Source organism: Novosphingobium pokkalii (assembly GCF_014652855.1).
GTDB classification, from domain to species: domain Bacteria; phylum Pseudomonadota; class Alphaproteobacteria; order Sphingomonadales; family Sphingomonadaceae; genus Novosphingobium; species Novosphingobium pokkalii.
Genome location: NZ_BMZP01000016.1, coordinates 55,253 through 110,423, shown reverse-complemented (window position 1 = coordinate 110,423; position 55,171 = coordinate 55,253). Strand labels below are relative to the sequence as shown.

Sequence of the window (55,171 nt, the reverse complement as noted above, 5' to 3'; positions counted from 1 at the left end):
AATCCTATTCAATCAGCAGCGCAAGCCCATATGCGATTCCCCTGCTCTTCAGAGGAGGGGGTTGGGGGTGGTGCGAAGCCTCGCGCCAAACCAGCCCACTCAACCTTGGACAGACGCCGCGCAAGTCTCTATTCCACCGACCGATTCCTCCCCCCACGGAAAAACTGCGTCCCCATGACCGACAAGCCCAACGGCCCCGCCCTAGACCGCCGCAGCCTGCTGGCGGGACTTGCCATCACCAGCGCTGCCGCCGGTGTCGAAGCCCAGGCCGCCGCCCCGCGCGCCAAGGTGGACGCCGCGCTGCGTGCCAAGATCGACACGGTCGTGGTGATCTATGCGGAAAACCGTAGCTTCAACAATCTGTTCGCCGATTTTCCGGGGCTTGAGCAGCCGCTGTCCGCCGTGCCGCCCGAGCGGGCCCGGCAGAAGGACCGCGATGGCCGCGTGCTGGAAACCCTGCCGAAAATCTGGGACGGCATGGTGCCCGACAAGCAGGTGGTCGAACATGCCGAGTTCCAGATCGGCGAGGACGCCATCACCGGCCTGCCCAACGGGCCGTTTGCGCTCAAGACGCCCGAAGGCGATCCGCTGCCCCATGGCGTGATCACCCGCGACCTGATCCACAGCTTCTACAACAACCAGTGGCAGATCAACGGCGGGCGCAACGATGGCTTCGTGGCCTGGGGCGACAGCGGCGCGCTGGTCATGGGCCACTATGGCGATGTGCGGGCCAATCTGCGGCTGTGGCAGGTGGCGCGCGAATTCACGCTGTGCGACAACTTCTTCATGGGCGCATTCGGCGGCTCGTTCCTCAACCACCAGTATCTGGTCGCCGCCATGCCGCCGTTCTATCCCGATGCGGACAAGAGCCCGGCCAAGGATCGTGTGGTCAAGCTCGATCCGGCCTACAGCAATCCGCCGCGCCCGCTGCTGAAAGCCGGCACCCCGGCCAGCGCGATGGATGGCCCGGTGCGCTTTGTCGCGGATTCGATCACGCCCGATCACCGCGCGGTCAACACCATGCTGCCGCCCTATCTGCCCACCTACCAGGCCGATCCCGACAAGCCCGGCATGGCGCTGGTGACCGCGCAGACCCTGCCGCCGCAGACCCACGCCAACATCGGCGATCGCCTGACCGAGGCGGGCGTGGACTGGGCCTGGTATGCCGGCGGCTGGGCCGAGGCGCTGGCCGGGCGGGCCAACAGCGCGGCGTTCCCCTCGCGCCCCAATTTCCAGCCGCACCACCAGCCGTTCAACTATTTCGCCAATCTCGCGCCGGGCACGGCGGCGCGCGAACGCCACTTGCGCGATGCCGGGACGGGCGAAACCGCGCGCACCAATACCTTTCTGGCCGATGCCGCGGCGGGCAAGCTGCCGCCGGTCACGTTCTACAAGCCGCAGGGCAATCTCAACATGCACGCCGGCTATTCCGACGTGGACGCCGGCGATCGCCATATCGCCGGGGTGATCGACGCGCTGCGCCGCTCGCCGCAGTGGGACAAGATGCTGATCGTCGTCACGTTCGACGAAAACGGCGGCTGGTGGGACCATGTCGCCCCGCCCAAGGGCGATCGCTGGGGACCGGGCACGCGCATTCCCGCGCTGATCGTTTCGCCCCACGCCAAGCGCGGCCATGTCGATCACACGATCTACGACACCGGCTCGATCGCGCGCTTCCTGGTGCGCCGCTTTGGCCTCAAGACGCTGCCGGGCCTGGTCGAGCGTGAAAAGGCGATGCTGGCGGCCGGCGGACCGCCGCCGGGAGACCTGACCAACGCCCTGATCGTCTGACGCTGATCGTCTGATAGCGGCGCGGCCGGTTCAGTTCAGCAGGGCAACCGGGCTCGCCTGCACGTCCGGCGAGGCTGGCGCAGTCGGCGCCGTCCCGCTCGGCGCCGGGGCGGGGGTTGCCTGGCTTTGCGGCATCGGAGCCACCGGCTGCGGTGCGGGCAGTACCATGGCGGCGGTTTCGAGCTGGTCCAGCGCGCGCTGCGCGGCAACCCAGTCGCGCGCATGGGCCAGCCATTCGGTGGCCGCGTCCTTGCCCGGCATGCGTTCCACGTCGCTGATCGCCGCGTCCACCCGGCCACCGGCCACGGCCAGCCGCGCATGGTCGGCCCGCGCTTCGGGCGTGGCATTGGGGCCTTCATCGTGGCGGATCACGAAAAGCCCGGAAATCTGCGCCGAAAGCCAGTCCCAGGTGTTGCCGCGCGGCGCCTTGCCGATCAATTGCGGCGCAATGCCGGCCAGTTCTTCCGACAGGCTGCCCAGCGTGTTGGGATGGGCTGCGGCGGCGATCACGCGGTCCACCGCGCCCGGCTGCGTCGCGCCAAAGCGCACGCGAAGCTGGTTTTCCAGAATGCCCAGCGGCTGGCCCCGCTCGATCGCGCGGCGCGCGGCAAAGGCCACCAGCAGCGCTTCGGCGCGGGTGGCCTGGCCAGCGGCGGCATTGGCCTGCTGGTTGATTTCGGCCAAGCGCTGTTCCAGCGCGGAAACCTTGGCCGATGTGCTGGCCAGCAGGGCATCGCTGGCCGCGCTGCTGGCGGCGGCGACCACTGCTTCCGAAGCGACGGCGGCAGGCACATCGCCACTGGCGCTGGCCAGCGGCCCCACGTCCAGCCGCAGCCAGCCTTCGCGCGCGGCAAACCAGGTGGCGCCCCCGCCCAGGGCCAGAACCACGATCAGCGCCAAGCCCACCACCAGGCGGCCGCCGCCACGGCGGCGCGGCGGAATTGCTTGTCCGTATGGCGTGTCCTGCATCAATCTTTTTCGCTTGTTCGTGGCCCCGAAGTCACAGGTTCTGGCACATTTGGTGGGCCAAGGCCAGCAATGGTTGATCGCGGCGCATTGCGGATATTTCAACCGCTTGCCAGCCGGAACCCGCCATCGCGGCGATTCGCGGCGCCAGGCAGGCCAGCGCGATCTGCCCGCGCACCAGGCCCAGCCGCGTGCATTCGGTGGCGAAATGACGCGCCGCTTCGCCCGAATGCAGGGCCACCACGCAAGGCTGCGCCAGCAGGGCCTGCGCCGCCGCCGAGAGGGGCAGGGGCCGCGCGGCATAGACCGTGATCGTGTCCACCTCCACGCCCGGCGGCACCTCCAGCGGCACCGGATCGGCGCCCGACAGGCGCAGATAGCGGCCCGGCGCCAGATGCCGCGCCACTTCGGCCAGGCCGCCTTCGCCCACGGCCGCCACGGCAAAGCCGGCATCGCGCGCCGCGCGCGCGGTTTCCCCGCCCACGGCCAGCACCGGCAGCGCGGTCAGCGCCGCCAGGCCTGGCCCGCCTAAGCGAAACAGGTTGGCGCTGCCCGCCAGGATACCGGCGCAGCCCTGCGGATCGGGCACGGTCCAGGCGACCGCCTCCACCGCGAACAGCGGCGCGCCCAGCACGGTCAGTCCCAGCGCGCGCGCCGCCGCCACGCTCGCGGCATTGCCGGGTTCCGGCCGCAGGACCAGCAGCGGGCGCATCGCCGCCGTTCAGCCGCCGTGGAAGAACGCGGCAATGCCTTCCGGTGCCTGGGCGAGCAGACGCCGCGCCAGGTCCAGCGGGGTGTCGCCATCGTCGGCGGCAAAGCGCGCGGTGTCTTCCACGCGCAGCGCGCCATCGGGGCTGAACAGCGCCGCGCGCAGCACCAGGTCTTCGCCCTCGGCCGTGGTCAGCACCGCGATCGGGCTGTGGCAGGTGCCGCCAAGGCCGGTCAGCAGCGCGCGCTCGGCGCGGATCGCGGCATGGGTCGGGCCATGGTCGATCGCGGCGAGCAGTGCGCGCACGTCGTCCCGCGCGGCAAGGCATTCGATCCCGATCGCGCCTTGCGCCGGGGCGGGCAGCCATTCCTCGGCCGGCAGTACGTGGCCCACGCCGGTTTCGCCCAGGCGTTGCAGCCCGGCCGCGGCCAGCAGCGTCACGTCCGCCTCGCCCGCCTGCAACTTGGCCAGCCGGGTTGCCACGTTGCCGCGAAATGAAACGATCTCCAGGTCGCGCCGGGCGTGCAGCATCTGCGCGGCGCGGCGCGGGGCGCTGGTGCCGACCTTGGCCCCTTGCGGAATGGCGGCAATGCTCGCCGCGCCCACCAGCACGTCGCGCACGTCGGCGCGGGGCAGCACGGCGGCGATCATGATTGCGGCCGGGCGGATCGTCTCCACGTCCTTCATCGAATGGACCGCAAAGTCGATCTCGCCATGCAGCAGGGCCGCGTCCAGCTCCTTGGTCCAAAGGGCCTTGCCGCCGATCTCGGCCAGCGGCCGGTCCTGGATGCGGTCGCCACTGGCCACTTGCGGGCACAGTTCCACCGCGCTTTCCGGCCAGCCATGCGCGGCGCAGAGCCGGGCGCGGGTTTCCTCGGCCTGGGCCATGGCCAGCGGCGAGCGGCGGGTGCCCAGGCGCAGCGGCCGGGCAAGGGGGTGGGCCAATGCGTCAGCCGGCGCCTGCGGCGAGTTGTGAGACGGGTTGATCATGCTTGGCTTGCCGTAAACGGGATTATCTCTAAGGGGAAGCTCCGCATGGCCCTGATCCTTGGCATCGAATCCTCGTGTGATGAAACCGCCGTTGCCGTTATCGACGGCAGCGCCAAGACGCTTGCCGATCGTATCGTGGCCCAGCGCATCGCCTCTCAGGATGAAGCGCATCGGCCCTATGGCGGTGTTGTGCCCGAAATTGCCGCCCGTGCCCATGCCGATGTGATCGCCCCGATGGTGGCCGCCACGCTGGCCGATGCCGGGCTGACCCTCGATGACATGGACGCGATTGCCGCCACGGCCGGTCCCGGTCTGATCGGCGGCGTGATGGTCGGCCTCGTCACCGGCAAGGCGCTGGCGATGGCCAGCGGCAAGCCCTTGATCGGTATCAATCATCTCGAAGGCCACGCGCTGTCGCCGCGCCTGGCAGACCCGACGCTGGCCTATCCCTATTGCCTGCTGCTGGTTTCGGGCGGGCATTGCCAGATCCTGGAAGTGATCGGGCTGGGCCAATATCGGCGCCTGGCCACCACGATCGACGACGCGCTGGGCGAGGCGTTCGACAAGACCGCCAAAGTCCTCGGCCTGGGCTATCCCGGCGGCCCGGCGGTGGAGCGCCTGGCGCGCGAGGGCAATCCGCGCGCGGTGCCCCTGCCGCGCCCGCTGGTGGGCAGCGGGGAGCCGCACTTCTCGTTCGCCGGCCTGAAAAGCGCAGTGCTGCGCGCCCGCGATTCGGGCCAATATGCCCCGGCCGATCTCGCCGCTTCGTTCCAGCAGGCGGCGATCGACTGCGTGATCGACCGCACGCGCGGCGCTCTGGCGGCCTGCGCCCCGAACATGACTGCGCTGGTCGTGGCTGGCGGCGTGGCGGCCAATGCCGCGCTGCGCGGCGCGCTCGAAGCCTTGGCCGGCGAGGCCGGGCTGCCGCTCGTTGCCCCGCCGGTCAAGCTGTGCACCGACAACGCCGCGATGATCGGCTGGGCCGGGGCAGAGCGTTTTGCCACGGGCCAGTCCGATCCGCTGGACTTGCCGGCGCGCCCGCGCTGGCCGCTCGACGATAGCGCCGCCCCGGTGCGCGGCGCCGGGGTGAAGGCATGAGCGCGGCCCTGAACGGGTTGGCGATCGGCGTGATCGGCGCTGGGGCCTGGGGCACCGCGCTGGCGCAGATGCTGGCGAGCGACGGCCGCGCGGTGGCGCTGTGGGCGCGCGAGCCGGACCTCGCCGCCACGATCAATGCCACGCGCCGCAATCCCACTTATCTGCCCGGCGCGACGCTGGCCGAGACGATCACCGCCACCAGCGATCTGGCCGCGATGGCCGCGCTGCCGGTGCTGCTGTGGGTCACCCCTGCGCAGTTTTTGGGCAGCGTGCTCTCGGGCCTGCCGCACTATGCCGGCGATCTGGTGCTCTGCGCCAAGGGCATCGAGGCGGGCACCGGGCGGCTGATGGCCGAAGTGGCCCGCGCCGCCGCGCCCGCCGCGCAAGTGGCCGTGCTCTCTGGCCCCACGTTCGCGCACGAGGTGGCCGCCGGCTTGCCCACCGCCGTGACGCTGGCCTGCTCGGGCGGGGACGCGCAGTGGCAGCGCCTTGCGCCAACCATCGCGCGGCCGACGTTCCGGCCCTATTACTCGGCCGACGTGATTGGCGCGGAAATCGGCGGCGCGGTGAAGAACGTATTGGCCATCGCCTGCGGTGTGGTCGAAGGGCTGGGCCTGGGCCAGAACGCGCGCGCCGCGCTGATCAGCCGGGGCTTTGCTGAAATGCAGCGCTTTGGCCTGGCCATGGGCGCGCAGGCCGAAACCCTGGCCGGCCTGTCCGGCCTGGGCGATCTCGTGCTCACCTGTTCCTCGTCCTCCAGCCGGAATTTTTCGCTGGGCAAGGCGCTGGGCGAAGGCCAGACCGCGTCGGCGGCGCTGGCCGGCCGTGCCACCGTGGCCGAAGGGGCGTATACCGCGCCCGTGCTGGCCGATCTTGCCCGCCAGAAGGGAATTGCCATGCCGCTCGTCGATGCGGTCGTCACGCTGGTTCAAGGCCAGGCTCCGGCGCGCGATGTCGTCGCCAGCCTGCTGGCCCGCCCCTTGCGCGCGGAACGTCCGCTTGGCTGACTCCACTCCTTCCGCGCAGGCTTCCGAGGCGAAGGCCGAACAGGCCGATATCGCCGCGCTGGCCAAGGGCGGGCGCACCAATTTCTTCGGTTTCGTGCTGCGCCTGGCCGCCAGCGTGCCGTTCCTGTTCATCGCCGGGCGCCTCTATGGCGCGGCCACATTGGGCCGCTATGCCTCGGCCACGCTGGTGGTCGAACTCGCCGCGCAACTGGCCACGCTGGGGCAGAAGCGCGGCCTGGCCCAGCAACTGGCCAAGGAAGACCGCCCCGGCGCCAGCGTGGTGGCCGATGCCCTGCTGCTGTCCGCGCTCGTCTCGGTGCTCTGCGCGGTGCTCCTGTGGCTGGTGCCGATCGCGATGTTCCCCAGTGGGGATTACACCTCCACCGAACGGCTGCTGCCGCTGGCCATCCTGCCGCGCGCGCTGGGCGACGTGGCCCTGGCTGCGCTCGCCTATCGCTTTGACGTGGGCGCCACCGTGCGCGCCCGCGCGGTGGTGGAGCCGTGGACCCAGTCGCTCGCCGCCGGGGGGCTGTGGCTCGCCGGGCAATGGTGGGCGCCGCTGCGCGACAGCGGGCTGATCCTGGCCTATGCCGCTGCGATGCTGGCGGCGATGGTCACGGCTTTCGTGCCTCTGCTGAAAAGCTATGGCCTGCCGCGCCAGTGGGATCCGCGCCCCGGCGCGCTGCTGCGCCTCGCCAATCGCAACCTGCCGCTGGCCGGTGCCGATGCGGTGGAATGGGGCACGCGCAAGCTCGACCTGTTCATCCTCGGCACTTTCGCCCCCGCCGAAGCGGTCGGCATCTATTACGTCGCGCAGCAGGTCGCCACGCTGCCGCAAAAGCTCAAGACCAGCTTCGAGCCGATCCTAGGCCCGGTGATCACCCGCAACCTGCGCGAGAACAACCTGGGGGCGATTGCCCGCCAGGTCTGCCAGGTCGGCTTCTGGATCACGGCGGCGCAGGCCGGCATCGCGCTGGCGCTGGGCCTGCCGGGCAAGGGCGTGATGGGCCTGTTCGGGCCGAACTTCGTGGCCGGCACCGGTTCGCTGGCGCTGCTGCTCGCTGCCGAAGTGGTCGCCTCGCCCGCCGTGGTCAGCGAAGCGGCGCTGATCTACGTCGCGCGCCTGCGCAACTGGTGGATCAGCCTGGGCACGATCGGCCTGCAAGGCGTGTTGACGGTGGCCTTCATCGTCGCCGCGCGCGAACTGGGCTTGGGCGGCATGGTGGAGGCGATGGGCGCCGCGCTCGCGCTGGTGATCTCGCTCGGCCTCGCGTCACTGCTCAAGGCGCGCCTGCTCGGCAGCATCCTTGGGCAGAAGATCAGCAGTTGGCGCTGGGCACTGGTCTGGGCCGCAGGTCCGGCCGTGGGCGTGGGCGTGCTGGCGCGCTTCCTGCCGGAATGGGCCGAACTTGGCCTGGGCATCCCGGCGATCCTGGGCGTCTATGGCCTGGTGATCTGGCGGCGCGGCTTCGGCCCGGAAGACCGGGTGCTGTTCCGCAAGCACAAGAATTGAATGCGATAAATTGAACGGCGGCGTTCCGTTTTACGAAAGCGCCTTGGCGATCGCCACGAAATCTTCGACCGTCAGGGTTTCGGCGCGCCGCGCCGGGTCGATGCCCAGTCCATCGAGCGCGTCGAGTGCGCCGGGCAGACCTTTCAGCGACTGGCGCAGCATCTTGCGGCGCTGGCCAAAGGCCGCCTCGGTCACCCGCTCCAGCATCCGCGCGGAAACGCCCTCGGGCATGGCGGCGGGGGTGACGTGGACGATGGCGGACATCACCTTGGGCGGCGGGGTGAAAGCGCTGCGGTGCACTTTCATGGCAATGCGCGGGGTGGCGCGCCATTGCGACAGGATCGCCAGCCGGCCATAGGCATCGCTGCCCGCGCCCGACACGATGCGCTCGGCCACTTCGAGTTGGAACATCAGCGTCAGCGACAGCCAGGCTGGCGGCCAGGCCTGGCCCGAAAGCCAGCCGGTAAACAGCATGGTGCCGACGTTGTAGGGCAGGTTGGCTACCACGTGCCATGCCCCGTCGAACAGGGTGGCAGGATCGACCTTGGTGGCGTCGCCCTCGATCACGCGCAACTGGCCGGGAAAGGCTTCGGCCAGTTCGGCCAGCGCGGGCAGGCAGCGCTTGTCCATCTCGATCGCGGTGACATTGGCACCAGCGCGCAGCAGGGCGCGGGTCAGGCCACCGGGGCCGGGGCCAACCTCGAGCACGTTGGCGCCCTTGAGCTTGCCGGGAATGGCGGCGATGCGCGCCAGCAACTGCTCGTCGAACAGGAAGTTCTGGCCCAGCGCCTTGGACGCGAGCAGCCCGTGGCGATTGACGACATCGCGCAGCGGGGGAAGCTCTGGCCCGGGAAAGTCGGGCGCGCTCATGCCGTGGTGCTGGCGCGGCGGGCTGCGCATTCGCCGGCCAGGCGAATGGCGGCGATCATCGCGCCGGGGCGCGCCTGGCGGCTGCCGGCAATGCCGAAGGCGGTGCCGTGATCGGGCGAGGTGCGGATGATCGGCAGGCCCAGCGTGACATTGACGCCATCATCGAAATCGAGCGCTTTCAACGGGATCAGCGCCTGATCGTGATACATGCAGATCGCCACGTCATAGGTGCTGCGCGCCTGGGCGTGGAACATCGTATCGGCCGGCAGCGGGCCGCGCGCGGCAATGCCGGCGGCCTGGAGCGCGGCGACGGCCGGCGCGATGTAGCTCTGGTCCTCGTGCCCCATGCGGCCGTCCTCGCCGGCGTGGGGGTTGAGCCCGGCCACCGCCAAGCGCGGATCGGCAATGCCGAAATCGCGCACCAGGGCCCGCGCCGTGATCGCGCTGCGCCGGGTGATCAGTTCGGGCGTGATCAGCCCCGGCACGGCATGGAGCGGTACGTGCACGGTCATCGGCACGACCTTGAGCGAGGGGCCGGCCAGCATCATCACCGCGTCTTCGGGCGCCACGCCACTGGCCTGGCCGACGAATTCGGTCTGTCCGGGATGGTTGAAGCCCACGCTGGCCAAGCGGCTTTTGGAAACCGGTGCGGTCACCAGGGCCGAGGTTTCCCCCGCCACGGTAAGCTGCGTGGCTGCGTCGAGCGCATCGAGCGCGAGCAGGGCGCCCTGCTCGGTCGGCTGGCCGGGGGTATAGTCCGCATCGCCCAGGTCGAGCACCGGCAGGGCGGAATCGAACGTCGCTACCGCTTCGGCCAGGCTGCCCACGGGGCGCACCGGCACGTCCAGCCCGCGATGGCGCGCCGCTTCGTCCAGCACGCGGCGGCTGCCCACGGCCACGAACGGCTCAAGCCGCGCCATGCCGCGCAAGATCCACGAGGCCGCGATCAGTTCGGGGCCGATGCCGGCGGGGTCACCCTGGGAGATGGCAATGGGATTCATGGCGCTGGGTTATCGGGCTTTGCTGGGCTGGGGTAGTGGGTGTTGGTGCGGGTTTGGATATGGTTCGGGCGTTGGGTCCGGGCCGCCACCACCCCCCAACCCCCTCCTCTGAAGAGGAGGGGGAGTACGATAGCCCCCTCCTCTTTAGAGGAGGGGGTTGGGGGTGGTGGCGGCAAGCACCTCAATTATACTCGATCACCGCGTCGCGGCGCAGGTCGCGCAGGTAGGTCTGCGCGCGCTTGTTGACGCGGTCGTCTTCCATCTGCGACTGCATTTCCTCGAAGCTCGGGCCATCCGAAACCTTGGGATCGTCGCGGCCGCACAGCATCAGCACGCGCACGCCGTCCTCGATCGAGCCGAACGGCGGGGTGACTTCGCCGATCGACAGCTTGAGCATCGAATCCTGCAAGGCCGCCGGCAGGTCGCGTGCCTTGACCTGATCGTTGGTGACGACCGAGGCGCCCAGCTTGGCGGCGGCGGCATCGGCCTCGCCGCAGCCGTGGATGGTCTTGACGGTCGAGGCGAAGACGGCGGCCTTGGCGGCTGCGTCCTTTTCCGTGGTGCCCTTGGGGAACGTGAGCGAGATCTGCTTGAGGCTGAGCACCGCGTCGCGCGGATCGGCGGTCAGCACCTGGCGCTTGTCGATGAGGTAGAGGATCGAATAGCCGCCGGGAATCTCGATCGGCCCGGCCAACTGGCCCGGCTGCATCGAGTTTGCCACGTTGGCGAGATCCTGCGGCAACTGGGCCAGGCGAATCCAGCCCAGGTCGCCGCCCACCGCTGCGGTGGAAGCTTCGGAATACTGGCGGGCATAGGCGACGAAGCTGCCGCCCTTCTTGAGCTGTTCGACGATCTGGTTGGCGTTGGCCATCACCTGGCTGCGGTTCTGGTCATTGGCCGAGAGGTAGATTTCGCCGATGCGGTATTCCTCGGTGCCCTTGGCGGCCTTGAGGCGCTCCATCATCTCCTTCACTTCGCCGTCGGAGACATTGATGAACGGCTGCACGTTGCGGCGCAGCAGGCGCTGCCACGACAGTTCGCCGCGAATCTGGCGCTTGAGCGAGGCGGGCGAGGAGCCGATCGAGACGAGGTACTTGTCCAGCGCCGCCGGGTTCTGGCCAAAATTCTGCTGGGCGACACGCTCATAGGTCTGGTTGACCTCGTCATCGTCCACATCCACCCCGGCCGACTTGGCTTCCTGGATCTGCAACGTTTCGTCGATCAGGTTGCGCAGCACCTGAAGGCGCAGGCGTTCCTGTTCCTCGGCCGAAACCTTGCCGCCATTGGCATTGACGATCAGCGCCAGGCGCTGGTCGATGTCGGTGCCCGTCAGGATCTCGCCGTTCACGATCGCGGTGGCGCGGCGCACGTTGGGGTCGCTCTTGCCGAAGATCTGCACGTTGGCCGGAATGTTGAGCTGGCCCGAGGCATCGGCGGCAGCGCCTTCGGCCTGCGTATTGCCTGCTTGCGCCTGGGCGACACTGCCGGCCACCGGCAAGGCGGCCGTGGCGGCAAGGCCCAGCGCCAGTGCGGCCCGGCCGACCAGAGGGCGCATCCGGAAATGGGGCAGCCGGTAGATGGACTTCATGGCGATCTGAACTTCCTGTCAGGCATGCAGAATGCGTTTTGCGGGCGTCTGCGGGCGTGCAGCCCCCCGGCTTAACCCACGCTGAGTGGCGGCAAGCGGCCGGGAATGCAACGCCGGAATTGGCCTGCTGGGGGAAAACTTTGCATCAAAGTGGCGCGCATCGCCGCTTATCCGGCGCGAACCTGGGTCATCGCCTGCTCATAGCGGCTGTTCATCTCCGGCCCGCGATAGCGCGAATATTCGCAGCGGGAGAGCGCCTCTGCCGGCGGGAAGATCACCTTGCTGTCGCGATAGTCGGCAGGCATCAGCGCCAGCGCGGCCTGGTTGGGGGTGGGATAGCGGATGGTGCGGGCAATGTCCGCCCCGGCCTGCGCGCCCAGCACGAAATCGATGAAGGCATAGGCCAGATCGGGGTTGGGCGCGCCGCGCGGAATGCACAGGCCGTCGCTGGCCAGGATGCCGCCTTCGCGCGGGATCACGAAATCGAGATCGGGATCATCGCGCATCACCTGGGCGATATCGCCGTTGTATTCGATCACCAGGTCGACGTCTCCGGCGAGCAGCAGGTCCTGGCCGTTGTCGTCGTGGAACGCGGCAATATTGGGCTTTTGCTTAAGGAGCATGGCCTTGACTTGCGCGATCACCGCTGGATCGTTGGTATTGGCCGGGTGGCCCAGATACTTCGCGCCGATCTCGAACAGCTCGCTCGCTTCGGCCAGCAGGGCGATGCGCCCCTTGTAGCGATCGGAATCGAGCACCCATTTCCAGCTATCGGGCACGCCCTGCACCTTGGACTTGCGATAGCCAATGCCGGTGACGATCCAGGTATAGGGCACCGAGACGCGGCGGCCGGGATCGAACGGCGGGTTGAGGAACTGCGGCGCGATGTTCTTGAGATTGGGAATCTTGCTGTGGTCCAGCTCGGTCAGCAGCCCGGCGGCATGCATGCGTTCGACGAAATCGTTGGAAGGCACGATCACGTCATAGCCCTGGTTGCCGCTGCGCAGCTTGGCAAACAGCTCGTCATTGTTGGCAAACAGGCTGATGTTCACGCCCGCGCCCGCCGCCTTGGTGAAATCGGCGACGGTGTTCTTCCCGATATAGGTGTCCCAGGTGTAGAGGTTGACCGCGCGGGCCGGCTTGCCACGCGAACAGGCTCCCAGCGCTCCGGTAAAGGACAGGCCGATGCCGGCAAGGCCGGCCTGGCGCAGGAACATGCGGCGGGAATGGACCATCTTCGTTCAATTCCTGAAGGCAGGGGAAACCCGGCAGCGGCTTTGCGGGCAGATCAGGCCTTGAGCAAGAGGTGATCGCGTTCCCACGACGAGATCACTTCGTCATAGGCGGCCAGTTCGTTGAGCTTGATCTCGTAGAAAGCCTTGATGAACTGCTCGCCCAGAAGGTCGATCACCGGCTGGCACTCGATCATCTGCTTGAGCGCGGCGTCGAGATTGCGCGGCAGGGTGCGTTCCTCGTCATAGGCGTTGCGGGTGATCAGCGGCAGCGGCTCGATCTTTTGCGTCAGGCCGATATAGCCGCAGGCCAGCGTTGCGGCGATGGCGATATAGGGGTTGGCATCCGCGCCGGGCAGGCGGTTTTCGATGCGGGTGTTGCGCGGCGAACTGACCGGAATGCGCAAGCCGCAACTGCGGTTGTCCAGCCCCCATTGCACGTTGATCGGCGCGCTGTGGGCCGGGCGGATGCGGCGGAAGGAATTGACGTTGGGCGCAAATAGCGGAACCACCTGCGGCAGGTAGCGCTGCATGCCGCCGACGAACCAGCGGAATTCCTGGGTCAGCCCGGCCTGCGTTCCGAACAGGTTGTTCCCCTCTCCATCCACGGCCGAGATGTGCAGGTGCATGGCGCTGCCCGGCTGGCTTTCCATCGGCTTGGCCATGAACGTGGCATAGACGCCATGCTTGAGCGCCACCTGGCGCACGATGCGCTTGAAGATCACCACCTGGTCGCACAGCGCCACGGGATCGCCGTGGTTGAAGTTGATTTCGAGCTGGGCCGTGCCGCCTTCGTGGATCATCGTATCGAGTTGCAGCGAGGCGACTTCGGAATTGTCGTAGATTTCCTCGATGATGTCTTCGTATTCGGTCACCGATTCAAGGCCATAGGGCTGGGGCGAGCTTTCCGCGCGGCCCGAGCGCCCGCGCGGCGGCTGGATCGGCAGGTCGGGATCGGAATTGACCTCGGTCAGGTAGAATTCCAGCTCGGGCGCGACGAGCATCTGCCAGCCCATTTCGGCATAGCGCGCGAGCATGCGCTTGAGCACGTGGCGCGGCGCCACTTCAAAGGCCGAGCCGTCTCGGTGCAGTGCATCGGCGACGACAAAGGCGGTCGGCGTGCGAAAGCCCGGCGCGACGCAGATCGAGTGGATATCGGGCAGCAGCGTCACGTCGGGATCGCGGTAGAGGAAATCCTCCTCGTCGGTATCGGCATAGTCCCCGGTGATGGTGACGGAAAACACCGAGGAGGGCAGGCGCAGGCTCATGTTGCCGACCGAGGCGATGAACTTGTCGGCCGGCCAGACCTTGCCGCGCACCACGCCGTTGATATCGGGGACGAGGCATTCCACCTCGCTGATGCGTTTTTCGCGGATCCATTCGGCAAAAGCTTCGGTCATGGGATCACTCGCTTATTGAAAAGGGGTCAGAAACGGTCGCGCAGGGCGTAGAAGGTCATCGCGGCGGCCATGGTCGGCCAGCGCAGCCAGGTGCCTCCGGGAAAGCGCGGGGTTGGCAGGCGGCGCGCCAGATTGAGCGCGGGGGAGGGCAGACCGGCCATGGCCGCGCCGATCTCTGCGCCGAGCCAAGGCGCCAGGACCACGCCGAGCCCGGAAAAGCCGCTGAGCGACCACAGTCCGGGCGCGACCTGCGCGGCATGGGGCAGGCGGTGCGGGGTGATCGACAGCGTGCCGGCCCAGGCGTGGTCGATCGGCACATCGGCCAGTTGCGGGAACACGCGCAGCAGGTGGGGGCGCACGAAGGCGGCGATATTGCCCGGCAAGGCATAGGAATAGCGCTCCCCGCCGCCGAACAGCAGGCGGTGATCGGGCGTCACGCGGAAATAATAGACCACGAAGCGCGAGTCCGAGACCGTGTATTCCCCGGCCACCAGCGCCGCGGCGCGCTCTGCCCCGAGCGGCACGGTGGTGGCGATGAAATTGTTGATCGGCAGGACATGGGCATCGACTGCCGGAACCAGCCCCTGGGCATAGCCGCCGGTGGCGACGAGCACTTGCCCGGCGCGCACCGTGCCGCCCGGCGTTTCCACGCGCCAGACGGCGCCGTCCTGCGCCAGCGCGGTGGCGCGGCTGTGCGGGTGGATCGCGGCGCCGGCATCGCGGGCCGCGCGGGCCATGGCCAGCGCCAGCCTGAGCGGATGGAGATGGCCGCCGGCCGCATCGAGGCTGCCGCCGAAATAGGCCTGGCTGCCCACCAGGGCGCGGATATCGGCGAGATCGAGCGGGGTGAGCCCATCATGGCCATATTCGGCGCGCATGAACGCGACGTGCTCATGCGTCTGCGCGACATAGCCGGGCTTGTGATCGGCGTGGATCAGGCCGGGGCGGAAATCGCAGCGATCGGGATCGAGCGCGATCAGCCGGTCGAGATGGTCGCGCGCGGTGCGGGCCATGGTCCACAGCGCGCGGGCGCTATCCTGCCCCAGGCGGCGGGCCAGCCAGGCCTGGTCCTTGTTCCAGCCCAGGTGCACCTGGCCGCCGTTGCGCCCTGACGCGCCCCAGCCGACGGGCCCGCTTTCCAGCAGAACGACCGATCGCCCGGCCTCTGCCAGCCGCAGTGCGGCACCCAGACCTGTGTAGCCCCCGCCGATGATGCAGGCGTCGGCCTGCACATCCTGATCCAGCGCCGCGCCGTTAAAGAACGTGGGCGTGGTGGCGGCGTAATAGGACAGCGGATAGGCCCGCACATCCTCGCCGGTTGGTCCTGCCCGCTCGATGGATCGCAGCGTCAACATTGCCGACGATGCTACTGCATGGGCCGGAAGGCGACAAGCCGGGCGGCTGGGGGCTTGGCTGTCAAACCGGTGCAGCCCGTGCACCGGTTTGACAGGACGCTTATACCAGTGCGTTGGCCGAGGAGCCGAGTTCGGCGAAATAGCGGGCCATGGCGTCGGCCGCCTTGTCGGTCAGGGTGATGAACGCGCGGCGGCGGTCTGTCTCGTCGTCTACGCGCTGGAGCAGGCCGGCGTCGGTCATCTGGCCGATCCAGCGCAGCGCGGTGGTGGGCGGCACGCCCGAGGCGATGCACAGCGAGGTGACCGAAACGCGCACGTGTTCCACCCGCGCGGCAGTGAGATCGAGCAGCATGTCCCAGGCCGGATCGGCGAAGAGGTCGCCTTCAAAGAAGCGGGCGCGCAACTGGCGCTGGCGGATGATCTTGCGCACCAGGCGCGGATCGGGCAGCGGCGGCCGCGCCGTGCGCACCAGGCGGTCGGTGCCGTCGTCCAGCCTGGTCGGCCCGGCTTCCCCGTTCTCGCCATTGAAGCGGAAGGCAGAGGCGGTTTCGGCATCGACGTTGTTGCCGGACGAAAGCTGTTCCAGCCGGGCGGCAATGTTGGTCACCTGCTCGGTCAGGCGCAGCAGGGTGAGGCGGTCTTCCTCGCCCAGTTCGCGCACGCGGTTGCCGGTGCGGGCGAGCACCCGGCCCATCGCGATCACCCGCTCGGCGCGGCTGGGCGTGACCAGGATCTGCGCTTCGGACTGGTCGAGGCAGCCATAGACTTCGTCCAGCGAGCCGATGCTGGTGGAGACGACAAGCTGCGAACCGCTTTGCGCCGCGCGGCTGTCCAGCCGGGACAGCGCGGCCAGTTCGCTGCCATCGATCACCGGGCAATCGACCAGCACCACATCGCCCAGGCCAGGCGTGGCGACATCGGCCACCAGGCGTTCGAGATCGCTGGTCTGCGCCACGCGCAGGCCGGCGGCGGCGGCATCTTCGGCCATTTCCGCCCGCAGATAGCCCCGATCGGCAAAGATCGAGACGGCCAGCGGCTGCACCCCGCGCCCCTCGCCATGGCTCCAGCCCAGCGGGCGTTCCTGCACCCGGTCGTTTGCCGCCCCGCTGTCGCCGGAAAGCCCTTCATCAGGAAGCCCATATTCAAAACGCGCCGCAGCCTGCCCCATTGTCCCCACTCCGTAAAATCGCGTATGCGAACACTTGTGGAACAAAGCGGGATCAGGTCAACGCCAGATACCTCGATTTTGGAGCAACGTGGCTGGGCCGTTTCGCCTCAGGGCTCGATATCGATGGGCGTTCCATCGCCAACCCGCTGCCAGATTTCCTCGATTTCGGAGTTGGTGAGCGCAATGCAGCCTTCGGTCCAGTCTCCGGGCGCGCGCACCGGGCCAAAGGCATTGGGCTGGCCATGCAGGAAAATCTCGCCGCCCGGCGCCCGGCCGGCCGCTGCGGCATAGGCGCGGTCTGAAGCATCGGGATAGGAGATGTGCAGCGAGAGGTGATAGGCGCTGCGCGGATTGCCGCGATCGATCGTGTAGTGCCCTTCGGGCGTGCGGCCATCGCCTTCGAAATGCTTGGGGCCGACCGGGTGTGGGCCTAGCTGGAGGGCGGTGAACACGTGCAAGGGGCGCCCGTCCGCATCAAGCAGGGTGAGCCGCCGCGCGGCCTTTTCCACGCGCACGCGCGCAACGTCCGGTTCGGGACCGGCCGCCTGCGCCCGCGCCGGTGGCGAAAACAGCAGCGGCGGCAAGGCCCAGAGGCCCGCCGCCGCCACGATCAGGACCGCAAGGACGAGGGGACGGCGCATGGGCGCCATCCTAGCGACCCGGCCCTGCGGATCAATCCACGAACGGATCACGCACGAGGATGGTGTCCTCGCGCTCGGGCGACGTGCTGACCAGGGCCACCGGGGTTTCGATCAGTTCCTGCACGCGCTGGATATACTTGATCGCCTGGGCGGGCAGATCGGCCCACGAGCGGGCGCCGGCGGTGGTGCCCTGCCAGCCGTCCATTTCCTCGTAGATCGGCTCGACATTGGCCTGGTCGGCGGCGTGGCTCGGGAAATAGTCCAGCACCTTGCCGTTCAGGCGATAGCCGATGCAGATTTTCACCTTGTCGAACCCGTCGAGCACGTCGAGCTTGGTCAGCGCGATGCCGGTGACGCCGGAAATGGCGCAGGACTGGCGGGTGAGCACGGCGTCGAACCAGCCGCAGCGGCGCTTGCGGCCGGTGACCGTGCCGAATTCATGGCCGCGCTCGCCCAGGCGCTGGCCAACCTCGTCGGCCAGCTCGGTGGGGAACGGGCCGGAGCCGACGCGGGTGGTATAGGCCTTGACGATGCCGAGCACGAAGCCGGTGGCCGAGGGGCCGAGGCCGGAACCCGACGCGGCGGTGCCCGACACGGTGTTGGACGAGGTGACGAACGGATAGGTGCCGTGGTCCACGTCGAGCAGCACGCCCTGCGCGCCCTCGAACAGGATGCGCGCGCCGGCCTTGCGCACGGCGTTGAGACGCTTCCACACCGGCTGCGCGAATTGCAGCACATAGGGCGCGATTTCGCGCAGTTCGGCAAGCAGTGCGGCGCGATCGACCGGCGGCTGGCCAAAGCCGGCGCGCAGGGCATCGTGGTGGGCGCAGAGGCGATCGAGCTGCGCATCGAGCGCGTCGAGGTGGGCCAGGTCGCACACGCGGATGGCGCGGCGGCCGACCTTGTCTTCATAGGCCGGGCCGATGCCACGACCGGTCGTGCCGATCTTGCCGGCGCCGGCGGCCGCCTCACGCAACCCGTCGAGATCGCGGTGCAAGGGCAGGATCAGCGGGCAATTGTCGGCAATGGCGAAGTTGTCGGCGTTGATTTCCACGCCCTGCGCGGTCAGCTTCTCGATCTCGGCCTTGAGCGCCCAGGGATCGAGCACCACGCCATTGCCGATGATCGACAGCGTGCCGGTGACGATGCCCGAGGGCAGCAGCGAAAGCTTGTAGACCTGCTCGCCCACCACCAGGGTGTGGCCGGCATTGTGCCCGCCCTGGAAGCGCACGACCGCGTCGGCGCGGCTGGCCAGCCAGTCGACGATCTTGCCTTTGCCTTCGTCACCCCACTGGGCGCCGATCACGGTTACATTTGCCACAGATACACTCCTCCACCTGCCAGGTGGACCCGAACAGCGCCCTTCGACAGGACTCGGCGCAGCGGGTGGAACAAGGGGGCGCGCGGGGGCGCCCGGTCGGTGCGGGTGGCGCCCTAGGGGCACCGCCCGGCAAGAGTCAAGACTGCTGCGACAGGCGTTACAGCGCCACCGGCCCCGCTGCGCCCAGAACGTGAGTGCAGCCGAGCGTCGCGGCCTCGTCCGCCTCGCTCAGCGCCGCCACGGTGCGCCAGCCGATGGCGCGCAGGCGATCGGCCGCAGCGCGATCGTGGCCGAGCGGCAGGAACAGCTTGTCCGCCGGCGGCTCTGCACTGGCGATCAGGTCGATCAGGGCATCGGGATAGAGCGAGAAGCCGGTGGCCACTTCGCCTTCGTGGCCAGCGCCATCGGCATCGGGCGCAGCGATGCGATAGGTGCCGCCCCGGCCCAGCGCGCCGCGCACGCCTTCGGCATAGAGCACGAAGCCGAACCACGACTGGTATTCAAAGCCATGGCGTTCGGACGGATCGAGCGTGAGGCGGGCGCGGCCATCAAGACGCAGCGCGATCTCGCGCAGCGCGGCAATGCGCCCGGCGAGCGCGCCGCCGGCATCGATCGCGGCAAGCTTGTCGATCGCCGTGGCGAAATCGCCGGTGGCATAGAGCAGCGGCACGTAAGCTTCGCCCCCTGCGTCCACCAGGCCGCCGGCATCCTTGGTATCGAGTTCGCGGCGCACTGCGTCGATCTGGCCCGGGGCCAGCGGCAGGGCCTCTGCCGCCAGGGTATCGACCAGGTCGGGCAGGGTGAAATCGACGCTGACGCCCTTGGCGCCGGCGGCCTGGAGTGCCTCGATCGCCACGGCGACGACTTCGGCTGCGGCCGCGACATTGTCCGCGCCGATCAGTTCGGCGCCGCATTGCAGCTTTTCGCGCGCGGGATCGAGCCCGTCGCCCTTGATGGTGACGACCTGGCCGGCATAGCACAGCCGCAAGGGGCGAGGCGCGGCGGCCAGGCGCGTGCCGGCGATGCGGCCGATCTGGGGCGTGATGTCGCTGCGCAGGGCCATCATCCGCAAGGATTGCGGATCGACGAAGCGGAACATGCGGCGCGAGGTGATCCCGGCCATGCGGCTGGCGAGCGAGCGTTCGAACTCGATCATCGGCGGCAGCACGCGGTCATAGCCATGGCCTTCCATCACGCCATGAATCGTGCGCATCACGCGCGTGGCGGCCGCCGCAGCGCGGGGAAGACGGTCTTCGAGGCCTTCGGGAAGAAGATCGGCCGGCAGGAGATCGGGATCGCTGGTGTCCATGGCCCGCGCCTTTAGCGGCATTGGCCGGTGGCGGGTAGGGAAAAAGCCAAGGTGCCGGTCGTCCTGCCACGCTGGCCTGACCAGGCAAGCCGTTGCCGCGCTGCAACATGATTGTCAAAACTGTGATCGATGACAAAATTCAAATTGTCCCCAAGCCTTGGCGCGCCCTAGACCCTGGCTGGTCGATGAAATCCGACAAAGAGCGGAAAGACTTATACAAATTGTTTCGTCACGGGGCTTTCGCATGATCAACACCAATCGATACCTGTTCCTGGCCGGCGCGGCGCTGGCGCTGCCGCTCGTGGCTGCCACGCCTGCCTTTGCCGCCGAGGCCGACAGTGCCGCGCCGCCCGCCGACGCCGAAATCGTGGTGACCGGCACCCGCGCGCAGAATCGCACCAAGCTGGACACGGTGGCGCCGGTGGACGTGCTGACGGCCGATGCCCTGACTCGCCAGGGCACCACGGAACTGGGCGCGGCGATCGCCAACGTGGCGCCATCGATCGATTTCCCGCGCTCGGCGGGCACCGATGGCACCGACTCGATCCGCCCGGCCACGCTGCGCGGCCTCTCGCCCGACCAGACGCTGGTGCTGATCAACGGCGTGCGCGGCCATGCCTCGGCGCTGGTCAACCTCAACGGCTCGGTGGGGCGTGGTTCGGCCGCGGTTGACCTCAACACCATTCCCACGCTGGCGCTCGGCTCGGTCGAAGTGCTGCGCGATGGTGCTTCGGCCCAGTATGGCTCCGACGCGATTGCCGGCGTGGTGAACATGCGCCTGCGCGAGGCCGATCATGGCGGCGGCGCGGTGGTCAGCTATGGCCTATATGATACACAGTTCAACGGCGCGCGCTCGGCCCGCCATATCACCGACGGCGACACGCTGACCGTGGGCGCGTGGCAGGGCCTGAAGCTGGGCAACAACGGCGGCTTCCTGACCGTGACCGGCGAATTCCTCAATCGCCTGCCGACCAACCGTTCGGATCTCGACATTCGCGACACGCCCAACAAGGTGCGCTCGCGCATCGGCGATCCCAAGGTGCAGCAGGGCACCGGCTACATCAACTCGTCGCTGCCGCTGGGCGACAGCGGCTGGAGCGCGTTCCTGTTTGGCGGCTATCAGTTCCGCGACAGCACCAGCGCGGCCTTTGCCCGCAATCCCAGCAATGCCAACAACGTCGCCTCGGTCTATCCCGACGGGTTCCTGCCGCTGATCAACGTGCGCTCCAAGGACCTGACCGCCACCACCGGTCTGAAGGGCAAGTGGGGGGAATGGGACGCGACGATCAAGCTTTCCTATGGCCGCAACCGGCTGGACTATCGCACGCTCAACTCGATCAATTCGACGCTGGGCGCATCGTCCCCGACCAATTTCTATGACGGCGCGCTGATCTATGACCAGTGGGTGGGCGGCATCGATGCCAGCCGCGCCTATGACCTGGGCGGCACCAACCTGAACGTGGCCTGGGGCGTGGAAGGGCGCCGCGAAGGCTATCGCATCAACGCTGGGGAGCAGGCCTCGTACATCCGCGCCGAGGGTGCTTCGTCGTCGCTTTCGGGCGGCGCCCAGGGCTTTCCCGGATTCCAGCCGGGCAATGCGCTGCGCGTGAGCCGGGTGAGCAATGCCGCCTATCTCGACCTCGAAGCCAAGCTGCCCAAGGTCTTGACGCTGGGCGCGGCGGTGCGTGGCGAGCACTATTCCGACTTTGGCGACATCGCCACCGGCAAGGTTTCGGCCCGCGCCGATTTCACCCGCTGGTTTGCCCTGCGCGGCGCGGTGTCCACCGGCTTCCGCGCGCCGTCGTTGCAGCAGCAGTATTTCACCACCACCTCGTCGGTGCTGACCAATGGCGTGATCGTGGATACCGGCACGTTCCCTTCGACCAGCGCGGTGGCAAAGTCGCTGGGCGGCCAGGCGCTGCGCCCGGAAAAGTCGGTCAACTTCTCGGCCGGGACGGTGATCCGCTTCGGCGGGTTCGACCTGACCGTGGACGGCTACCTGATCAAGGTGCGCGACGGGCTGGGCCTGTCGGAAAACCTCACGCTGTCGGCGGCTGACCAGGCATTGCTGGATGTTTCGGCGGCGCGCTTCTTCGTCAACGGTATCCACAACACCGCGAAGGGCATCGATGCCGTGGCCCATTATCGCCACCGCACCGACAGCCTGGGCACGTTCGACCTGACCCTGGCCGGCAATGTCAACAAGATGACCGTGGACAGCGTGCCGGCCAACCCCGTGGGCACCACCGCGCTGTTTGCCCGCCAGCGCATCGTCACCATCACCAACGGCACGCCGGGCGAAAAGGTGGTCGGCACGCTGGACTGGACCCTCGGCAAGCTGGGCGCCACGGCGCGCGTCACCTATTACGGCAACGTGATCCAGCCGGCGAGCACGGCCTCGGGTGATTTCTACACCGGCCAGCGCGCGATCACCGATCTGGAAGTGCGCTACAAGCTGCTCGATCGCGCGACGATCAGCCTGGGCGCCAACAACCTGCTGGACATCTATCCGGACAAGGTGCCGGCCAACCTGATGGCGACCAATGGCGGCGTGGCGTTTCCGTTCTTCTCGCCGTTCGGGTTCAACGGGCGCTTCCTCTATGCGCGCCTCGGCGTGAACTGGTAAGATCCGCCACGGCGGTGACCGAAAAGAGGGGGCGGCCAGCGATGGCTGCCCCTTTTTTGTTGCGACGAGGAAGCCGCACCAAAAGACAGCCCGATGGGAACGGCCTCTTAACGCGAATCGTGTCACTCGTGTTGTGACAACGATGAACAGGGGCCGCCCATGCGCCATGCTTTCGCGCAGGAATTCCAGATTGACCGGCCCACCATGGCCACCACGTCGCTCAGCGAGATCCTGGGGGCCTTTTCCTATGCCCTTGACCTGACCGAGGGGCAGCCGGCGGGTCATTCCCTGCGCGCCTGCTGGATCGCCAGCCAGATCGCACTGGCACTGGGCCTGCCGGCGGCGGAACGGCGCACGATCTATTATGCAACGCTGCTCAAGGATCTGGGCTGTTCCAGCAATGCCGCGCGGATTTCCGAACTCTATCTGGCCGATGATCGCGCGTTCAAGCACGAGTTCAAGCTGATCGGGCAAGGGCTGGGGCCGACGCTGGGCTTCGTGTTTCGCAAGACCGGTGCAGGCGAACCGCTTTCAGCCCGCATGCGGGCCATCGCAACGATCCTGCGCGATGGCACCCGGATCGCCACAGACCTGATCCAGACGCGCTGCACGCGCGGTGCCACGATCGCGCGGCAGTTGCGCTTTCCCGAAAGCGTGGCCGGCGCGATTGCCGCGCTGGACGAGCATTGGGACGGTGGCGGCAAGCCGCTGGGCCTGGCCGGGCACGCCATTCCCTTGCCCGCGCGCCTGGCCTTGCTGGCGCAGATTGCCGATGTGTTCCAGATGGCCGCCGGGCCGGAAGCGGCGCTGGCCGAAGTGCAGGCGCGGCGCGGCACCTGGCTCGATCCCGAGCTGGTCGATGCCTTCGTGCGGGTCTGCGCCCAGCCGGGGTTCTGGAGCCACTGCAACGATCCCGCGCTGGAACTGCACGTTCGCGCGCTGGAGCCTGAAGAAGCCCGCGTGGCCGTGGACGAGGATTACCTCGACGACATTGCCGATGCCTTTGGCGCGGTGATCGATGCCAAGAGCCCCTATACCGGCGGCCATTCCTGCCGCGTGGGTCGCTATGCCACCGCCCTGGGCCGGGCGATGGGCGTTGCCGAGGGCGACTTGCGCGGGTTGCGCCGGGCGGCGGTGCTGCACGATGTCGGCAAGCTGGCTGTCTCCAGCCGCGTGCTGGAAAAGCCGGGCAAGCTGGACGATACCGAGTGGGTGGAAATGCGCAGCCATGCGAGCCACACCACCGAAATCCTGTCGCGCATCGGCCCCTTGCGCGACATGGCCGCCGTTGCCGGCGCGCATCATGAGCGGCTGGATGGCACAGGCTATCCCTTGGGGCTCGACCACAGCCTGATCGCCACCGAGGCGCGGATCATCAGCGTTGCCGATTTCTATGACGCGCTGACCGCCGACCGGCCCTATCGCGCCGCCATGCCGGTGGAGCGCGCCTTGGCGATCATGGGCGGGGAAGTGGGCAAGGCGATCGACGGCGCCTGTTTCGAGGCGCTGCGCGCGATGGTGGCGTAAGACCGGGACAGCTCACGAGCGGTTCATCGCGCGGCGGGCAGAGAGTTATCCATGGTCGCCGTCGGATGTCTTGCCTTGCTGGTGTTCCCCATCCTGGGCCTGATTGCGGGCGGGCTGCTGGCCGGCCGCAGCGGGGCGGAATGGGGCGCGGGGCTGGGCCTGGCGGTGGCGCTTGGCCTGAGCGGCGCGATGGGCTGGGGCCTCGTCAAAGCGACGCGGCGGGATTGACCGGCGCCTGCCGCGTGGGCGCTGTTCAGCCCGACAGGCGGCGCAAGTTGGCCCGCACTTTGCGGCGATAGGTCTGCACCGCGCGCCGGGCATGAATGTGCGGGGCAGGGGCCGGACGGCCGCGCATCAGGGCGTCGGCCTGCACGCGCGCCATGTCCCACCACACCTGCCCGAGCGCCTCGATCTTTTCGGTGACCATGCGCTGGCTTTCGGCCGCTGCGCGCGGATCGCCCAGCGCGATCAGCCACAGGCGCCGCGCCACCACTTGGGAGGCTTCGGCGCCCAACATGGCCTGCTGGTTCCACAGCGGGATCATGGCGGACAGCCAGGCGGCGGGCGAGGGGGAAGCGTGGGCAGTCATGGAAATTCCTTTATCGGCCTGCAACGCACAACCGGCCAGGCGGCGTTCGGGTCCGTCGCGTTCACGCCAGACTGTCGAGATAGGTGCGTACCGCTGTCTGCACATGGCGGAAGCGGTCGCCGCCCAGATGCTTGCCGCCATACCAGCGGGTAACCACGACCACGTGATCGCGCAGCCCCTCGCGCTCCAGCATGCGCAGGATCACCATGCCAGCGCCACTTTCGCCATCATCATGTTTGATCGGCCCGGCGGCGCAGAGCAGGCCCCAGGTGTTGTGGGTGGCCTTGGCGAATTTCTTGATCATCTTGAGCTGGTCGACCAGCGCGCGCGCTTCCTCGGCGGAGCGACATGGCGCGCCGGAGACGGCGTATTTCGAGCCGCGATCGGAAACGATGTTGTCGAGCGTGCGCATCGTGGTGGCGACTGGCCCCGGAATGGCCGCGAGGCAAGCGATCAATGCGCCGCGCCTGCGCAATGACTGCGCCAAGTGGCCAGGTCCGTCGGGTGCAACGGCCCACGCCAAGGCGGGCAACCGCGCCCTGGGGCGAGAGCGGCGGGCAGGCCAAAGCCGACGCCCAGTTCATGCTCGGCCAGGGCGCGCGCGGCCGGCGCGGGCAGGCTGTCGACCTGGCCTTGCAGGCCGGCCGGCACCGCGATCGGGCGATCGATCCAGGCCAGCACCACGCGATCGGGCGCCGCCGCGCGCACCAGGGCCGGGAGATTGGCATATTCGGCCATGCACGGCGCGCACCAGCGCGCGCCAAGCAGCACGATGCGATGCGGCTCTGCCCCCAAGGCCGAGGTGGGCATTGCAAGCGAGAGGGCCAGGGAGAGCGCAAAAGCGCCGGCAAGCCATCGTCCAGGCGGGACAACAAAACGCGCGATCGTGGTGGACAGGCTTGTCATTGCTTCATAGTATTTCTCATGTAAATCGAAGTAAATGGCCAGGGAGATCGGCTTTGCGTCTGCGATCGACAGCGTTGTTCACGGTTCTCGTCCCTGTCGCCACGGCAGTCGCCCAGCCTGCATCCCAGCCAGCTCCGCAGGGCAGCCTGCAACAGCGGTTCGACATGGCCACGGCCGCCTATGACAAGAACGACTGCGCGACGGCCTTGCCGCTGCTCGATGCGCTGGCTGCCGATCCCCACGTCAAGCCCACCAGCGTGGCGGCGGCCGTGATCATGGCGCACCGCGGCGCGTGCCTGGTCCGCACCGGTGAGACCGATCGCGGCGAACCGCTGCTGGTGGCCGGGCTTGCCGCCATGCGCCCGCATGCCAGCGATCTGGCGCTCGACGTGGCCGACGCCGAAAACACGCTGGGCGCGCTGGCCGCGACCCGCTGGGACCATGACGGTGCGCTCGCCCATTTCGATGCCGCGCTGGCCCTGCAAAAGGATGGCTCGCGGAGCGTCACGCTCCAGCGCATTGCCTTGCTCACCGCGTTCGACGGCGACAACCGCGCCATTGATGCCGCCAACGAAGGGTTGCGGCTGGAATCCGCCAAGCCCGCGCCGGACAAGGGCATGCTGGCGCAATGGCACTTGCTGCTGGGCCGCGCCATGCTCAATCGCGGGCAGGTCAAGGCCGGCCAGGCCGAACTTGAAGCCGCATTGAAACTGACCGGCGGCATGCGCAGCCAGATCAGCCAGTTCGACGCCGGTCTGCGCCAGGACCTGGCCCAGGCCGCCTTGCTGGCCAAGCAGACGGAAGATGCCCGCCGCTACATGGCCTATTCCGGCGCCGGGCACGCAGGCAGCGCCAGCTTTGGCAGTGCGGCGCGGATGGACTCACCCGATTGCGGCCCGGAAACCGGCCTTTCGCCCGATGACGTGGGCGTGGTGCAACTGGTGATCGGCGAAAGCGGCGATGTGCTGGCCACCCAGACCGTCTACAGCACCGGCAACTATGCCAAGGCCAGCGCCTTTTCCCGCGCGGCGGCCGATTGGCACTGGAAGCCCGAGGACGCGGCCAAGATGCCCGCGTTCTTTCGCGCCACCGCGCGGGTGGAACTGCGTTGCAGCCGGGGCACCGGTGGCCTGACGCCCGACGCGCCGTTGAAGGAGGCGATTGCGGCTTGGGCGCAGCAGGCCCGGCTGGCGCTGCCGATGGGCCAGGATGGCTGGTCTCCCTGGCTGGCGGCGGCGGAATCGGCCCGGCAGGGTGGCAAGACCGCAGCCGAACTCGCCGCGCGCGTGATGCTGGCCGAGGCAGACCTACGGCCTGATGCCGAGCAACTGGCGTCGATCGATCGCGGGCTGGTGGTGGCGCAGGATGCCTCGTTGCCCCCGGCCGTGCGCAACGCCGCGCGGGTTCTGCTCACGGCCCACCGCGTGGACATCATTACCTCCGCCAAGCAGTCCAGCCGCGTCACCCTGCGCGATACCCGTAGCTATCCCGCGTTGCAGGCGCTGGCCACCGAGCCGGCAATTGCCGCCGATCCCCTGGCGCGCAACGCCAGCATGCTGCTCGCCCTGCCGCGCCGTCCGTTGCCGGCCGACCAGGCCAATGTCACGGCCGTGTTGCAGCGCGTGGCCGCCGACGCGGACTTGCCCGCCCACCATCCGCTGCGCCAGTTCGCCCTGCTGCGCCTGGCCAACCAGGCCGCCAGCCAGGGCCAGTTGGACGAAGCGCAGCGGCTGTTTGCCCAGACCGGCCTGACTCAGGAGCAATGCGCGCTGATCGGCCCGAAGCCGGCGCTGACCGCGATCAACACTGGTTCCACGGCCTTCCCGATGGACGCCGCGCGCTGGGGATTTGAAGGCTGGGTGCGCAGCGAATACGACATTCTGGCCGATGGCCACACCGCCGGCCTGCGCGCGGTGGCGTCTTATCCGCCATTCGTGTTCGACGATGCCGCCCACAGCATGCTGGCCAAGGCACGCTATCAGGCCAGCTATCGCCCGGAAAATGGCGCGGCGTGCAGCGCCAATCGCGAAACGATCCGCTTCAACATCCCAGGCAACACGATGGTGGCCAAGGAGATCAAGAAGAAGTCCTGAGATGCAAAAAGGGGCGGCGCCGGCCGGCACCGCCCCTTTCGGCCTTTCAGGCCAGGCCTGAAACGGAAAAGCCGCTCAGAACTTGAGCGCCTTGATCAGGCGCACGCCCTGGATTTCGCGGGCCTTGGCCAGCACGTCTTCGTTCACCGGGCTGTCGACCGAGAGCAGCAGCACCGCTTCGCCACCGGCCTCGCGGCGGCCGAGGTGGAACGTGCCGATGTTGATGCCCGACTGGCCCAGCAGGGTGCCGATCGAGCCGATGAAGCCCGGCGCGTCGGTGTTGACGATATAGAGCATGTCACCGTCGAGATCGGCTTCGATGCCGATGCCGAAGATTTCGACGAGGCGCGGCTGGCCGTTGCCGAACAGCGTGCCGGCGACCGAGCGATCGCCCTGGCTGGTGCTGACCGTCACGCGCACCAGGGTGCGGTATTCGCCTTCGCGATCATGGCGCACTTCGCGCACGTCGAGCCCGCGTTCCTTGGCCAGGAACGGCGCGTTGACCATGTTCACGGTGTCGGAATACTGCTTCATCACGCCGGTGAGGACCGCCGCCGTGATCGGCTTCTGGTTGAGCTGGGCGGCAGCGCCTTCCACTTCGATGGCGATCTTGGCGAGGTTGTCGTGCGCCAATTGGCCCACCAGGGTGCCGAGCTTTTCAGCGAGCGCCATGTAGGGCTTGAGCTTGGGCGCTTCCTCGGCCGAGAGCGAGGGCATGTTGAGTGCGTTGGTCACGCCGCCGGTGACCAGGAAATCGGCCATCTGTTCGGCCACCTGCAAGGCCACGTTGACCTGCGCTTCGGTGGTCGAGGCGCCCAGGTGCGGGGTGCAGATGAAGTTGGGCGTGCCGAACAGCGGGCTGTCCTTGGCCGGTTCGGTTTCGAACACGTCGAGTGCGGCGCCGGCGATGTGGCCGGAATCGAGCAGTTCCTTGAGCGCCTTTTCATCGACCAGGCCACCACGCGCGCAGTTGACGATGCGCACGCCCTTCTTGGTCTTGGCGAGGTTTTCGGCCGAGAGGATGTTGCGGGTCTGGTCGGTCAGCGGCGTGTGCAGGGTGATGAAGTCCGCCTTGGCCAGCAGGGTTTCCAGGTCGGCCTTTTCGACGCCCATTTCCACCGCGCGCTCGGGGGTGAGGAACGGGTCGAAGGCCACGACCTTCATCTTGAGGCCCAGTGCGCGGCTGGCAACGATCGAGCCGATGTTGCCCGCGCCGATCAGGCCAAGCGTCTTGCCGGTGACTTCCACGCCCATGAAGCGGTTCTTTTCCCACTTGCCGGCCTGAGTCGAGGCGTCGGCCTCGGGCAACTGGCGGGCGAGCGCGAACATCAGGGCGATGGCGTGTTCGGCGGTGGTGATCGAGTTGCCGAACGGGGTGTTCATCACCACCACGCCCTTGGCCGAAGCGGCCGGGATATCGACGTTGTCCACGCCGATGCCGGCGCGGCCGACAACCTTGAGGTTGGTCGCGGCTTCGAGGATTTCCTTGGTCACCTTGGTGGATGAGCGGATCGCCAGGCCATCGTACTGGCCGATGATCGCCTTGAGTTCTTCCGGGGTCTTGCCGGTGATCACGTCCACGTCGCAGCCGCGCTCCTGGAAGATGCGGGCGGCGTTGGGGTCCATCTTGTCGGAAATGAGAACCTTGGGCTTGGTCATGGTCTTTGCTCCATGGGGTGCGCCGGATCAGGCGGCGCGTGCCGGAAATGCCGGCAGAAATGGGGAATTTGCCTCTCTCCCCTCGTCACCCCGGACTTGATCCGGGGTCCCGCTTGTTTGCCGTGGCAGGCAATGTCGCGTGGGGCCCCGGATCAAGTCCGGGGCGACGGGGAATGGGAGTGACGTTGAAAGTCGATCAGGCTTCGGCAGTAGCGGTCAACTGGGCGTAGGCCCAGTCAAGCCAGGGGCCGAGCGCCTCGATATCGGCGGTATCGACCGTGGCGCCGCACCAGATGCGCAGGCCGGCCGGGGCATCGCGATAGCCAGCGATGTCAAAGGCCGCGCCTTCCTTTTCGAGCAGGCCGGCAAACTTCTTGATGAAGTCTGCGTCAGCCCCTTCGACGGTGAGGCACACCGAGGTGCGCGAGCGGATGCCGCTGTCGACCGCGAGATGGCCGAGCCACGAACGTTCGGCGACGATCTTGTCCAGCGCGTGGGCATTGGCGGTGCAGCGCGCCTTGAGGCCTTCGAGACCGCCGACCGACTTGGCCCATTCGAGCGCGAAGATCGCGTCTTCGACAGCGAGCATCGAGGGGGTGTTGATGGTTTCGCCCTTGAACACGCCTTCGGCCAGCTTGCCCTTGGAGACCAGGCGGAACACCTTGGGCAGGGGCCAGGACGGGGTGTAGGTTTCCAGGCGATCGACCGCGCGGGGGCCGAGGATCAGCACGCCGTGCGCGCCTTCGCCGCCCAGCACCTTCTGCCACGAGAAGGTGGCCACGTCGATCTTGTCCCACGGAATGTCGTAGGCGAAGACGGCGCTGGTCGCGTCGGCAAAGGTCAGGCCTTCGCGGTTATCAGTGATCCATTCGCCATCGGGCACGCGCACGCCGCTGGTGGTGCCGTTCCAGGTGAACAGCACGTCGTCGGCGAAATCGACCTTGGAGAGATCGGGCAACTGGCCGTAATCGGCGCGGAGCACGGTCGGCTCCAGCTTGAGCTGCTTGACGGCATCGGTGACCCAACCTTCACCGAAGCTTTCCCAGGCCAGCGTGGTCACGCCGCGCGCGCCGAGCATCGTCCACATTGCCATCTCGAACGCGCCGGTGTCCGAACCGGGCACGATGCCGATGCGGTGCGTGGCGGGCAGTTGCAGCACCTCGCGCATCAGGTCGATCGCCAGCTGGAGGCGCGCCTTGCCGATCTTGGCGCGGTGCGAGCGGCCCAGCGATTCGGTTTGCAGCTTGTCGAGAGAATACCCCGGCGGCTTGGCGCACGGACCCGAGGAAAAGAAAGGACGCGCCGGCTTTGCGGCGGGAATACCAACAGTCATGTAGACTCTCCTTACAGAGAGCACGCGCGGCGTTGGGACCGCGTGGCCCGGAGCCGCTCTTAAAGGTGTGGACGGGCTTGTCAATGCGTCGCCGCGCACCCTTGTGTGAAATGCTGCGCAGCGGTTCGTCGCAAAAAGTGCGGTTGCGTGCATCTGCGGGCTTTCCATTTATCCTGGAGTAACCAAGACTGCGTCAGGCTTAAGTTTATGGCGAAACGCATTCTTCTTGCCTGGGCCATGCTGCCGGTGATTGTCCTTGCCGGCTGTGTCGACGCCCCACGTGGCCCGCGCCGGCCAGCGCGCATGGTCTCGCGCCCGGTGGTGCAGCCGGTGCCCAGTTCCGCCGCCACGCGCGCCTGCCTGGTTTCGCTGCGCCAGAACGCCATCGGCTATGTGCCGGTGCCCGATCAATATTATGGCGCAGGGTGCAGCACGCTGGGCAGCGTGCGCCTGGCCTATCTGCGCAGCGACAGCACGCAGCTAGCCCTGGCCAATGCCGGGCCGGTGACCTGCCAACTGGCCAATGCCCTGCAAGGCTGGGCGCGCTTTGGCGTGGACCGCGCGGCGCAGCAGATCCTGGGCAGCCCGCTGGTCAAGATCGACACGATGGGCAGCTACAACTGCCGCAACGTGGCCGGCACCGCGCGCCGCTCCGCCCACGCCACGGCCAATGCCATCGACATTTCCGGCTTCCTCCTCGCCGATGGTCGCCGTGTTACCGTGCTGCGCGACTGGAACGACGAAGACCCGCAAATCCGTGCGTTCCTGCGCGCGATCCACACCAGCGCCTGCAAGCGCTTCAACACCGTGCTGAGCCCGGATTACAACGCCGCGCATCGCGATCACTTGCACCTGGAGGTGGGGAGCGGGCGACCGTTGTGTGGGTGAGGGGGCGGGGTGGGCGCTTTTCGGAATAAAACTGCTTATTCGGACACGGTACGGTTGCGGTCGTTTCTAACCCTGCTAACCAGTTCAGATGAAGCAGGCGATATGGCTCTGGATAAAGCGTGGCGTATTCACAATTGCGGCAATTTTTACGCTAGCCGCAATCAGCTCAGCTTTATTCCTGTTGAAAGAAAAGCATCGGCTCGCTCAATTCAACCGAACCCACCAGCGGCCGCTGTTAGTTGATGCACGCGATCCGGTGTTGATCGATGCTCACGCCTTGCTGGCGCATTTGCAGACTCCCAAAGCGGCAAATAGTCTTCAGTTTGCTGCTATGCCATCGTTTGGCAAGAGATGGTTCGCAATATCGCTTTCTGAGACAGGCACACGAAGCATGGGAGAAGTGATCGTTACGACCCTAGCGGGTCAGGTTCTGCGACAAGATACATTCGTCGTACCCAGAGACGATTTGGCTTTGTTCCTGAGGCGATGGGATGAGATCACTGATGGGTATTCAGGCGAAGGGCGACTTCTTACCGATGGAACGCCATTGGCATTTGAGCGGCGGCGCGCTGGGGCAATAACCTCAGGAGAAGGGAACTCACCCTGCCACTACGACGTCTTGGGCGACTTGGCTGCTCAGGCTTTAGGCCGATATGTGCCAGAGCTTGCCGATCTGCGCGATCCAACTCTTCCGGCGAAACTGCGAAGTAACTTTTGTAATCGTTCCATTTTTGCGTTGCGCTGACGTCTGTTCCTCTTCATTTTCTGACGCGCCGGTGCTCACGCAGTAAACCTCGTGTGCAGCCAGTTCAGGCAAAATGATTGATTTCGCGCAGAGGCGCGGAGGCGCGGAGAAAAAGCTGAATCTCTGCGCCTCCGCGCCTCTGCGCGAACAAACCTTTTTCTTTTATTCAGCTCATTGCCTGACGGCACATGATCGCGCAGCGCCGGGCAATCTCCTTGTTCTCCGCGTCTCTGCGTCTCCGCGTGCCAAATGGATTGACGCGGAGACGCAGAAGGGTTGGGGGCGGCAGGGCGAGAGTGGGCGAACATGCACCCTCCGTCAGCCCTGCGGGCTGCCACCTCCCCCACGGGGTGGGGGAGGATCTATAAGTGCAGAAAGGCGGGAGGATCCCGCCTCCCGCCTTCCTGAAGGCCCCCCTTATGGCCGATGTCGTGTGTCTGTTGCGGTGTCAGGCGGCAGCGTCGCCCAGGCCGGTGGCCTCGATCCGCAGGCGGACCGCTTCGGCGGCGTGGCGGGCGCCGAGTTTGCCCATCATCTTCATGCGGTGGATTTCCACGGTGCGCGGGCTGATATCCAAGTCGCGGGCGATGGCCTTGTTGCTGCACCCTTCGGCCAGGCGATCGAGCACTTCGCGTTCGCGCAGCGAGAGGCGGGCGATGCGCTGGCGAGCCTCGGCGGCGCGGGCGCGTTGCACGCGGTGGGTTTCAGCTTCGTGCGCGGCGCGGGCAATGGCTTCGTTGAGCGGCGCGATCTGGCTGGGAATGGCGAGGTAATCCAGTGCGCCCGCCTTGATCGTGCGGACCACGGCCCAGGTATCGGGCGCATCGCCGATGGCGATCACCGGCAGCCAGTGGCCGGCGCGCATCATCGCGCCGATCAGTGCCGGCACCGCTTCGCCCGGCGGATCGTCATGCGCCAGCAGCAGCCCGCTGCTGGGCGCATGCGCCAGCAATTCGTCGGTGCTGCCGTATATCTCGGCATGATGCCCGGCGGCAAAGGCGAGACGAGCGAGCTGTGCCCTGCGGGCAGAGTCGCTATCGAGGATGTGGAGTGTGACACGTTCGACCATGGGGCCGAAGTAACCACCCTCTGGCATCGTCGCGCCACGCGCGAAAGCTTCGTTCTGAACGCTTCCCTTAGGATGCGGGGCGATTACCGTCCCATATTCCTTAGGGATTTCGGCTCCGAAGCGGACCCGATTATTCAGTCGAAGTTCATCAATATGTGTCGATTCCTGTCCCATGGCTACAGACTGCCACGGGGCGATGAGTCAAGTCTTGCCAAGCATCCCTGCCGGACTTTAGCGAGACTATACGACGGTTTCCATAGTAATTGTGCTAAGTAGTTTTACTATGTCCGACCGCTTTTGCTTCAATCGAAACGATAATCCGGCAACTGGTAAAACGCGGCGCGCAGCGCTTCGCTCCAGCTTGACGATATCGCGTTGAAATAGGGATCGTCGGCGCGGATGCGGCGCTGGTGCAGCGGCTCGAAATGGTCGCGCGCGATCACGGTCAGGTCGAAGGGCAGGCCGACCGAGAGATTGGCCGCCACGGTCGAGTCGAACGAGACCATCAGCAGCTTGACCGCCTGTTCGAAATCCATCCCCTTGTCATAGCCGCGCAGCAGGATCGGGCGGCCGTACTTGGTCTCGCCGATCTGGAAGAACGGCGTGTCGAAGTTCGCCTCGATGAAATTGCCTTCGGGATAGATCATGAACAGGCGCGGTTCCATGTCCCGGATCTGGCCGGCCACGATCATCGTGGCGGTGAAGCGCGCGCCTTCGCCCTGGACCGGGCCGGACTGGCGCCCTTCGATCACGCTGCGCAAGAGGTTGCCGACGTGGGTGGCGACCTGGAACATCGTCGGCTCTTCCAGGATCGACGGGCGGCGTTCGCTCGGCGCCTTGTTGCGCTCTTCCAACTGGCTGATCACCGATTGGGTGGTGGCGAGGTTGCCCGCCGTCATGATCGTGATGATCCGCTCGCCCGGCACCGACCAGGTGAAGCTCTTGCGGAACACCGATATATTGTCGACGCCCGAATTGGTGCGGGTGTCGCTCATCAGGACAAGCCCCTTGTCGAGCATCATCCCCACGCAATAGGTCATCGTTCGTCCCCGTCCGCCCGGCGCGCGCCGGCCGGTCCCCCGCTATCCTGCGCCAACAAGACTTGCCGCTTTGCCCCGGTCGGGGTCGTGGCCAGTCCTCAGCCTCTTATTGTTCCATACGCTGTTGTTCAACGGCAAGGCTGACGTGCATCGCCTCGTCCCGCGCGCCATAGCGGATGCCGGTGATCGGCGCGCAGGCGGTGTAATCGCAGCCCGTCGCCACATGGACATAGCGCGCATCGGGGCAGATCGCGTTGGCCACGTCGAAGCCGACCCAGCCGAGGCCCGGCACATGGGCCTGCGCCCAGGCGTGGCCGGCCTCCTGCTCCACCCGATCGTCCATCATCAGGTAGCCGCTGGCATAGCGCGCGGGAATGCCGAGATGGCGCGCGGCGGCGATGAACACGTGGGCCTGGTCCTGGCACACCCCGCGCCCGGCGGCGAGCACCTGCTCGGCCGAAGTGGCGACATCGGTGTGGCCGGGTTCATAGGCCACGGCCTCCCGCACCAGGGTGCTCAATGCGTGGAGGCGGGCCAGCGTGTCTTCCGAGTCGACCGGCAGGCTTTCGACCAGTGCGCGCACGAGAGGGCCTTCGCGGGTGAGGGCGGTCTGTTCGGTGAAATGCCACAAGGGCAGTTGCCCCTGCTGCTTGCCCACCACGCCAGCCGTGTCTGAGGTCTGCACCACGCCCTGGCTGCGGATCACCACTTCGCGCGCGCCGGGCACGAACGAGATGAGCGTGACGCGGTTGCCGTTCTCGTCGTCATAGGTCACTTCGGGCCGGGCACCTTCCAGCTCGATTTCCCAGAACTCCGTGGTCTGCCCCTGGCAGGCCAGCGGGGTGAGGCGCAGGCGTTGCAGCCCGTGGGCAACGGGGTTGGAAAAGGTGTAGCGCGTGGTGTGGCTGATCGCGAGGCGCATGGGCGGCCTTTCCCCTTTCCTTATTCGGTGAAACGGTAATCGCGCTGGATCTGTTGCGCGAGGTGGTTGTTGGCGGCGATGAACTGGCCGATCACCTGGTGCAGGCCGTGCTCGAACACGGCCTCGATCGTCTGGCTCTTGAGCTGTTCGTGCGTGCGCGCGACGATCGCATGGGTTTCCAGCCGATCGCCGTATTCGGCCGCCAGGCGATCGAGATAGTCGCGCAACTGGGCGTAGCAGAACGCCAGGCTGCGCGGGAAACGCCCGTCGAGCATCAGGAACTCGGCAATGCCGCGCGCTTCCATCCGCCCGGCGTTGAGCCAGCGATAGGCGCGATCCCCGGCGACGGCGCGCAGCACGTTGTCCCACTGCACGTTGTCGAGGCTGGAGCCGACATAGGACACCGAGGGCAGCAGCACGTAATATTTCACGTCGAGGATGCGCGCAGTGTTGTCGGCCCGTTCGATGAAGCTGCCGGCGCGGGCGAAGTAATAGATGTCGTTGCGCAGCATCGTGCCTTCCATCGCCCCGCGCACCAGCGTGGACTGGCGGCGGATCAGGTCGAGCACGCCGCCCAGGCGCGTTTCGGTCACGGTGCGGGCCAGCTCCTGCTTCAGGATCATCCAGCTTTCGTTGACCGCTTCCCATACCTCGCGCGTGATGCCGGTGCGGACCATGCGCGCGTTGTGGCGCGCCTGCTCCACCATGCTCAGCACGTTGCCGGGATTGTCGCGATCGCGCAGGATGAAGTTGACCACGGTGCTGGCGGTGTAATCGCTGCCGAACTTGGCCTGATAGGCCCCTTGCAGCCCCAGCGTGACCACCACCGAACGCCATTCGTCGCTGGCATCGGCAGCGTCGCGGGTGAGAGCCATGCGGAATCCGGCCTCCACCAGGCGCGCGGTGTTTTCCGCGCGCTCCAGATAGCGGAACAGCCAGAAGATGCCATTGGCGGAACGTCCAAGCATTTTATCGTTTTCCCTTCCGCCTCAATCGTCCAGCACCCAACTGTCCTTGGTGCCGCCCCCTTGCGACGAATTGACCACCAGCGAGCCCTTCTTGAGCGCCACGCGCGTCAGCCCGCCGGGCGTGATGTCGATCCCCTGCGGCGAAACCAGCACGAAGGGGCGCAAGTCCACGTGGCGCGGCGCGAGGCCAGCCTTGGTGAAGATCGGCACGGTGGACAGCGAGAGCGTGGGCTGCGCGATGTAGTTTTCGGGATTGGCGCGCAGCTTCTCGGCGAACATCGCGATTTCCTTGCGCGACGAGGTGGGGCCGATGAGCATGCCATAGCCGCCCGAACCGTGGACTTCCTTGACCACCAGGTCTTCAAGATTGTCCATCACGTAGGCCAGCGAATCGCTTTCGGCGCAGCGCCAGGTCGGCACATTGGCCAGGATCGGCTTTTCGCCGGTGTAGAACTCGACGATCTCGGGCATGAAGCTGTAGATCGCCTTGTCGTCGGCAATCCCGGTGCCTGGCGCATTGGCGATGGTGATCCCGCCGGCGCGATAGACGTCCATGATCCCGGAAACACCCAGCACGCTTTCCGGCTTGAACGTCAGCGGATCGAGGTAATCGTCGTCCACCCGGCGATAGAGCACGTCGATCGCCTGCCAGCCGCGCGTGGTACGCATGGCGACGCGGCCATCCTCCACTTTCAGGTCGCTGCCTTCCACCAGTTCGGCGCCCATCTGGTCGGCCAGGAAGGCGTGTTCGTAATAGGCGGAATTGAACGTGCCCGGCGTAAGCACGGCGACCACCGGCTTGTGCCCGTTGGCGGCCGGCGGGGCGCAGGCCGCCAGGCTGCGGGCCAGGCGGCGGGGATAGTCCGACACCTCGCGCACCCGCACCTTGGTGAACAGTTCGGGGAACATGGCCATCATCGTTTCGCGGTTTTCGAGCATGTACGACACGCCCGAGGGCGTGCGCGCATTGTCTTCGAGCACCATGAAATCGTCCTCGCCGGTGCGGACAAGGTCGATGCCGACGATGTGGGTGTAGACGCCGCCGGGCGGCGTGAAGCCGGCCATCTGCGGCAGGAACGCCGTGTTGCCCTTGAGCACCCGTTCGGGCAGGCGGCCGGAGCGGACGATTTCCTGGCGATGATAGAGATCGTGGAGGAAGGCGTTGAGCGCGCGGACCCGCTGCTCGATGCCCCGCGACAGCCGCCGCCACTGTGCGGCGTTGATGATGCGGGGAACCATGTCGAAGGGGATGAGGCGCTCTTCGGCGTCCTCGTTGCCGTAAACGTTGAACGTGATCCCGGTCTTGCGGAAAAAGGCTTCGGCTTCGCCCGATTTCCGCCGCAGCAATTCGGGTGGCTGCTCTTTCAGCCACTCGCAATACCCGCTGTAAGCGGGGCGTGTCGCGCCATCGGCGTCAAGCATCTCGTCATAGGACGAGAGCGAGGAATTGGTCATGCAGAACCTCCCGTCTGGCCCATTGCTTGCACACGATTCGGGCCTCCGCAAGCGCGGATGCTGCGCGTGCGAAACAATTGATTCCATCGTGGCCGAAGCCCTTGCGCAGGCGGTTTTGGCGTGGCAGCATCCGCGCCGCGCCGGTTCGCGTCAGTTTTCGTGTGTTGACTGGCAGGAAAGCCGGTGAGGCCCCGTCGATCAGGCCCAGTCGATCAGTGTCGGGCGACGAGATCGACCAGCGTGCGGGCTACTTGCGGATGCGCGGCAAAGCCCAGGTGGGTGACGCGCAGGGGTACGGCCAGATCACGCTCGCCCGGCCAGCCGGCGGCGCTGCGGGGATTGACGATGCCGTCGCGCGGGCTCCACAGCGCGATGGTCGGCACCGGCGGCTTGGTCGCCAGATCCTGCGCCATCGGCGCTTCATCCACGCTGTGGCCGGCCACGATCTGATAGGCGCGCCAGGCGTTGTTGGCGCGGCGATCGCCCGAAAACGGCGTGCCCATGGTGATGACCAGGGCCACATGGTCTGGCGCGGTCTTGGCCAGTTGCCGGGCGAACAGGCCGCCCAGGCTCCAGCCGACCAGAACCAGCGGCTCGCCTTCGCGGCGTGCCATGGTTTCCACGCGCTCGGCCAGGCGCTCGAAGCGGTCTTCGCTCGATCCAAAATTGAAGCCCAGGCCCCAGTCGCTGACGCGGTGGCCGGCGCTTTCCAGTGCGGCGGCGAGCGGCTTCATCCGCACCGGATGGGTGCCGAAGCCGGGCAGCAGCATGACCGGGCGCGAACGCGGCGCAGGTGGAACCGGGGCAGGGGGCTCGCTCCGCGCGGCTTGCCAGTGGTCGATCGGCGTGGCCAGTTCCCCCAGCAGACGCGGCCAGGCCGGCCCGCGCACGCCTTCCGGGCGCGGCACAAAGGCCAGCGCGCGCCGTCGCGCCAGGGCAGCACCCAGCGTTTCGATCTGGGCCCATGCCGTGCGGGGCGGGGAAGAGGGTTGTGTGGCCATAGGAATCACCGGATGGGAGCTATCTCATGCCGGGGATGAACGCCACAAAGACGGGTTTGTTTCAAATTCAAGTCACAATGGCGGCGTGACGCGCAAAAAAGTGCGGCTTTAGAACCCGCCTGCGGGCTGCGCCCCGAGAATGGGCAAGCCCGGAGTGGCCCGCCTGCGTTCCAGGATACGGCGTATCGGCGTGTCATAGAACCGGCCGACAAGGGTCGCTGCCGCCAGGGCGAGGCCCAGGTAGGCGCCGAGCAGAGCGAGATCGGCCAGTCCCCCCACAGGATGCGGGCGCCAGGCCACGATGATCTTCAGCAGGGGATTGTGCAACAGGTACAGCGGGTAGGACATATTGCCCAGCCACGTCCAGCAAGGGTGGCTGGCATCGGTCCTGATCGCCACGAGGAGGATCAGGGGGAAGACCACCATGACCGTCACCATGTCATAAGCCCACGAGCGGGTAGGACCGAACAGGATCAGGACCAGGGCGCCGGCGAGGCACAGCCCGATCTTGCCCGAGGACTGCCGCGCCGCCGATGGACGATGCAGGCGGCTGAGCAGGATGCCGAGCGGGAACGAGAAAAACGTCCGCAGCGGCCCGCCGTAAAAGCTGGTGAGCGTGAAACCCACTTCGATATCCCGGTGGATCAGCGCCACGCAGGCCAGGCCAGCCCCGGCCACCAGGCACAGCAGTGCCAGTTGGCGGTTGCGCCAGTGCACCAGCCAGACCGCGAAGGCGGCATTGGCCAGCAATTCCCAGAACAAGGACCAGGAAGGCGGATTGAGCGGCCATGGTCCAAAGCCGGGAACGTGCGAAAAGGGGGTGGGCAGCACCAGCAACTGCGCGATGAACGTGCCCACGAAGTCGATTGGCGTGACGGGTCTGGTGGCCAGAGTCACGCCTGCGCCAAGCACCGCGCCCAGCGCGATCATCGGGTAGAGGCGCAGCCATCGACGCCGACAGAAATCGGCCAGTGCCATTCCGTTGCGCAGGCGCTGTTCATAGGCCTGCGCAATGACGAATCCGCTCAGCAGGAAAAACAGATCGACGGCCAGATAGCCGTGGACGGCCACCTTGTAGCCCAGCAGAACCCAGCCATGGGCCACGACGACAGCGATTGCCGCAATGCCGCGAAAGCCGTCGAGTACGTGGAAGTGAGCTTTCATTGTCGTCCATCGATCATGCAGCGCGCGCTGCCCGGCTTCATCAGCCGCCTATCGTTATGGATCGTTACTGAAAAATTCGTTTAGCCACGGGTTTCTGGCGGATTGACCGCCTGCTGTTCCACGCCCAGCCCGCGTATCGCGACGGCCAATGCCTCGCGCAATTCCTCGCGGCTGGTGGCGAGAGCATGGTCAAGCTGGAGCACGGCGAGGCCATGCACCACCGCCCAGCACGCCAGCGTGGCTGCGGCGGGATTGCCGGGCTGCAACGCGGCAACGCGCGCCGACAACCGGTTATAGGCCTGTGCCCGGGCCGCAGCAGCGTTGTCCGCCTGCCCGGCCGGGCTGAACATCAGCCGGAACAGCCCCGGCTGCGCCATGGCGAAATCCACATAGGCAAGTCCCTGCGCCACCAGCGCCTGCATGCCCGGGGCGGAAGCGTCTGCCGCAGCCAGCGTGGCGGAGAGCCGGACGAAGCCCTGCGCCACCACCGCGGCCATCAGGGCCGCCTTGTCGGGAAAGTGACGATACGATGCCATCGCCGAAACGCCAAGGTCGCGGGCCAGGGCGCGCAGGCTGGGCTCTCCCGCGCCGGCATCAAGCGCCAGCGTGGCCGCATCCACCAGTTTCTGGCGCAGGCCTGCCGGCGGCGAGGGATCTGAAGGCTTCATGGCATGTTTACATCCTGTTGGCGCCGCTGTAGTTTACACTGTAAACAAACCCCGTATGGCAGGCAAGCGCCCACCACAGGAGGCCCGATGATCACGGTTCACCATCTCAACAATTCCCGCTCGCAGCGGGTGCTCTGGCTGCTGGAGGAGCTGGGGCTGCCCTATACGGTCAAGCGCTATGAGCGTGATGCCAGGACGATGTTCGCGCCGGCCGAGCTGCGCGCGGTGCATCCGCTGGGCAAGTCACCGGTGATCGAGGACGAAGGGCGCGTGCTCGCCGAAAGCGGCGCGATCGTGGAATACCTGGTCGACAAGGCCGGTGGCCGGCTGGGCGCGCCGGCCGATGGCGACGATGCGCTGCGTTACCGCATGTTCCTGCACTATGCCGAAGGCTCGCTGATGCCGCCGCTGTTGCTCAAGCTGGTGCTTTCGCGCGTGCCGATCATGGGCAAGATCGCGCTCAAGCGCATCCAGCCGATGATCGACGTGCATCTCGATTTCGTGGAGCGCGAGCTGGCGGCCCGCCCGTGGTTTGCCGGTGCGGAGATGACGGCCGCCGACGTGATGATGAGCTTTCCGATCGAGGCGGCGCGGGCGCGGGCCGGGCTCGATGCCACGCGGCCGCATACCTTGGCCTGGCTGGACAAGGTTCAGGCCTTGCCGGCCTATCGCCGGGCGATCGAGGTGGGCGGCCCTTACGCCTACGATTGAGTGGGGAGGGTGGCAGAGGACCGGGCGACTCGCGTCATCCGGCCTGCTGTGACTGCGTGCGAGGGCCTTCGATCGATAGTTCCGGTTGCTTTGCAGCATTACCCGGCGGCCATTCGCGACGAACTGCACCCGGTGCGAGACAATACTTCTGCTATTGCGTCGCAATAAGCGAAATCCCGCAAATTTAGCGATTTCCCGCCCTTGACGAGGTGGCCCGAACAGCGCATCGCGGCGCCGTTCACGAGAGGCCCGCTCGGCTGTCGTCGCCCCCGGACCGGCTTTTGCCACCGGATCAGGCACCGCGCTTCGCGCCTGCGGTCCCTCGCCAACGGCAGGAGGATTTCGCTTAGCCATGACCCAGGTCGGACAGGACTCGCTCGGCACGCGCAGCACGCTTACCGTAGGCGGCAAGAACGTCGCTTACTACTCCCTCAAGAAGGCCGCCGAAAAGTTCGGCGATGTCTCGCGGTTGCCTTTCTCGATGAAGGTGCTGCTGGAAAACCTTCTCCGCTTCGAAGACGGTGGCTTCACCGTTTCGGCCGACGATGTGAAGGCCCTGGTCGACTGGCAGAAGAACCCGTCGAGCAGCGCCGAAATCCAGTACCGCCCGGCGCGCGTGCTGCTCCAGGATTTCACCGGCGTGCCCTGCGTGGTCGACCTTGCCGCGATGCGCGACGCGATCGCCAAGCTGGGCGGCGACACCAGCAAGATCAACCCGCTGGTGCCCGTGCACCTGGTGATCGATCACTCGGTGATGGTCGATGAATTCGGCCACCCCAAGGCGTTCGAACAGAACGTCGAGATCGAATACTATCGCAACGGCGAGCGCTACGACTTCCTCAAGTGGGGCTCCAAGTCGCTGTCGAACTTCCACGCCGTGCCCCCCGGCACCGGCATCTGCCACCAGGTGAACCTGGAGCACATCGCCCAGACGGTGTGGACCTCGGAAGACCAGGACGGCAACCTCGTCGCCTATCCCGACACCTGCGTCGGCACCGACAGCCACACCACCATGGTCAATGGCCTGGGCGTGCTCGGCTGGGGCGTGGGCGGCATCGAAGCCGAAGCGGCCATGCTCGGCCAGCCGGTCTCGATGCTCATCCCCGAAGTGGTGGGCTTCAAGTTCACCGGCCAGCTTCAGGAAGGCGTCACCGCCACCGACCTCGTGCTGACTGCCACCAACATGCTGCGCAAGCATGGCGTGGTCGGCCGCTTCGTGGAATACTTCGGCCCCGGCCTGGCCGGCCTGACCCTGGCCGATCGCGCCACGCTGGCCAACATGGCGCCGGAATATGGCGCGACCTGCGGCTTCTTCGGCATTGACGAAAAGACCCTGGACTACATGCGCCTGACCGGGCGCGACGAAGACCAGATCGCGCTGGTCGAAGCCTATGCCAAGGAGCAGGGCTTCTGGATCGACCCGTCGGTCGAGCCGGTCTTCACCTCGACGCTGGAACTCGACCTGTCGACCGTCGTGCCCTCGCTGGCCGGCCCGAAGCGCCCGCAGGACAAGGTCGTGCTTCCCGAAGTGGACGACGTGTTCAACAAGGACCTCGGCGACGTCTACAAGAAGAGCCAGTCGCGCGTGGCCGTCGACGGCAAGGATCACGACATCGGCGACGGTGACGTGGTGATCGCCGCGATCACGAGCTGCACCAACACCTCGAACCCCGGCGTGCTGATCGCCGCCGGTCTGGTTGCCAAGAAGGCCGACGAACTGGGCCTCAAGCCCAAGCCCTGGGTCAAGACCTCGCTGGCACCGGGCTCGCAAGTGGTGACCGACTACCTCGAAAAGGCCGGTCTCCAGTCGCACCTCGACAACATCGGCTTCAACCTGGTGGGTTACGGCTGCACCACCTGCATCGGCAACTCCGGCCCGCTGGCCGAGCCGATCAGCAAGGCGATCAACGAGAATGGCATCGTCGCCGCCTCGGTGATCTCGGGCAACCGCAACTTCGAAGGCCGCGTCAGCCCCGACGTGCGCGCCAACTTCCTGGCTTCGCCGCCGCTGGTTGTCGCCTACGCGCTCAAGGGCACCGTGGTGGAAGACTTCACCACCACCCCGATCGGCACGAGCAAGGATGGCGCCGCCGTCTATCTCAAGGACATCTGGCCGACCAATGCCGAGGTTCACTCGGTCATGGCCGGGGCGATGAACCGCGCGATGTTCCAGGCCCGCTATGCCGACGTCTACAAGGGCGACAAGCACTGGCAGGCGATCAACGTGACGGGTTCGGAAACCTATTCGTGGCGCGCCGGGTCGACCTATGTCGCCAACCCGCCGTACTTCGAAGGCATGACCATGACGCCGGCCCCGGTTTCCGACATCGTCGGCGCCAAGCCGCTGCTGATCCTGGGCGATTCGATCACCACCGACCACATCTCGCCGGCCGGCTCGATCAAGGCCGACAGCCCGGCGGGCAAGTGGCTCCAGGATCACCAGGTCGCCAAGGCGGACTTCAACTCCTACGGCGCGCGCCGTGGCCACCACGAAGTGATGATGCGCGGCACCTTTGCCAACATCCGCATCAAGAACGAAATGGTCCCCGGCACTGAAGGCGGCTTCTCGCGCTATGGCGACGAAGTGGGCGCGGTCTATGACGTGGCGCAGAAGCACAAGGCCGATGGCACGCCGATGGTGGTCATCGCCGGGAAGGAATACGGCACCGGCTCCTCGCGCGACTGGGCGGCCAAGGGCACCAACCTGCTCGGCGTGCGCGCGGTGATCGTCGAAAGCTTCGAGCGTATCCACCGCTCGAACCTGGTCGGCATGGGCGTGCTGCCCTTGCAGTTCGTCGATGGCCAGACCCGCCAGAGCCTGGGCCTGACCGGCGACGATGCCTTCACCATCGAAGGCGTTGCCGATCTCCAGCCGCGCCAGACCGTGACCGTGAAGGTCACGCGCGCCGATGGCAGCAGCTTCACCTTTGAAGCGCTGTGCCGCATCGATACCGCCAACGAGCTTGAATACTTCAAGAACGGCGGCATCCTGCACTACGTGCTGCGCAAGCTGGCGGCTTGAGCGCCGCCGGCCTGACCGCCGGAACGCAAAAAGGGCGGCTCCTGACCGGAGCCGCCCTTTTTCGTGGCCACTGCACAAGCATCCTCCCCTTCGGGGGAGGTGGCAGGCCGCAGGCCTGACGGAGGGGGAGGCCAGGAAAGCGGCACGAAAAAGGGGCGGCCTCCCCCCGAAGACCGCCCCTTCCGTGGAGCCCGCAGGAACGGGCTTGACCGTGGCTTCAAGCCGGCTTGCGGCTCCGACCCCAGCGCTGGCGTGCGACCAGCGCCGCGGCGGCAGCGCCGAACAGCAGAACCATCGAAGGTTCCGGCACGTCGGTGCCACCATTGGTCGTACCGCTGCTGGTCGAACTGGTCGATGTCGATCCGTTGGACGAAGACGAGCTGCTGGTGGAGCTGGAGGAACTCGTCGAGCTCGATGTCGAGGAGGACGTGGACGACGAGGTGGAAGACGACGTGCTGCTGCTCGTCGAAGACGAAGTGCTGACGTTGCCCGAGGACGTGGACGTCGACGAGCTGGTCGAGACGTTGCCCGACGAAGTGGACACGTTGCCCGAGGACGTCGAGGTGGACGAGCTGGTCGAGACATTGCCCGAGGACGTGCTGACGCTGCCCGACGAGGTCGACACACTGCCGCTGGAGGTGGAGACGCTGCCGCTCGACGTGGACACGCTTCCGCTCGAGGTCGAAACATTGCCGCTGGACGTGGAGACGTTCCCGCTGGAAGTCGAGGTAGAACCGCCCGAGGTCGAGGTCGACCCACCGGACGTCGAGGTGGAACCACCCGAGGTGGACGTCGAGCCGGTGCTGGTGGACGAGACCACCACGCTGCCGCCCCCACCGCCGCTGCCACCGAAGAAACCGCCGAAGAAGCCGCCGCCAAAGCCGCCGACCGGGCCGCCGCCGATCACCACCGGCACGCCGCCCCCGCCGCCCACGGCCTGCGCCTGTGGCGGCAGCGGGGGCATGTAGGGTGCTGGCGCCATGGCATATTGGCGGGGCGGATCGCACGTCTTGGTCGTGGCGGTGGCAACGATCTTGCGCTGGCGGTGCACGACATGGGGCGGGGCGCGGCGGACGATCCGGCGCGGCTTGGCCGGCTTGGTCTTGATCGGCTTGATGTGGTGGATTTCGCCGGCAGATGGTGCCTCGGAGACATGCACGGCGCCGCCGCCCAGGACCGCGCCCCCCGCTGCGCAGGCCGCCAGTTTCGCCAATGCCATCCGAACCGACATGATCGTTGCTCTCGCTGAAATTCCGGGTTGGCCTAGCAGAAGCGCCTTAACAGGCTGCTGCCAAAACTCCCCTCCGCTGAACAACGCAGATCATAGCGGCAGCGTCCACCACGTTAACCGCAAATCGACAGGATAGCCGGCCATATTTCGTCGCATTTCGGCGCAGTGTGTTAACTCTGTCCCAATCTGGAACCCTTGCGCCCGCCAGTGTTGCCAATTCCGACAGGTGCGAGGGTCTATTCGCCGCTGTCTGGCTCGAACAGGCCGGGCAGCGTACCTGGCAGGCCGCCCGGCATTTGCGCCGTCGGCGGAGTGATTCCCAGGTGCTGCCAGGCGCGATCGTTGAGGCAGCGGCCGCGCGCGGTGCGGGCGACCAGGCCAAGCTGGATCAGGTAGGGTTCGATCACTTCCTCGATGGTGTCGCGCGGTTCGGACAGGCCGGCGGCGAGGGTTTCCACCCCGACCGGGCCGCCCTTGTAGATATCGGCGATCATCATCAGGTAGCGCCGGTCTTGCAGGTCCAGCCCCAGCGCATCCACTTCCAGCCGGGTCAGCGCCTGGTCGGCCAGCGCGCGGGTGATCGTGCCATCGCCCATGACCTGGGCGAAATCGCGCACCCGGCGCAGCAGACGCCCGGCCACGCGTGGCGTGCCCCGCGCCCGCTTGGCGATCTCGCGCGCCCCTTCGCGGTCGATGCCCACGCCCATCAGTGTAGCGCCGCGCGTCACCACCCGCTCCAGTTCGGCCACGGTATAGAATTGCAGGCGCACGGGAATGCCGAAGCGATCGCGCAGCGGGGTTTGCAGCAGGCCCTGCCGCGTGGTTGCGCCGATCAAGGTGAAGGGCGGCAGGTCGATTCGCACCGAGCGCGCCGAAGGCCCTTCGCCGATGATCAGGTCGAGCGCGCGGTCTTCCATCGCGGGATAGAGCACTTCCTCGACCACGGGATTGAGGCGGTGAATCTCGTCGATGAACAGAACATCGCCGGATTCGAGATTGGTGAGCAGCGCGGCAAGATCACCCGACTTGGCAATCACCGGGCCGGACGTGGCGCGGAAATTCACCCCCAGTTCGCGCGCGATGATCTGCGCCAGCGTGGTCTTGCCCAGGCCCGGCGGGCCGAAGAACAGCACGTGGTCCATCGCCTCGCGCCGCTGCTTGGCGCTTTCGATGAAGATCTTGAGGTTTTCGCGCGCAGCCTCCTGCCCCACGAATTCGGCCAGAGTCTTGGGGCGCAGCGCGGCGTCGATGTCTTCGGCCTGGGCCTTGGCGGAAAGGAGCGGGTTGTCGGTCATGACGGATCAGGGCTTTCGGCCAATTCGGCAGCAACGGCCGTTGTCTGGCCTCGGGAGTGTGGCCACGATGGGGTGTGCAACGCGAACGGCAACCTTGCGTGTATATTCTTGCCAGCGGTGTGCGCGGCACCTTGTATGTCGGTGTCACGTCGGCCTTGATGCAGCGCTTGTGGCAGCACCGCGAAGGTGTAACCGGCGGCTTCACGGCGCAGTATCGGGTTTATCGCCTGGTTCACTTCGAGATGTTTGACGACGTGGAGCGTGCGATTGCGCGCGAGAAGCAGCTCAAGAACTGGCGGCGGGACTGGAAGATCAATCTTGTTCACGCAGCCAACCCCGAATGGCGCGATCTTGCCGTCGGTCTCGGTTTTCCACCTCTGGGGCAGGGCAGGTCGCACCCTGGACCCTGAAACAAGTTCAGGGTGACGAACTTCTGGCAAACAGCACCTGTTTCCAAAATCGCCGTCACCCCGGACTTGGTCCGGGGTCCAGCTCTCCGCCTTTCCCGCCGTAGCCGGCATCACCCCGTCGCCCGCTTCAGGGCCACGCGCACCAGGTCGTTGAGGCGGGCGTCTTCGCCCAGTTCCTTGATCGCGAAGGCCACCGCGCTGGAGGCCACGGCGGGCTTGAAGCCCAGGTTCTGCAAGGCGGAAATGGCGTCGGCGCTGGCAGAGCCGGCGGGCAGGGCCACGTCTGCCTCGGCCGCGATGCCGAGGCCGCCGGACAGGCCGGCAAGGCCGCCGGCCTTGTCTTTCAATTCGTTGACGATGCGGCTGGCGAGTTTCGGCCCCACGCCGTTGGCGCGGGCGACCATGGCGGCGTCGCCCCCGGCGCAGGCGCGCTGCAATTCCTCGGCTGACAGCGCCGAAAGGATCGCCAAGGCCACTTTAGACCCCACGCCCTGAACGGCGGTGAGCAGGCGGAACCACGCGCGTTCGCCTGCGCTGGCAAAGCCGATCAGGCGCTGGTCGGTCTCGCTCACCTGCATCTCGGTGTGCACCACCACTTTGTCGCCACGCACGCCGAGATGGGTGAGCGTCTTGGCCGAGCAATGGACCAGGTAACCGACGCCATTGACGTCGATGATCGCCCAGTCCGGGCCGGTGTCGTCGAGAATGCCGGTGAGTTTGGCGATCATGGTTTGTTCCCTATGGCAGGGAACTTTTCCAGGCGCAACCGGCGTTCAAGTATTGGCCTGCTGCTCGTCGGGAACCTTGTCGTGCGGGCCATAATAGAGCCGAGCGCAGGCATGGGCGGCCACGCCTCCCTCCAGCGTGAGGTCGTCCTTGAAGGCATCGCGGATGTAATCGACGGTCGAGAGGTGGCGGTCCTCGAAATACATCTTGTGCACCTGGTCGCGCCCGGCGCCATAGACGATGCGCGTGATCCCCGCCCAAATCGCGGCCATCGTGCACATGCCGCAGGGCTGCAACGTGGTGTAGAGCGTGGCCCCGTCGATCTTCATGTCGCCCACTTCGTGCCCGGCGGCGCGCAGTGCCTCCACCTCGGCATGGGCCGTGGCATCGCAATGCTCGGCCGTGCGGTTGACGCCGGCGCCCACCAGACGGCCCTGGCGCACGACCAGCGCCGCGATCGGCGTGTTCGCGGGATCGTCGCCCTTTTCGCGAATGGCAAGGGCAATGGCGCGGGCCATCCAGGCGTCGTCGGTTGCGGCGATGTTCATGAACGCTGCTACGCCGGGCGGGGCAGGGTGTTCCCGGCCCGAAAGACCGATCAGCGATGGCTGCCCAGCATGTTGGCGTGGGTGATCGCCACGGCCAGTGCATCGGAAGCGTCTTCGCCGGCCAGTTTCACGCCGGGCAGCAGGATTTTCAGCATGTGCTGAATCTGCTGTTTTTCCGCGCCGCCGGTACCGACCAGTGCCTTCTTGATCACCTTGGTGGGATATTCGGCCACGGGCATGCCCGAGCGCGCCAGGCTGACCATGGCGACGCCGCGCGCCTGGCCCAGCTTGAGCGTGGATTGCGGGTTCACGTTGACGAAGACTTCTTCCACCGCGCCTTCATCCGGGTGGTGGGTGAGGATCACGTCGGTCAGCGCCGCGTCCAGTTCCACCAGGCGCTGCGCCATGGTGGCCTTGGCATCGGTGCGGATCTGGCCGTTGGCGACGTGGCTCAGCCGGCTGCCGGCCTTGGCCACCACGCCCCAGCCGGTGCAGGTGAGGCCGGGATCGATGCCGAGGATGATCATGAAAAACAGATCCTCTCCCGCAGCGCGGGGGAGGGGGACCGCGTGCGAAGCGCGTGGTGGAGGGGGCGCCCCCTCCGACGGCCTAGCGGCCGCCACCTCCCCCGCCAGGCGGGGGAGGATCGGTAGGCATTCCGCGCGTCCACGGGCCCGATCAGCCCAGCTTTTCCATCACGTCGTCGGGGATTTCGTAGTTGCCCCAGACGGTCTGCACGTCGTCGTCGTCGTCGAGCACGTCGATCAGCTTGAGCAGGGTGGCCGCGTCGTCGGCCGAAACCGTGGTCTTGAGGTTGGGCTTCCACGCCAGCTTCACCGCTTCAGCTTCGCCCAGCGCCTTTTCCAGCTCGCGGCTGACGGGGTGCAGGTTGTCGATCGCGGTCCAGATCTGGTGCGTGTCTTCGTCCGATTCCACGTCATCGGCGCCGGCTTCGATCGCGGCTTCCAGCACCTTTTCCTCGTCGCCCACGCTGGCGGGGTATTCGATCAGGCCGAGGCGTTCGAAGCCGTGGCTCACCGCGCCCGACGCGCCGAGGTTGCCGCCGTTCTTGGCAAAGGCGGTGCGCACGTTGGTGGCGGTGCGGTTGCGGTTGTCGGTCAGCGCTTCGACGATGATCGCCACGCCGCCCGGGCCATAGCCTTCGTAGCGCACTTCTTCATAGTTCTCGCCATCGCCCTTGCTGGCCTTGTCGACCGCGCGCTGGATGTTGTCCTTGGGCATCGACTGCGCCTTGGCGGCGTTGATCGCGGCGCGCAGGCGCGGGTTCATGTCCGGATCGGGCATGCCCATCTTGGCGGCGACGGTGATTTCGCGCGAGAGCTTGGAGAACATCGCCGAGCGCTTCTTGTCCTGCGCGCCCTTGCGATGCATGATGTTCTTGAATTTGGAATGGCCTGCCATGGATCTGCTTCTTGCGGCTGATGGTGGGAATGCGGGTTTGCTTGCGCCCCTAGACCAAGCCGGGCAAAACGGCAATCGGGCAGGCGCCGATGCGGCAAACGCGGCGTTAATCCCTGCTCCGGTATGGCCCTGGCCATGGTCCGCCTTTCGCTTCCCGCCGCCCAGTCGCTCGCACAGTTCCTGACGCATCCGCGCTGGTCGCGCCCGATGGGGCTGGGCAGTGCTGAAAGCTGGGCGCTGTGGCGCGGCGCCACCTTGCTCTACCTGATCGGGCTGGTCGTGCTGATGCCGCTGATCGGCCTGTGGCAGCGCGGCATGGGCCTGCCTGGCGCCGATGCCTTTGGCAAATTGCCGCCGACGCTGCTGTTGCCGACGGTCGTGATCCTGGCCCCGGTGGCGGAAGAATGCATATTTCGCGGCTGGCTCTCGGGCCGCCCGCGCGCGCTGGTGCTGCTCGGCGGGCTGCTGGCAGCGGCAGGCGCGCTGTCGACGATCCGCGATGGCGCAGCCCATCCCCTGGCCTGGCTGGTACTAATGTTGTCGGTGTTGGGGGCAGCGGGTGGCTGGTTCGCGCTGCGGCGACGGGAAACGCCCGCCTGGTTCGAGGTGGCGTTTCCGGCGCTGTTCGTGTTGCACGCGGCGGTTTTCGCGCTGTTCCACCTTGGCAACTATCCGCGCATCACGCTGGCGCTGGTGCCGATGGTGCTGCCGCAGCTATGGGCCGGGCTGGTCTTCGGCTTCGTGCGGGTGCGGATCGGCCTGCCGGCCTCGATGCTCACCCATGCGCTGGGCAATCTGGTGGCGGTGACCGCAGCGCTGCTGATGCGGTGACGGCGCTGGCCCGCCCTCGCACCCGGCTATCCTGTGGAGGGCCGGGTGGGGAGAGGGCTGATGCCGTCACGCCGCGTCAGCGGCAGGGAATCAGTCGATGCCCAGCGCGTTCTTGTAGACGTCGAGAATCGCTTCCATTTCGCGGCGGTCGTCGGGCTTCATCTTCCGCAGGCGGACGATCTGGCGCATGATCTTGGCGTCGTAGCCGGCCGACTTGGCTTCGCTGTAGACATCCTTGATGTCGTCGCCGATGCCCTTCTTTTCTTCTTCCAGGCGTTCGATGCGCTCGATCAAGAGGCGCAGGCGATCATCGGCGGCGTCGGCCATGGGTATGCTCCGAATCTGTTAAGTGGGCGGCCTTGGCGGCCATCAGGCGGGGGCAAATAGCCGTCCGCGCCGATGCTGGCAAAGCCGCGCCTGTGGAAAGATTGCTCCGAACCGGCTTACGCACCGCCGGCACTGGGGGAATGCGCGGGGGTGTTGCGCTTCATGCTCTCGTCCATCCGCGCCAGTTGCTCGGGCGTGGCCGGCGTCTGGTAGCGGCTTTTCCATTCTGCTGCGGGCAACCCGTGGATCGCTTCGCGCGCGGCGGCCTTGTCGAGCGGGGCGCCGGCTTCCACGATCCAGTCAGCGAGGCAGTTGCGGCAGAATCCGGCCAGGCCCATCAGATCGATGTTCTGCGCATCGTGGCGATGGCGCAAGTGGCGCACCAGGCGGCGGAACGCGGCGGCGGCCACGGCATCGTCGATCTGGTCGAGGCCATCCGCACCGTTTTGGGCCGTTTGGGGCAGGGGGGAATTCGTATCCATGGCTATCATCCCTTGGGTTTTGGGCCAGCATAGGCCATAGGGCTGCGCGATTGAAAGCCTGCCCGGTTCGATAGGAAGAGGAGTTGTTGCACCATGGCCCAGCCTGACCAGGGAAAGAGCCCTGACAAGCGCGAACGCAAGGTCAAGATCCTCGCCACGGTGGGGCCGGCAAGCCGCTCGCCGGAAATGCTGGAAAAGCTGTTCCGCGCTGGCGCTGATGCGTTCCGCGTCAACATGAGCCACGGCGAACACGCCATCCACGCCGAAACGATCGCCAACATCCGCGCTCTCGAAGCGAAGGTGAAGCGTCCGATCACCGTGCTGTGCGACCTCCAGGGGCCGAAGCTGCGCGTGGGCACGTTCAAGGAAGGCCGCGCGGTGATCCGCCATTCGGGCCATTTCACGCTCGATCGCAATCCCGAGCCGGGCGATGAAAACCGCGTCTGCCTGCCCCATCCCGAACTGTTCGGCATCCTGCAAAAGGGCCAGCGCCTGCTGATCGACGATGGCAAGCTGCGCCTGCGGGTGATCCGCGCCGACGCCAACGAGATTCTGTGCTCGGCTGAAGTTGGCGGGGTGATTTCCGATCGCAAGGGCGTCAACGTTCCCGACGCGGTGGTGCCGGTGCCGGCGCTGACCGAAAAGGACCGTCGCGACCTGGCCTTTGCCGTGGAGCAGGGCGCCGACTGGATCGCGCTGTCGTTCGTGCAGCGCCCCGAAGACGTGGCCGAAGCGCGCCGCCTGATGGGCGGCTATGGCGCGCTGATGGCCAAGATCGAGAAGCCGGCGGCGATTTCGCGCCTGGAAGAGATCATCGAGCTGTCCGACGGCATCATGGTGGCGCGTGGTGACCTGGGCGTGGAGCTCAACCCCGAAGAAGTGCCGCCGCTGCAAAAGCGCATCGTGGAAAGCGCGCGTCGCCAGGGCAAGCCGGTGGTCGTCGCCACGCAGATGCTCGAATCGATGATCGAGGCGCCGACGCCGACCCGCGCCGAAGTGTCCGACGTGGCCAACGCGGTCTATGACGGCGCCGACGCGGTCATGCTCTCGGCCGAAACCGCCGCGGGCGCCTGGCCCGAAGAGGCGGTGAGCATCATGAACCGTATTGCGGTGCAGGTGGAAAGCGATCCCGGCTATGCCGCGCGCGTCCACTTCATCGAGACGCTGCCCGATCCGACCACGGCGGACGCCCTGGCCGAAGCTTGCGCTTCGATCGCGCAGACTCTGCCGATCGCCGGGATCATCGTGTTCACCGGCTCGGGCTCCACCGCCCGTCGCGTGGCGCGCGAACGGCCGGGCGTGCCGATGCTGGTGCTCACCCCCAGCCAGAAGACGGCGCGCAAGGTTGGCCTGCTGTGGGGCGCCCATGCGGTCAACACCAAGGACATCGGCAGCTTCGAGGAAATGATCGCCAAGGGCAAGCGCATGGCGCTTCGCCATGATTTCGGCACCGCCGGATCAAAGCTGGTGGCGCTGGCCGGGGTTCCCTTTGGCACCCCGGGCGCGACCAACCTGCTGCACGTCGTCACCCTTACCGGGGACGAATTGAAGCATCACCAGGGCGACTGAAACATGGACGTGATCGGCGCGGGCGCAAGAGCCGCTCGCGCTATCCCTTCTCGCCGACCCGTGCGACCGTCAGGCCCGAGGTCACGCGTTCGGCCGCGAACACGCAGTTCTTGCCCGATGCCTTGGCGAGATAGAGCGATGCGTCTGCGTCCGGGATCAGTTCCTCCCCGCGCACCGAGGTTTCCGGCATGGCCGCCACGCCCAGCGAGGCGCTGACGGGGCAGCCCTGGATGTCGGTGACGCCCTGCACGCGCAGGCGGATCTGTTCGGCCTTGGTCACGGCATCGGCCAGCGCGCAATCGGGCAGGATGGCAATGATCTCTTCTCCGCCATAGCGGCAGACCACATCGGTCGGCCGCAGCGTGCCGACGATCTGCGCCGCCACGTCGCGCAGCACGGCATCGCCCTTGGCGTGGCCATAGCGGTCGTTGAGATCCTTGAAGTTGTCGAGATCGATCATGATCACGGCCGTGGGATTGCCCGAGCGGTGCGACAGCGCCAGCAGCCGCTCCAGCGTGTCTTCCATGTAGCGACGGTTGTAGAGCCCGGTCAGCGGATCGCGCAGCGACTGCGTGCGCAGCCGATCGCGCAAGGCGATGTTGGATAGCGCCAGCGACATGGAGTCCGCCAGCGCCGTGCCGAGGTGGCGCAAGTTGGCGAGTTCTTCAGTGCAGTCGCCTTCCGGCGGGGCACCGCTGCGCGCCAGGATCAGCAGGCCCTGCACCTGGCCCCCGGCCATCATCGGGATTTCCAGCACGGCATTGGCGCCGCCATGGTGTGCGCAGCACAGGCCGCCTTCGTCCGGCGCGTTGACGTGGGCCTTGCCCCGCTTGAGCGCCCAGCAATGGCTGGGGGCAAGCGAATCGGGCGCGAGGTATCCGGTTGGCAAATCCCACTGCCGCGCCAGGTCCAGCCGATCGCGCGAATTGTTGAGCACATAGAGCGCGGCGCCATAGCCGCCGAGCAGGCGCCGCGCCGTGACCATCAGCACCGCGCCGGCTTCCTCGTTGGTTTCCGCCGCCTGGAGCATGTCGGTCATCGCAAAGAGTTCGGCCGTGCGCCGCCGTGCCGCTTCGGAATCGGCGCGCATGTGCTGCTCGTGGTTGTGATTGGCGATGAGGATCGCGCGGAAGCCCAGCAGCGAAGCGACGACGGCCACTTGCAGCACCACCGCCAGGATCAGCAGGCGGTCGCTGCTGGTGCCCTCGATGCGATCGAGCAGGTCGTGCACCGCCACCATGGCGATCGACAGGCCCTGCAACGCGATGGCGCCATTGTACATGAAGCCCAGGCGCTGGCGTTCGCTGCTTCCGATTCCCGGAAGGCGCAGTCGACGCAAGACATGCCGTCGCTCATTCACCACGCGCGCAGGGCTCCCGTTCCGATCCAGACCCGGCCCGGTCGACACCGCGCCGTCGCCCGCATCCACGCGGATGCCGGCGCCACTGCGCATCCTTAGGGCCAGGGCGGATGGAGCAGGCTGAACGGCTGCCTGCGCATGAATGCCTAGGGCTGGCTGGGCACCGCGCTAAGCATTGCCCTGCGCGGCATTCGACGCATTCAGGCGCGCGCGCCGAACAGGGCAGAGCCGACGCGCACGTGGGTGGCGCCAAGCTGGATCGCGGTTTCAAAATCCTCGCTCATGCCCATCGAGCGGCCAGCCAGGCCGTGGTCGCCGGCCAGCTTGTCGAGCAGCGCGAAGAACGGCGCGGCCTCGATCCCGGCCGGGGGCACGCACATCAGGCCGATCACCGGCAGGTCTGCCTTGCGTGCCTCGTCCAGCAGGGCGGGCATGTCGGCGATGGCGCAGCCGCCCTTCTGCTCTTCCGCGCCGATGTTGACCTGCACGAACAGCGGCACGCGGCGGCCGGTCTTGTCCATCGCGCGGGCAAGCGCGGTCAGCAGCGAGGGGCGATCGAGCGAGTGGATGCAATCGAACAACGCCACCGCGTCTTCGGCCTTGTTGGATTGCAACTGGCCCACCA

The 55,171-nt window shown here is 67.0% G+C and carries 52 protein-coding genes (1 of these 52 only partly in view); 16 read left to right on the top strand and 36 right to left on the bottom strand.

Annotated features, from left to right (window positions below):
* Positions 1 to 174 precede the first annotated feature (174 nt).
* On the top strand, positions 175 to 1,791 hold the full coding sequence (gene acpA / locus IE191_RS15805; protein ID WP_191325347.1) for an acid phosphatase: 1,617 nt from the start codon (positions 175 to 177) through the stop codon (positions 1,789 to 1,791).
* Positions 1,792 to 1,821: 30 nt separating this feature from the next.
* Here acpA and IE191_RS15800 read toward each other — a convergent pair whose 3' ends face one another.
* The 3 genes from IE191_RS15800 to hemC are packed head-to-tail and all read right to left on the bottom strand — an operon-like array spanning position 1,822 to position 4,456.
* Positions 1,822 to 2,760 (bottom strand): hypothetical protein, encoded by a 939-nt coding sequence (locus IE191_RS15800; protein ID WP_229815481.1) that lies wholly within the window; start codon positions 2,758 to 2,760, stop codon positions 1,822 to 1,824.
* Between the two features lie 31 nt (positions 2,761 to 2,791).
* A complete protein-coding gene (locus tag IE191_RS15795) occupies positions 2,792 to 3,469 on the bottom strand; it encodes a uroporphyrinogen-III synthase (RefSeq protein WP_191325346.1) in 678 nt (225 codons plus the stop codon).
* A gap of 9 nt (positions 3,470 to 3,478) precedes the next feature.
* Positions 3,479 to 4,456 carry a hydroxymethylbilane synthase gene (hemC, locus tag IE191_RS15790; protein WP_191325345.1) on the bottom strand — a complete coding sequence of 326 codons (978 nt, stop codon included), beginning with the start codon at positions 4,454 to 4,456 and terminating at the stop codon, positions 3,479 to 3,481.
* Between the two features lie 45 nt (positions 4,457 to 4,501).
* Between hemC and tsaD the strand changes: the two genes are divergently transcribed.
* Genes tsaD through IE191_RS15775 form a run of 3 tightly spaced genes read left to right on the top strand, consistent with a single transcriptional unit; the run spans position 4,502 to position 8,074 of the window.
* The gene (gene tsaD, locus IE191_RS15785; RefSeq protein WP_191325344.1) at positions 4,502 to 5,554 is read left to right on the top strand and encodes a tRNA (adenosine(37)-N6)-threonylcarbamoyltransferase complex transferase subunit TsaD; all 1,053 of its coding nucleotides are present in this window, start codon (positions 4,502 to 4,504) and stop codon (positions 5,552 to 5,554) included.
* Entirely contained in the window at positions 5,551 to 6,561 is a 1,011-nt protein-coding gene (locus IE191_RS15780) for an NAD(P)H-dependent glycerol-3-phosphate dehydrogenase (protein WP_191325343.1), read from the top strand. The genes tsaD and IE191_RS15780 overlap by 4 nt, the downstream gene beginning before the upstream one ends.
* On the top strand, positions 6,554 to 8,074 hold the full coding sequence (locus IE191_RS15775; protein WP_229815480.1) for a lipopolysaccharide biosynthesis protein: 1,521 nt from the start codon (positions 6,554 to 6,556) through the stop codon (positions 8,072 to 8,074). Before IE191_RS15780 ends, IE191_RS15775 begins: the two co-directional genes overlap by 8 nt.
* Before the next feature lie 30 nt (positions 8,075 to 8,104).
* On the opposite strand, the gene rsmA is transcribed toward IE191_RS15775, so the two are convergent.
* The 10 genes from rsmA to IE191_RS15725 all read right to left on the bottom strand — a co-directional run bounded on the left by rsmA (position 8,105) and on the right by IE191_RS15725 (position 19,959).
* Positions 8,105 to 8,944, bottom strand: coding sequence for a 16S rRNA (adenine(1518)-N(6)/adenine(1519)-N(6))-dimethyltransferase RsmA (rsmA, locus tag IE191_RS15770; RefSeq protein WP_191325341.1), 840 nt, complete (start codon positions 8,942 to 8,944; stop codon positions 8,105 to 8,107).
* Positions 8,941 to 9,945 carry a 4-hydroxythreonine-4-phosphate dehydrogenase PdxA gene (gene pdxA, locus IE191_RS15765; RefSeq protein WP_191325340.1) on the bottom strand — a complete coding sequence of 335 codons (1,005 nt, stop codon included), beginning with the start codon at positions 9,943 to 9,945 and terminating at the stop codon, positions 8,941 to 8,943. The genes rsmA and pdxA overlap by 4 nt, the downstream gene beginning before the upstream one ends.
* Before the next feature lie 181 nt (positions 9,946 to 10,126).
* Complete coding sequence (locus IE191_RS15760; RefSeq protein ID WP_373299308.1) at positions 10,127 to 11,533, bottom strand: peptidylprolyl isomerase; 1,407 nt, start codon at positions 11,531 to 11,533, stop codon at positions 10,127 to 10,129.
* Between the two features lie 167 nt (positions 11,534 to 11,700).
* Positions 11,701 to 12,768 (bottom strand): polyamine ABC transporter substrate-binding protein, encoded by a 1,068-nt coding sequence (locus tag IE191_RS15755; RefSeq protein WP_191325339.1) that lies wholly within the window; start codon positions 12,766 to 12,768, stop codon positions 11,701 to 11,703.
* 53 nt (positions 12,769 to 12,821) lie between these two features.
* Positions 12,822 to 14,165, bottom strand: a complete 1,344-nt coding sequence (locus IE191_RS15750) for a glutamine synthetase family protein (protein WP_191325338.1) — start codon at positions 14,163 to 14,165, stop codon at positions 12,822 to 12,824.
* 26 nt (positions 14,166 to 14,191) lie between these two features.
* A complete protein-coding gene (locus tag IE191_RS15745; RefSeq protein WP_191325337.1) occupies positions 14,192 to 15,520 on the bottom strand; it encodes an NAD(P)/FAD-dependent oxidoreductase in 1,329 nt (442 codons plus the stop codon).
* A gap of 100 nt (positions 15,521 to 15,620) precedes the next feature.
* Positions 15,621 to 16,688, bottom strand: coding sequence for a winged helix DNA-binding protein (locus IE191_RS15740; RefSeq protein ID WP_191325336.1), 1,068 nt, complete (start codon positions 16,686 to 16,688; stop codon positions 15,621 to 15,623).
* 107 nt (positions 16,689 to 16,795) lie between these two features.
* Complete coding sequence (locus IE191_RS15735; RefSeq protein ID WP_191325335.1) at positions 16,796 to 17,329, bottom strand: L,D-transpeptidase family protein; 534 nt, start codon at positions 17,327 to 17,329, stop codon at positions 16,796 to 16,798.
* A gap of 31 nt (positions 17,330 to 17,360) precedes the next feature.
* Positions 17,361 to 18,650, bottom strand: a complete 1,290-nt coding sequence (locus tag IE191_RS15730) for an adenylosuccinate synthase (protein WP_191325334.1) — start codon at positions 18,648 to 18,650, stop codon at positions 17,361 to 17,363.
* A gap of 157 nt (positions 18,651 to 18,807) precedes the next feature.
* Entirely contained in the window at positions 18,808 to 19,959 is a 1,152-nt protein-coding gene (locus IE191_RS15725) for an ATP phosphoribosyltransferase regulatory subunit (protein ID WP_191325333.1), read from the bottom strand.
* Positions 19,960 to 20,203: 244 nt separating this feature from the next.
* Between IE191_RS15725 and IE191_RS15720 the strand changes: the two genes are divergently transcribed.
* The 3 genes from IE191_RS15720 (at position 20,204) to IE191_RS15710 (ending at position 24,340) form a co-directional block, all read left to right on the top strand.
* Entirely contained in the window at positions 20,204 to 22,585 is a 2,382-nt protein-coding gene (locus IE191_RS15720) for a TonB-dependent receptor plug domain-containing protein (protein ID WP_191325332.1), read from the top strand.
* A 159-nt stretch (positions 22,586 to 22,744) separates the two neighbouring features.
* On the top strand, positions 22,745 to 24,112 hold the full coding sequence (locus IE191_RS15715) for an HD-GYP domain-containing protein (protein ID WP_229815478.1): 1,368 nt from the start codon (positions 22,745 to 22,747) through the stop codon (positions 24,110 to 24,112).
* Between the two features lie 51 nt (positions 24,113 to 24,163).
* Complete coding sequence (locus tag IE191_RS15710) at positions 24,164 to 24,340, top strand: hypothetical protein (RefSeq protein WP_191325331.1); 177 nt, start codon at positions 24,164 to 24,166, stop codon at positions 24,338 to 24,340.
* Positions 24,341 to 24,365: 25 nt separating this feature from the next.
* Here IE191_RS15710 and IE191_RS15705 read toward each other — a convergent pair whose 3' ends face one another.
* From IE191_RS15705 to IE191_RS15695, 3 genes are all read right to left on the bottom strand, one after another.
* Positions 24,366 to 24,701: a hypothetical protein gene (locus IE191_RS15705; RefSeq protein ID WP_229815476.1), complete on the bottom strand. Its 336-nt coding sequence runs from the start codon at positions 24,699 to 24,701 to the stop codon at positions 24,366 to 24,368.
* A 61-nt stretch (positions 24,702 to 24,762) separates the two neighbouring features.
* Positions 24,763 to 25,158, bottom strand: a complete 396-nt coding sequence (locus tag IE191_RS15700; RefSeq protein ID WP_229815473.1) for a YigZ family protein — start codon at positions 25,156 to 25,158, stop codon at positions 24,763 to 24,765.
* On the bottom strand, positions 25,155 to 25,511 hold the full coding sequence (locus tag IE191_RS15695; protein WP_191325330.1) for a hypothetical protein: 357 nt from the start codon (positions 25,509 to 25,511) through the stop codon (positions 25,155 to 25,157). The genes IE191_RS15700 and IE191_RS15695 overlap by 4 nt, the downstream gene beginning before the upstream one ends.
* 170 nt (positions 25,512 to 25,681) lie before the next feature.
* Here IE191_RS15695 and IE191_RS15690 point away from each other — a divergent pair, with 170 nt between their 5' ends.
* Positions 25,682 to 27,700: an energy transducer TonB gene (locus tag IE191_RS15690; protein WP_191325329.1), complete on the top strand. Its 2,019-nt coding sequence runs from the start codon at positions 25,682 to 25,684 to the stop codon at positions 27,698 to 27,700.
* A 75-nt stretch (positions 27,701 to 27,775) separates the two neighbouring features.
* Here IE191_RS15690 and serA read toward each other — a convergent pair whose 3' ends face one another.
* Entirely contained in the window at positions 27,776 to 29,359 is a 1,584-nt protein-coding gene (serA, locus tag IE191_RS15685) for a phosphoglycerate dehydrogenase (RefSeq protein ID WP_191325328.1), read from the bottom strand.
* Between the two features lie 196 nt (positions 29,360 to 29,555).
* Positions 29,556 to 30,692: a phosphoserine transaminase gene (locus tag IE191_RS15680; protein WP_191325327.1), complete on the bottom strand. Its 1,137-nt coding sequence runs from the start codon at positions 30,690 to 30,692 to the stop codon at positions 29,556 to 29,558.
* A 207-nt stretch (positions 30,693 to 30,899) separates the two neighbouring features.
* Here IE191_RS15680 and IE191_RS15675 point away from each other — a divergent pair, with 207 nt between their 5' ends.
* Positions 30,900 to 31,580 (top strand): extensin family protein, encoded by a 681-nt coding sequence (locus IE191_RS15675; RefSeq protein WP_191325326.1) that lies wholly within the window; start codon positions 30,900 to 30,902, stop codon positions 31,578 to 31,580.
* Positions 31,581 to 31,668: 88 nt separating this feature from the next.
* The gene (locus IE191_RS15670) at positions 31,669 to 32,325 is read left to right on the top strand and encodes a hypothetical protein (RefSeq protein ID WP_191325325.1); all 657 of its coding nucleotides are present in this window, start codon (positions 31,669 to 31,671) and stop codon (positions 32,323 to 32,325) included.
* 448 nt (positions 32,326 to 32,773) lie between these two features.
* Here the strand turns inward: IE191_RS15670 and IE191_RS15665 are convergent, their stop codons facing one another.
* The 8 genes from IE191_RS15665 to IE191_RS15630 form a co-directional block, all read right to left on the bottom strand.
* On the bottom strand, positions 32,774 to 33,394 hold the full coding sequence (locus IE191_RS15665; protein ID WP_191325324.1) for a response regulator transcription factor: 621 nt from the start codon (positions 33,392 to 33,394) through the stop codon (positions 32,774 to 32,776).
* A gap of 302 nt (positions 33,395 to 33,696) precedes the next feature.
* A complete protein-coding gene (locus tag IE191_RS15660; protein ID WP_191325323.1) occupies positions 33,697 to 34,434 on the bottom strand; it encodes a proteasome-type protease in 738 nt (245 codons plus the stop codon).
* Positions 34,435 to 34,540: 106 nt separating this feature from the next.
* Positions 34,541 to 35,356 carry a transglutaminase family protein gene (locus tag IE191_RS15655; RefSeq protein ID WP_191325322.1) on the bottom strand — a complete coding sequence of 272 codons (816 nt, stop codon included), beginning with the start codon at positions 35,354 to 35,356 and terminating at the stop codon, positions 34,541 to 34,543.
* Between the two features lie 20 nt (positions 35,357 to 35,376).
* On the bottom strand, positions 35,377 to 36,324 hold the full coding sequence (locus IE191_RS15650) for an alpha-E domain-containing protein (RefSeq protein WP_191325321.1): 948 nt from the start codon (positions 36,322 to 36,324) through the stop codon (positions 35,377 to 35,379).
* A gap of 21 nt (positions 36,325 to 36,345) precedes the next feature.
* Positions 36,346 to 37,779, bottom strand: coding sequence for a circularly permuted type 2 ATP-grasp protein (locus IE191_RS15645; protein ID WP_191325320.1), 1,434 nt, complete (start codon positions 37,777 to 37,779; stop codon positions 36,346 to 36,348).
* A 212-nt stretch (positions 37,780 to 37,991) separates the two neighbouring features.
* Complete coding sequence (locus tag IE191_RS15640; RefSeq protein ID WP_191325319.1) at positions 37,992 to 38,780, bottom strand: esterase/lipase family protein; 789 nt, start codon at positions 38,778 to 38,780, stop codon at positions 37,992 to 37,994.
* 108 nt (positions 38,781 to 38,888) lie between these two features.
* Positions 38,889 to 39,944, bottom strand: a complete 1,056-nt coding sequence (locus IE191_RS15635; protein ID WP_191325318.1) for an acyltransferase family protein — start codon at positions 39,942 to 39,944, stop codon at positions 38,889 to 38,891.
* 80 nt (positions 39,945 to 40,024) lie between these two features.
* Positions 40,025 to 40,612 carry a TetR/AcrR family transcriptional regulator gene (locus IE191_RS15630; protein ID WP_191325317.1) on the bottom strand — a complete coding sequence of 196 codons (588 nt, stop codon included), beginning with the start codon at positions 40,610 to 40,612 and terminating at the stop codon, positions 40,025 to 40,027.
* 87 nt (positions 40,613 to 40,699) lie between these two features.
* On the opposite strand from IE191_RS15630, the gene IE191_RS15625 reads away from it, so the two are divergent.
* Positions 40,700 to 41,323, top strand: a complete 624-nt coding sequence (locus IE191_RS15625; protein WP_191325316.1) for a glutathione S-transferase family protein — start codon at positions 40,700 to 40,702, stop codon at positions 41,321 to 41,323.
* A gap of 352 nt (positions 41,324 to 41,675) precedes the next feature.
* Positions 41,676 to 44,345 carry an aconitate hydratase AcnA gene (gene acnA, locus IE191_RS15620; RefSeq protein ID WP_191325315.1) on the top strand — a complete coding sequence of 890 codons (2,670 nt, stop codon included), beginning with the start codon at positions 41,676 to 41,678 and terminating at the stop codon, positions 44,343 to 44,345.
* A 217-nt stretch (positions 44,346 to 44,562) separates the two neighbouring features.
* Here acnA and IE191_RS21095 read toward each other — a convergent pair whose 3' ends face one another.
* Complete coding sequence (locus tag IE191_RS21095) at positions 44,563 to 44,640, bottom strand: hypothetical protein (protein WP_229815485.1); 78 nt, start codon at positions 44,638 to 44,640, stop codon at positions 44,563 to 44,565.
* A 28-nt stretch (positions 44,641 to 44,668) separates the two neighbouring features.
* Between IE191_RS21095 and IE191_RS21090 the strand changes: the two genes are divergently transcribed.
* The gene (locus tag IE191_RS21090; RefSeq protein ID WP_229815471.1) at positions 44,669 to 45,313 is read left to right on the top strand and encodes a hypothetical protein; all 645 of its coding nucleotides are present in this window, start codon (positions 44,669 to 44,671) and stop codon (positions 45,311 to 45,313) included.
* Positions 45,314 to 45,812: 499 nt separating this feature from the next.
* Here the strand turns inward: IE191_RS21090 and ruvB are convergent, their stop codons facing one another.
* Positions 45,813 to 46,871, bottom strand: a complete 1,059-nt coding sequence (gene ruvB, locus IE191_RS15610) for a Holliday junction branch migration DNA helicase RuvB (protein WP_191325313.1) — start codon at positions 46,869 to 46,871, stop codon at positions 45,813 to 45,815.
* Between the two features lie 98 nt (positions 46,872 to 46,969).
* Between ruvB and IE191_RS15605 the strand changes: the two genes are divergently transcribed.
* Positions 46,970 to 47,281: a GIY-YIG nuclease family protein gene (locus IE191_RS15605; protein ID WP_308432922.1), complete on the top strand. Its 312-nt coding sequence runs from the start codon at positions 46,970 to 46,972 to the stop codon at positions 47,279 to 47,281.
* A gap of 110 nt (positions 47,282 to 47,391) precedes the next feature.
* Here the strand turns inward: IE191_RS15605 and ruvA are convergent, their stop codons facing one another.
* From ruvA to IE191_RS15585, 4 genes are all read right to left on the bottom strand, one after another.
* Positions 47,392 to 48,009, bottom strand: a complete 618-nt coding sequence (gene ruvA, locus IE191_RS15600; protein ID WP_191325311.1) for a Holliday junction branch migration protein RuvA — start codon at positions 48,007 to 48,009, stop codon at positions 47,392 to 47,394.
* Positions 48,010 to 48,054: 45 nt separating this feature from the next.
* On the bottom strand, positions 48,055 to 48,555 hold the full coding sequence (locus IE191_RS15595; RefSeq protein WP_229815468.1) for a nucleoside deaminase: 501 nt from the start codon (positions 48,553 to 48,555) through the stop codon (positions 48,055 to 48,057).
* Between the two features lie 50 nt (positions 48,556 to 48,605).
* Positions 48,606 to 49,082, bottom strand: coding sequence for a crossover junction endodeoxyribonuclease RuvC (ruvC, locus tag IE191_RS15590; protein ID WP_191325310.1), 477 nt, complete (start codon positions 49,080 to 49,082; stop codon positions 48,606 to 48,608).
* Between the two features lie 151 nt (positions 49,083 to 49,233).
* Positions 49,234 to 49,977 (bottom strand): YebC/PmpR family DNA-binding transcriptional regulator, encoded by a 744-nt coding sequence (locus IE191_RS15585; protein WP_168556436.1) that lies wholly within the window; start codon positions 49,975 to 49,977, stop codon positions 49,234 to 49,236.
* Positions 49,978 to 50,112: 135 nt separating this feature from the next.
* Between IE191_RS15585 and IE191_RS15580 the strand changes: the two genes are divergently transcribed.
* Entirely contained in the window at positions 50,113 to 50,808 is a 696-nt protein-coding gene (locus IE191_RS15580) for a CPBP family glutamic-type intramembrane protease (protein ID WP_229815467.1), read from the top strand.
* Positions 50,809 to 50,898: 90 nt separating this feature from the next.
* Here IE191_RS15580 and IE191_RS15575 read toward each other — a convergent pair whose 3' ends face one another.
* The gene (locus IE191_RS15575; protein WP_022675853.1) at positions 50,899 to 51,135 is read right to left on the bottom strand and encodes a DUF2312 domain-containing protein; all 237 of its coding nucleotides are present in this window, start codon (positions 51,133 to 51,135) and stop codon (positions 50,899 to 50,901) included.
* Between the two features lie 116 nt (positions 51,136 to 51,251).
* Positions 51,252 to 51,617, bottom strand: a complete 366-nt coding sequence (locus IE191_RS15570) for a DUF1244 domain-containing protein (RefSeq protein ID WP_229815466.1) — start codon at positions 51,615 to 51,617, stop codon at positions 51,252 to 51,254.
* A gap of 93 nt (positions 51,618 to 51,710) precedes the next feature.
* Here IE191_RS15570 and pyk point away from each other — a divergent pair, with 93 nt between their 5' ends.
* Complete coding sequence (gene pyk / locus IE191_RS15565) at positions 51,711 to 53,186, top strand: pyruvate kinase (protein ID WP_191325307.1); 1,476 nt, start codon at positions 51,711 to 51,713, stop codon at positions 53,184 to 53,186.
* Between the two features lie 40 nt (positions 53,187 to 53,226).
* Here pyk and IE191_RS15560 read toward each other — a convergent pair whose 3' ends face one another.
* Positions 53,227 to 54,639: a sensor domain-containing diguanylate cyclase gene (locus tag IE191_RS15560; protein WP_191325306.1), complete on the bottom strand. Its 1,413-nt coding sequence runs from the start codon at positions 54,637 to 54,639 to the stop codon at positions 53,227 to 53,229.
* Positions 54,640 to 54,746: 107 nt separating this feature from the next.
* Positions 54,747 to 55,171, bottom strand: the 3' portion of a protein-coding gene (locus IE191_RS15555; RefSeq protein WP_191325305.1) for a YggS family pyridoxal phosphate-dependent enzyme. The gene runs 241 nt beyond the window's last position; only the last 425 of its 666 coding nucleotides appear in the window; its start codon lies beyond the right edge, outside the window; the stop codon is at positions 54,747 to 54,749.

Bases quoted from the DNA above. Each gene is read 5' to 3' on its own strand.
- ruvB (WP_191325313.1), bottom strand. From the start codon at position 46,871: ATGACCGACAACCCGCTCCTTTCCGCCAAGGCCCAGGCCGAAGACATC.
- acnA (WP_191325315.1), top strand. From the start codon at position 41,676: ATGACCCAGGTCGGACAGGACTCGCTCGGCACGCGCAGCACGCTTACC.
- hemC (WP_191325345.1), bottom strand. From the start codon at position 4,456: ATGATCAACCCGTCTCACAACTCGCCGCAGGCGCCGGCTGACGCATTG.
- IE191_RS15650 (WP_191325321.1), bottom strand. From the start codon at position 36,324: ATGCTTGGACGTTCCGCCAATGGCATCTTCTGGCTGTTCCGCTATCTG.
- IE191_RS15585 (WP_168556436.1), bottom strand. From the start codon at position 49,977: ATGGCAGGCCATTCCAAATTCAAGAACATCATGCATCGCAAGGGCGCG.
- IE191_RS15580 (WP_229815467.1), top strand. From the start codon at position 50,113: ATGGTCCGCCTTTCGCTTCCCGCCGCCCAGTCGCTCGCACAGTTCCTG.
- IE191_RS15640 (WP_191325319.1), bottom strand. From the start codon at position 38,780: ATGGCCACACAACCCTCTTCCCCGCCCCGCACGGCATGGGCCCAGATC.
- IE191_RS15710 (WP_191325331.1), top strand. From the start codon at position 24,164: ATGGTCGCCGTCGGATGTCTTGCCTTGCTGGTGTTCCCCATCCTGGGC.
- IE191_RS15575 (WP_022675853.1), bottom strand. From the start codon at position 51,135: ATGGCCGACGCCGCCGATGATCGCCTGCGCCTCTTGATCGAGCGCATC.
- IE191_RS15660 (WP_191325323.1), bottom strand. From the start codon at position 34,434: ATGACCTATTGCGTGGGGATGATGCTCGACAAGGGGCTTGTCCTGATG.
- ruvC (WP_191325310.1), bottom strand. From the start codon at position 49,082: ATGATCATCCTCGGCATCGATCCCGGCCTCACCTGCACCGGCTGGGGC.
- IE191_RS15655 (WP_191325322.1), bottom strand. From the start codon at position 35,356: ATGCGCCTCGCGATCAGCCACACCACGCGCTACACCTTTTCCAACCCC.
- IE191_RS15680 (WP_191325327.1), bottom strand. From the start codon at position 30,692: ATGACTGTTGGTATTCCCGCCGCAAAGCCGGCGCGTCCTTTCTTTTCC.
- IE191_RS15670 (WP_191325325.1), top strand. From the start codon at position 31,669: ATGAAGCAGGCGATATGGCTCTGGATAAAGCGTGGCGTATTCACAATT.
- IE191_RS15635 (WP_191325318.1), bottom strand. From the start codon at position 39,944: ATGAAAGCTCACTTCCACGTACTCGACGGCTTTCGCGGCATTGCGGCA.
- pyk (WP_191325307.1), top strand. From the start codon at position 51,711: ATGGCCCAGCCTGACCAGGGAAAGAGCCCTGACAAGCGCGAACGCAAG.
- IE191_RS15705 (WP_229815476.1), bottom strand. From the start codon at position 24,701: ATGACTGCCCACGCTTCCCCCTCGCCCGCCGCCTGGCTGTCCGCCATG.
- IE191_RS15750 (WP_191325338.1), bottom strand. From the start codon at position 14,165: ATGACCGAAGCTTTTGCCGAATGGATCCGCGAAAAACGCATCAGCGAG.
- serA (WP_191325328.1), bottom strand. From the start codon at position 29,359: ATGACCAAGCCCAAGGTTCTCATTTCCGACAAGATGGACCCCAACGCC.
- IE191_RS15795 (WP_191325346.1), bottom strand. From the start codon at position 3,469: ATGCGCCCGCTGCTGGTCCTGCGGCCGGAACCCGGCAATGCCGCGAGC.
- IE191_RS15725 (WP_191325333.1), bottom strand. From the start codon at position 19,959: ATGGACACCAGCGATCCCGATCTCCTGCCGGCCGATCTTCTTCCCGAA.
- IE191_RS15665 (WP_191325324.1), bottom strand. From the start codon at position 33,394: ATGGTCGAACGTGTCACACTCCACATCCTCGATAGCGACTCTGCCCGC.
- IE191_RS15800 (WP_229815481.1), bottom strand. From the start codon at position 2,760: ATGCAGGACACGCCATACGGACAAGCAATTCCGCCGCGCCGCCGTGGC.
- IE191_RS15780 (WP_191325343.1), top strand. From the start codon at position 5,551: ATGAGCGCGGCCCTGAACGGGTTGGCGATCGGCGTGATCGGCGCTGGG.
- IE191_RS15645 (WP_191325320.1), bottom strand. From the start codon at position 37,779: ATGACCAATTCCTCGCTCTCGTCCTATGACGAGATGCTTGACGCCGAT.
- IE191_RS15625 (WP_191325316.1), top strand. From the start codon at position 40,700: ATGATCACGGTTCACCATCTCAACAATTCCCGCTCGCAGCGGGTGCTC.
- IE191_RS21095 (WP_229815485.1), bottom strand. From the start codon at position 44,640: ATGGTTCTGCTGTTCGGCGCTGCCGCCGCGGCGCTGGTCGCACGCCAG.
- IE191_RS15595 (WP_229815468.1), bottom strand. From the start codon at position 48,555: ATGAACATCGCCGCAACCGACGACGCCTGGATGGCCCGCGCCATTGCC.
- IE191_RS15720 (WP_191325332.1), top strand. From the start codon at position 20,204: ATGATCAACACCAATCGATACCTGTTCCTGGCCGGCGCGGCGCTGGCG.
- rsmA (WP_191325341.1), bottom strand. From the start codon at position 8,944: ATGAGCGCGCCCGACTTTCCCGGGCCAGAGCTTCCCCCGCTGCGCGAT.
- IE191_RS15715 (WP_229815478.1), top strand. From the start codon at position 22,745: ATGCGCCATGCTTTCGCGCAGGAATTCCAGATTGACCGGCCCACCATG.
- ruvA (WP_191325311.1), bottom strand. From the start codon at position 48,009: ATGATCGCCAAACTCACCGGCATTCTCGACGACACCGGCCCGGACTGG.
- IE191_RS15695 (WP_191325330.1), bottom strand. From the start codon at position 25,511: ATGCCCACCTCGGCCTTGGGGGCAGAGCCGCATCGCATCGTGCTGCTT.
- IE191_RS15740 (WP_191325336.1), bottom strand. From the start codon at position 16,688: ATGGGGCAGGCTGCGGCGCGTTTTGAATATGGGCTTCCTGATGAAGGG.
- IE191_RS15675 (WP_191325326.1), top strand. From the start codon at position 30,900: ATGGCGAAACGCATTCTTCTTGCCTGGGCCATGCTGCCGGTGATTGTC.
- IE191_RS15760 (WP_373299308.1), bottom strand. From the start codon at position 11,533: ATGAAGTCCATCTACCGGCTGCCCCATTTCCGGATGCGCCCTCTGGTC.
- IE191_RS15570 (WP_229815466.1), bottom strand. From the start codon at position 51,617: ATGGATACGAATTCCCCCCTGCCCCAAACGGCCCAAAACGGTGCGGAT.
- IE191_RS15745 (WP_191325337.1), bottom strand. From the start codon at position 15,520: ATGTTGACGCTGCGATCCATCGAGCGGGCAGGACCAACCGGCGAGGAT.
- acpA (WP_191325347.1), top strand. From the start codon at position 175: ATGACCGACAAGCCCAACGGCCCCGCCCTAGACCGCCGCAGCCTGCTG.
- IE191_RS15755 (WP_191325339.1), bottom strand. From the start codon at position 12,768: ATGGTCCATTCCCGCCGCATGTTCCTGCGCCAGGCCGGCCTTGCCGGC.
- IE191_RS15735 (WP_191325335.1), bottom strand. From the start codon at position 17,329: ATGCGCCGTCCCCTCGTCCTTGCGGTCCTGATCGTGGCGGCGGCGGGC.
- IE191_RS15630 (WP_191325317.1), bottom strand. From the start codon at position 40,612: ATGAAGCCTTCAGATCCCTCGCCGCCGGCAGGCCTGCGCCAGAAACTG.
- pdxA (WP_191325340.1), bottom strand. From the start codon at position 9,945: ATGAATCCCATTGCCATCTCCCAGGGTGACCCCGCCGGCATCGGCCCC.
- tsaD (WP_191325344.1), top strand. From the start codon at position 4,502: ATGGCCCTGATCCTTGGCATCGAATCCTCGTGTGATGAAACCGCCGTT.
- IE191_RS15560 (WP_191325306.1), bottom strand. From the start codon at position 54,639: ATGCGCAGTGGCGCCGGCATCCGCGTGGATGCGGGCGACGGCGCGGTG.